The 57,671-nt window shown below is 53.4% G+C and carries 46 protein-coding genes, 1 tRNA gene and 3 pseudogenes (2 of these 50 only partly in view); 20 read left to right on the top strand and 30 right to left on the bottom strand.

Features of this window, described 5'->3' with window-relative positions:
* Both yejM and HV229_RS08480 read left to right on the top strand, forming a co-directional pair.
* Nucleotides 1-1,479 carry the 3' portion of an LPS biosynthesis-modulating metalloenzyme YejM gene (gene yejM / locus HV229_RS08485; protein WP_065554077.1) on the top strand. It extends 282 nt beyond the left edge of the window, so the window shows 1,479 of its 1,761 coding nt (coding positions 283-1,761); its start codon lies beyond the left edge, outside the window; its stop codon occupies nt 1,477-1,479.
* A gap of 74 nt (nt 1,480-1,553) precedes the next feature.
* Nucleotides 1,554-1,630 (top strand) — tRNA-Pro (locus tag HV229_RS08480).
* Nucleotides 1,631-1,947: 317 nt separating this feature from the next.
* Here HV229_RS08480 and HV229_RS08475 read toward each other — a convergent pair.
* The 4 genes and pseudogenes from HV229_RS08475 to HV229_RS08460 form a co-directional block, all read right to left on the bottom strand.
* A complete protein-coding gene (locus HV229_RS08475) occupies nt 1,948-2,265 on the bottom strand; it encodes a hypothetical protein (protein ID WP_094761810.1) in 318 nt (105 codons plus the stop codon).
* A gap of 166 nt (nt 2,266-2,431) precedes the next feature.
* Nucleotides 2,432-2,836 (bottom strand): annotated as a pseudogene (locus HV229_RS08470) (IS3 family transposase); the annotation flags it as partial.
* 9 nt (nt 2,837-2,845) lie between these two features.
* The gene (locus HV229_RS08465; protein WP_001254932.1) at nt 2,846-3,997 is read right to left on the bottom strand and encodes an IS30-like element IS30 family transposase; all 1,152 of its coding nucleotides are present in this window, start codon (nt 3,995-3,997) and stop codon (nt 2,846-2,848) included.
* 67 nt (nt 3,998-4,064) lie between these two features.
* Nucleotides 4,065-4,323, bottom strand: a pseudogene (locus HV229_RS08460) (transposase); the annotation flags it as partial.
* A 407-nt stretch (nt 4,324-4,730) separates the two neighbouring features.
* Between HV229_RS08460 and narP the strand changes: the two are divergent.
* The gene (gene narP / locus HV229_RS08455) at nt 4,731-5,378 is read left to right on the top strand and encodes a nitrate/nitrite response regulator protein NarP (RefSeq protein ID WP_016153764.1); all 648 of its coding nucleotides are present in this window, start codon (nt 4,731-4,733) and stop codon (nt 5,376-5,378) included.
* Between the two features lie 59 nt (nt 5,379-5,437).
* Here the strand turns inward: narP and HV229_RS08450 are convergent, their stop codons facing one another.
* From HV229_RS08450 to napF, 15 genes are all read right to left on the bottom strand, one after another.
* A complete protein-coding gene (locus HV229_RS08450) occupies nt 5,438-6,487 on the bottom strand; it encodes a cytochrome c-type biogenesis protein CcmH (protein WP_046275472.1) in 1,050 nt (349 codons plus the stop codon).
* On the bottom strand, nt 6,484-7,041 hold the full coding sequence (gene dsbE, locus HV229_RS08445; RefSeq protein ID WP_003834613.1) for a thiol:disulfide interchange protein DsbE: 558 nt from the start codon (nt 7,039-7,041) through the stop codon (nt 6,484-6,486). Before dsbE ends, HV229_RS08450 begins: the two co-directional genes overlap by 4 nt.
* Nucleotides 7,038-8,993, bottom strand: a complete 1,956-nt coding sequence (locus tag HV229_RS08440) for a heme lyase CcmF/NrfE family subunit (RefSeq protein ID WP_016153766.1) — start codon at nt 8,991-8,993, stop codon at nt 7,038-7,040. The genes dsbE and HV229_RS08440 overlap by 4 nt, the downstream gene beginning before the upstream one ends.
* The gene (ccmE, locus tag HV229_RS08435) at nt 8,990-9,469 is read right to left on the bottom strand and encodes a cytochrome c maturation protein CcmE (protein ID WP_016153767.1); all 480 of its coding nucleotides are present in this window, start codon (nt 9,467-9,469) and stop codon (nt 8,990-8,992) included. The genes HV229_RS08440 and ccmE overlap by 4 nt, the downstream gene beginning before the upstream one ends.
* A complete protein-coding gene (gene ccmD / locus HV229_RS08430) occupies nt 9,466-9,678 on the bottom strand; it encodes a heme exporter protein CcmD (protein ID WP_016153768.1) in 213 nt (70 codons plus the stop codon). Before ccmD ends, ccmE begins: the two co-directional genes overlap by 4 nt.
* A complete protein-coding gene (locus HV229_RS08425) occupies nt 9,675-10,412 on the bottom strand; it encodes a heme ABC transporter permease (RefSeq protein ID WP_016153769.1) in 738 nt (245 codons plus the stop codon). Before HV229_RS08425 ends, ccmD begins: the two co-directional genes overlap by 4 nt.
* A 76-nt stretch (nt 10,413-10,488) precedes the next feature.
* Nucleotides 10,489-11,148 carry a heme exporter protein CcmB gene (ccmB, locus tag HV229_RS08420; protein WP_003027542.1) on the bottom strand — a complete coding sequence of 220 codons (660 nt, stop codon included), beginning with the start codon at nt 11,146-11,148 and terminating at the stop codon, nt 10,489-10,491.
* Nucleotides 11,145-11,765, bottom strand: coding sequence for a cytochrome c biogenesis heme-transporting ATPase CcmA (ccmA, locus tag HV229_RS08415; protein WP_016153771.1), 621 nt, complete (start codon nt 11,763-11,765; stop codon nt 11,145-11,147). Before ccmA ends, ccmB begins: the two co-directional genes overlap by 4 nt.
* 20 nt (nt 11,766-11,785) lie before the next feature.
* Nucleotides 11,786-12,388, bottom strand: a complete 603-nt coding sequence (napC, locus tag HV229_RS08410) for a cytochrome c-type protein NapC (RefSeq protein WP_003027548.1) — start codon at nt 12,386-12,388, stop codon at nt 11,786-11,788.
* A 9-nt stretch (nt 12,389-12,397) separates the two neighbouring features.
* Nucleotides 12,398-12,847 carry a nitrate reductase cytochrome c-type subunit gene (gene napB / locus HV229_RS08405; protein WP_016153772.1) on the bottom strand — a complete coding sequence of 150 codons (450 nt, stop codon included), beginning with the start codon at nt 12,845-12,847 and terminating at the stop codon, nt 12,398-12,400.
* Nucleotides 12,844-13,707 (bottom strand): quinol dehydrogenase ferredoxin subunit NapH, encoded by an 864-nt coding sequence (gene napH / locus HV229_RS08400; RefSeq protein ID WP_019077252.1) that lies wholly within the window; start codon nt 13,705-13,707, stop codon nt 12,844-12,846. Before napH ends, napB begins: the two co-directional genes overlap by 4 nt.
* Nucleotides 13,694-14,389: a ferredoxin-type protein NapG gene (gene napG, locus HV229_RS08395; protein WP_016153774.1), complete on the bottom strand. Its 696-nt coding sequence runs from the start codon at nt 14,387-14,389 to the stop codon at nt 13,694-13,696. Before napG ends, napH begins: the two co-directional genes overlap by 14 nt.
* A gap of 6 nt (nt 14,390-14,395) precedes the next feature.
* A complete protein-coding gene (napA, locus tag HV229_RS08390) occupies nt 14,396-16,882 on the bottom strand; it encodes a nitrate reductase catalytic subunit NapA (protein ID WP_016153775.1) in 2,487 nt (828 codons plus the stop codon).
* Complete coding sequence (gene napD / locus HV229_RS08385) at nt 16,879-17,142, bottom strand: chaperone NapD (protein WP_016153776.1); 264 nt, start codon at nt 17,140-17,142, stop codon at nt 16,879-16,881. The genes napA and napD overlap by 4 nt, the downstream gene beginning before the upstream one ends.
* Nucleotides 17,132-17,623: a ferredoxin-type protein NapF gene (gene napF / locus HV229_RS08380; protein WP_016157008.1), complete on the bottom strand. Its 492-nt coding sequence runs from the start codon at nt 17,621-17,623 to the stop codon at nt 17,132-17,134. Before napF ends, napD begins: the two co-directional genes overlap by 11 nt.
* Before the next feature lie 412 nt (nt 17,624-18,035).
* Here napF and eco point away from each other — a divergent pair, with 412 nt between their 5' ends.
* Nucleotides 18,036-18,533, top strand: a complete 498-nt coding sequence (gene eco / locus HV229_RS08375; RefSeq protein WP_029139607.1) for a serine protease inhibitor ecotin — start codon at nt 18,036-18,038, stop codon at nt 18,531-18,533.
* 47 nt (nt 18,534-18,580) lie between these two features.
* On the opposite strand, the gene mqo is transcribed toward eco, so the two are convergent.
* A complete protein-coding gene (mqo, locus tag HV229_RS08370; protein WP_016153779.1) occupies nt 18,581-20,242 on the bottom strand; it encodes a malate dehydrogenase (quinone) in 1,662 nt (553 codons plus the stop codon).
* Nucleotides 20,243-20,520: 278 nt separating this feature from the next.
* Here mqo and HV229_RS08365 point away from each other — a divergent pair, with 278 nt between their 5' ends.
* Nucleotides 20,521-21,768 (top strand): SulP family inorganic anion transporter, encoded by a 1,248-nt coding sequence (locus HV229_RS08365; RefSeq protein ID WP_141875444.1) that lies wholly within the window; start codon nt 20,521-20,523, stop codon nt 21,766-21,768.
* Here HV229_RS08365 and mgtE read toward each other — a convergent pair.
* The 6 genes and pseudogenes from mgtE to HV229_RS08335 form a co-directional block, all read right to left on the bottom strand.
* On the bottom strand, nt 21,731-23,167 hold the full coding sequence (gene mgtE, locus HV229_RS08360) for a magnesium transporter (RefSeq protein WP_016153782.1): 1,437 nt from the start codon (nt 23,165-23,167) through the stop codon (nt 21,731-21,733). The genes HV229_RS08365 and mgtE overlap by 38 nt on opposite strands.
* Nucleotides 23,168-23,272: 105 nt before the next feature.
* Nucleotides 23,273-24,916: a multidrug ABC transporter permease/ATP-binding protein gene (locus HV229_RS08355; RefSeq protein WP_181547264.1), complete on the bottom strand. Its 1,644-nt coding sequence runs from the start codon at nt 24,914-24,916 to the stop codon at nt 23,273-23,275.
* Nucleotides 24,917-24,951: 35 nt separating this feature from the next.
* Nucleotides 24,952-25,642, bottom strand: a pseudogene (alkB, locus tag HV229_RS08350) (DNA oxidative demethylase AlkB).
* Nucleotides 25,642-26,706: a bifunctional DNA-binding transcriptional regulator/O6-methylguanine-DNA methyltransferase Ada gene (gene ada, locus HV229_RS08345; protein ID WP_053389547.1), complete on the bottom strand. Its 1,065-nt coding sequence runs from the start codon at nt 26,704-26,706 to the stop codon at nt 25,642-25,644. The pseudogene alkB and the gene ada overlap by 1 nt, the downstream one beginning before the upstream one ends.
* A gap of 79 nt (nt 26,707-26,785) precedes the next feature.
* Nucleotides 26,786-27,838 (bottom strand): FAD:protein FMN transferase ApbE, encoded by a 1,053-nt coding sequence (gene apbE / locus HV229_RS08340; RefSeq protein ID WP_016153786.1) that lies wholly within the window; start codon nt 27,836-27,838, stop codon nt 26,786-26,788.
* Between the two features lie 115 nt (nt 27,839-27,953).
* The gene (locus HV229_RS08335; RefSeq protein WP_016153787.1) at nt 27,954-29,054 is read right to left on the bottom strand and encodes a porin OmpC; all 1,101 of its coding nucleotides are present in this window, start codon (nt 29,052-29,054) and stop codon (nt 27,954-27,956) included.
* A gap of 738 nt (nt 29,055-29,792) precedes the next feature.
* On the opposite strand from HV229_RS08335, the gene rcsD reads away from it, so the two are divergent.
* Both rcsD and rcsB read left to right on the top strand, forming a co-directional pair.
* Entirely contained in the window at nt 29,793-32,462 is a 2,670-nt protein-coding gene (gene rcsD / locus HV229_RS08330) for a phosphotransferase RcsD (protein ID WP_181547262.1), read from the top strand.
* A gap of 16 nt (nt 32,463-32,478) precedes the next feature.
* Complete coding sequence (gene rcsB, locus HV229_RS08325; RefSeq protein ID WP_003027592.1) at nt 32,479-33,129, top strand: response regulator transcription factor RcsB; 651 nt, start codon at nt 32,479-32,481, stop codon at nt 33,127-33,129.
* 111 nt (nt 33,130-33,240) lie between these two features.
* On the opposite strand, the gene rcsC is transcribed toward rcsB, so the two are convergent.
* The gene (gene rcsC / locus HV229_RS08320) at nt 33,241-36,087 is read right to left on the bottom strand and encodes a two-component system sensor histidine kinase RcsC (protein WP_016157017.1); all 2,847 of its coding nucleotides are present in this window, start codon (nt 36,085-36,087) and stop codon (nt 33,241-33,243) included.
* Nucleotides 36,088-36,255: 168 nt separating this feature from the next.
* On the opposite strand from rcsC, the gene atoS reads away from it, so the two are divergent.
* The 6 genes from atoS to HV229_RS08290 all read left to right on the top strand — a co-directional run bounded on the left by atoS (nt 36,256) and on the right by HV229_RS08290 (nt 43,522).
* Nucleotides 36,256-38,094, top strand: coding sequence for a two-component system sensor histidine kinase AtoS (atoS, locus tag HV229_RS08315; protein WP_032947136.1), 1,839 nt, complete (start codon nt 36,256-36,258; stop codon nt 38,092-38,094).
* The gene (gene atoC, locus HV229_RS08310; protein ID WP_019077262.1) at nt 38,091-39,476 is read left to right on the top strand and encodes an acetoacetate metabolism transcriptional regulator AtoC; all 1,386 of its coding nucleotides are present in this window, start codon (nt 38,091-38,093) and stop codon (nt 39,474-39,476) included. Before atoS ends, atoC begins: the two co-directional genes overlap by 4 nt.
* Nucleotides 39,477-39,675: 199 nt before the next feature.
* Nucleotides 39,676-40,335 carry an acetate CoA-transferase subunit alpha gene (gene atoD, locus HV229_RS08305; protein ID WP_016157020.1) on the top strand — a complete coding sequence of 220 codons (660 nt, stop codon included), beginning with the start codon at nt 39,676-39,678 and terminating at the stop codon, nt 40,333-40,335.
* A 2-nt stretch (nt 40,336-40,337) separates the two neighbouring features.
* Entirely contained in the window at nt 40,338-40,988 is a 651-nt protein-coding gene (locus HV229_RS08300) for a 3-oxoacid CoA-transferase subunit B (protein ID WP_016157021.1), read from the top strand.
* The gene (locus tag HV229_RS08295) at nt 40,985-42,307 is read left to right on the top strand and encodes a TIGR00366 family protein (protein WP_016153794.1); all 1,323 of its coding nucleotides are present in this window, start codon (nt 40,985-40,987) and stop codon (nt 42,305-42,307) included. Before HV229_RS08300 ends, HV229_RS08295 begins: the two co-directional genes overlap by 4 nt.
* A gap of 30 nt (nt 42,308-42,337) precedes the next feature.
* Nucleotides 42,338-43,522 carry an acetyl-CoA C-acetyltransferase gene (locus HV229_RS08290; protein WP_075847746.1) on the top strand — a complete coding sequence of 395 codons (1,185 nt, stop codon included), beginning with the start codon at nt 42,338-42,340 and terminating at the stop codon, nt 43,520-43,522.
* Between the two features lie 43 nt (nt 43,523-43,565).
* Here the strand turns inward: HV229_RS08290 and gyrA are convergent, their stop codons facing one another.
* A complete protein-coding gene (gene gyrA, locus HV229_RS08285) occupies nt 43,566-46,202 on the bottom strand; it encodes a DNA topoisomerase (ATP-hydrolyzing) subunit A (RefSeq protein ID WP_046275481.1) in 2,637 nt (878 codons plus the stop codon).
* Nucleotides 46,203-46,360: 158 nt separating this feature from the next.
* Here gyrA and ubiG point away from each other — a divergent pair, with 158 nt between their 5' ends.
* From ubiG to yfaE, 4 genes are all read left to right on the top strand, one after another.
* Complete coding sequence (ubiG, locus tag HV229_RS08280) at nt 46,361-47,089, top strand: bifunctional 2-polyprenyl-6-hydroxyphenol methylase/3-demethylubiquinol 3-O-methyltransferase UbiG (protein ID WP_075847744.1); 729 nt, start codon at nt 46,361-46,363, stop codon at nt 47,087-47,089.
* Nucleotides 47,090-47,532: 443 nt separating this feature from the next.
* On the top strand, nt 47,533-49,818 hold the full coding sequence (nrdA, locus tag HV229_RS08275; RefSeq protein WP_016153798.1) for a class 1a ribonucleoside-diphosphate reductase subunit alpha: 2,286 nt from the start codon (nt 47,533-47,535) through the stop codon (nt 49,816-49,818).
* 112 nt (nt 49,819-49,930) lie between these two features.
* The gene (gene nrdB, locus HV229_RS08270; RefSeq protein WP_016153799.1) at nt 49,931-51,061 is read left to right on the top strand and encodes a class Ia ribonucleoside-diphosphate reductase subunit beta; all 1,131 of its coding nucleotides are present in this window, start codon (nt 49,931-49,933) and stop codon (nt 51,059-51,061) included.
* Nucleotides 51,061-51,315, top strand: coding sequence for a ferredoxin-like diferric-tyrosyl radical cofactor maintenance protein YfaE (gene yfaE, locus HV229_RS08265; RefSeq protein WP_016153800.1), 255 nt, complete (start codon nt 51,061-51,063; stop codon nt 51,313-51,315). Before nrdB ends, yfaE begins: the two co-directional genes overlap by 1 nt.
* Before the next feature lie 172 nt (nt 51,316-51,487).
* Here yfaE and glpQ read toward each other — a convergent pair whose 3' ends face one another.
* Together glpQ and glpT are read right to left on the bottom strand one after the other, a co-directional pair.
* Complete coding sequence (glpQ, locus tag HV229_RS08260) at nt 51,488-52,555, bottom strand: glycerophosphodiester phosphodiesterase (RefSeq protein WP_016157024.1); 1,068 nt, start codon at nt 52,553-52,555, stop codon at nt 51,488-51,490.
* 3 nt (nt 52,556-52,558) lie between these two features.
* Nucleotides 52,559-53,917, bottom strand: a complete 1,359-nt coding sequence (gene glpT, locus HV229_RS08255) for a glycerol-3-phosphate transporter (RefSeq protein ID WP_016153802.1) — start codon at nt 53,915-53,917, stop codon at nt 52,559-52,561.
* A 270-nt stretch (nt 53,918-54,187) separates the two neighbouring features.
* Between glpT and glpA the strand changes: the two genes are divergently transcribed.
* The 3 genes in view from glpA to glpC are tightly spaced (each overlapping or abutting the next) and all read left to right on the top strand, a layout consistent with a single transcriptional unit that may run on beyond the window.
* On the top strand, nt 54,188-55,816 hold the full coding sequence (gene glpA / locus HV229_RS08250) for an anaerobic glycerol-3-phosphate dehydrogenase subunit A (protein ID WP_016157025.1): 1,629 nt from the start codon (nt 54,188-54,190) through the stop codon (nt 55,814-55,816).
* Nucleotides 55,806-57,065, top strand: a complete 1,260-nt coding sequence (gene glpB / locus HV229_RS08245) for a glycerol-3-phosphate dehydrogenase subunit GlpB (RefSeq protein WP_181547260.1) — start codon at nt 55,806-55,808, stop codon at nt 57,063-57,065. Before glpA ends, glpB begins: the two co-directional genes overlap by 11 nt.
* Nucleotides 57,062-57,671 carry the 5' portion of an anaerobic glycerol-3-phosphate dehydrogenase subunit GlpC gene (glpC, locus tag HV229_RS08240; RefSeq protein WP_181547258.1) on the top strand. The gene runs 581 nt beyond the window's last position, so 610 of the gene's 1,191 nt are visible here — the first part of the coding sequence; the start codon lies at nt 57,062-57,064; the stop codon falls past the right edge of the window. The genes glpB and glpC overlap by 4 nt, the downstream gene beginning before the upstream one ends.

Genomic DNA, 57,671 nt, shown 5'->3' with positions numbered 1-57,671 from the left:
ACGGCTGGCATGACGCTGTTGCTAATCGACAGCGAAGTTTTCACCCGCTTCCACCTGCATCTCAATCCGATCGTCTGGGAACTGGTCATCAACCCAGACCAGAATGAAGCGGCGCGTGACTGGCAGCTGATGTTTATCAGCGTACCGGTTATTCTGTTAATTGAAATGCTGTTTGCGACCTGGAGTTGGCAAAAGCTGCGCAGCCTGACGCGTCGTCGCCATTTTGCCAAACCGTTAGCAGCATTCTTCTTCGTTTCCTTTATCGCCTCGCACGTGGTGTATATCTGGGCGGATGCCAATTTCTATCGCCCGATTACCATGCAGCGTGCGAATCTGCCGCTCTCCTACCCGATGACGGCACGTAAATTCCTGGAAAAACATGGCCTGCTGGATGCGCAAGAGTATCAGCGACGCCTGATCGAACAGGGCAATCCGGAAGCGGTTTCCGTGCAGTACCCGCTCAGCGAACTGCGCTATCGCGATATGGGCACCGGTCAGAACGTGCTGCTGATTACCGTCGACGGTCTGAACTACTCACGCTTTGAAAAACAGATGCCTGCACTGGCTGAATTCGCCGGGCAGAATATCTCGTTTACGCGTCACATGAGCTCAGGCAACACCACGGATAACGGCATCTTTGGCCTGTTCTATGGTGTTTCGCCAAGCTACATGGACGGCATTTTGTCGACCCGTACGCCTGCGGCGCTGATTACAGCACTGAACCAGCAGGGTTACCAGTTAGGGCTATTCTCCTCGGATGGCTTTACCAGCCCGCTGTATCGCCAGGCGCTGCTGTCAGACTTCTCCATGCCAAGCGTACAAACGCAATCTGACGAACAAACCGCAAGCCAGTGGATTAACTGGCTGGGACGCTACGCGCAGGAAGATAACCGCTGGTTCTCGTGGGTCTCCTTTAACGGGACGAACCTTGATAACAGCAACCAGAAGAACTTTGCCAAACGCTATGCCAGCGCCGCTCAGGATGTGGATGCCAATATTAACCGTGTTCTTAGTGCCCTGCGCGACTCCGGTAAACTGAACAACACAGTGGTGATTATTACCGCGGGTCGGGGCGTGCCGCTGACTCAGGAAGAGAACAATTTTGCCTGGTCGCGTGGCCATCTGCAGGTTCCGCTGGTTATTCACTGGCCGGGAACGCCTGCCCAACGCATCAATAGCCTGACCGATCATACAGACCTGATGACAACGCTCATGCAGCGCCTGCTGCACGTCAGCACGCCTGCTAACGAATACTCGCAGGGGCAGGATCTGTTCAATGCAAACCGCCGCCATTACTGGGTTACCGCCGCCGACGGCAGCACGATGGCCGTTACCACGCCAGAGATGACGCTGGTGCTGAACAACAACGGTAATTATCAGACCTATGATTTACGCGGCGAAAAAATAAAAGATCAGAAACCGCAGCTAAGCCTGCTGCTACAGGTTCTGACGGATGAGAAACGATTTATTGCTAACTGATTAATTATAAATCACTTAGCGATGCTTCCCCTTGCATTCGCAGCGGAAAGCAGTAGTATTAGCAGCCATAGCGTCGGCACGTAGCGCAGCCTGGTAGCGCACCGTCATGGGGTGTCGGGGGTCGGAGGTTCAAATCCTCTCGTGCCGACCAACTAATACCCTATTTTCAACAAGTTAGTTATGTAGTTGGAAATCTAATCGGGGCTAGGATTTTGTGTATGCACACTTGATCTTTTGCCCCGACACTTCTACATAAATCCCTTGCATTGTCAATTCGCACTTTGTGAAGTTCATTACAAATATTACGCCACTATGACAGGTGCAAAAAATCAATCGAGCTTTTCAGCCCTCAACACCGTGAAGAGCAGGACACTGTAAAAGGGAATTTATTTGAGGAGAATCAAAACCGCAGAACCCCACAGGAACATTTCTATGGGGCGGCTTTGATATTCTTGAATGGAGTACAAATCAATAGGTGTTGCACACAACGCCATTACCCATAGGGTTGCAGGTTGTCGTAGTCATAGTCGGTGCTGCTGGTTGCTGCTGCTGTTGCACGGCTTGTTGCTGCTGCATTTGCTGGTTCGCCGCATTCAATCCATTCGTAAGACCTTGCATATCAGCGGCAGCGTAACAAGCCGCCTTATCACCGCTATCGCACATCGCCATTACCTGACCAACTGATTTAAAAGCATAACGACTGTTCCACATGCTATTAGGGTCATTTGTACAACCGCTGAGTACAACTAAAGAAACTGCCGCCATCATCAATAACTTAATCTTCATTTTTATTAACACCTAAGGAATTACCTAGACAATGTAAATTAATGTAAATCGAAACATTTTGTAAAGTTGTGATCTGAATCAATAGAAAATAATTAATCACGCTCCGTAAATACATAACCCATGCACTGTAAAGTAGTAACCCTGTCAGGATTCATTGCCACGAATTAAGCTGCTTAGGCTCTGTCACTGCGAACTGCCGCTCAAGGTGATTCGGGATAGCGATGTGTTCATGACCGCCGCGCTTATAACGGTGAGTAGGCTGCTGACAACTCACCAGCCCCAGCTCTTTCATGAGTCTGCCGGCAAGCCATCGTCCCATCCGGAAACCTCTCAGCGTTGCCATGGTCGCGATACTTCTTGCGCCAGCAGAGCCATGGCTGATGTTATGCAGCTCCAGAACCTGGCTGTGTAATACAGCCCGCCTGCCGTCTGGCTTTTCAGGACGGTTTTTCCAGTATTTGTAGCTGCTGCGATGAACCCCGAACACGTGGCAGAGTGTGGCCACTGGATAACGCGCCCTGAGCTTCCCGATTAACGAGAATTGTTCAGGGAGTCTGACATCAAGAGCGCGATTGTAGATTCAATCTGTCAATGCAACACCCCTTTCAATTATCTCTTTCGGTGTTTTGAACTTCAGTGTCTTTCTCGGTCTGTTGTTTAGCTGAGCAGCAACCAGATCTAGTTCATGTTGAGTATATTGGGCAAGACATGTCTTTTTAGGAAAGTACTGCCGAATTAGCCCATTTGTGTTCTCATTTGTTCCCCGCTGCCAAGGACTCTGAGGATCGCAGAAGTAAACTTTAACGCCGGTGCTGACAGTAAATTCTAGATGTCTGGCCAGTTCCATTCCTCTGTCCCATGTCAGTGATTTTCTGAGTTCTGACGGTAAACTCAGGAATTTGTCGGTAAGAGCCTGATTTACTGAGACAGAATCTTTGCCCCTGAGTCTAAGGATGATCGTATAACGTGATTTTCGGTCTACAAGTGTGGCTATATGAGAGTTTTTTGTACCTGAGACTAAATCGCCCTCCCAATGCCCCAGAGAGCGTCTGTTATCGATATTTCGGGAACGTTCGTGAATTGGTGTTCCGTTCACTATGTTAATCGTACCTCTTTCGCCTTTGCGGGTATGACGCCTGCCATGGCGAAGGCTATGCGACCGTCGCAGATGCTGTATATTCAGGTGGTGTAGCGCTTCACGGCTACGAAAGTACAGCGTTTTATAAATTGTCTCAGGTGATATTCGCAGCGTTTTTTGACGTGGTTTTGTTCGCCTTAACCATCCTGATATTTGCTCTGGAGACCATTTCATCTCCAGCTTTTCCAGAACAAGCTTTCGCAATGGTAAATTTTGATCCAGTAAGCACGGTTTTGGCCTTTTCGCCATTCTGTTGGCTCGGTTATTAGCATCAACAGCTTTGTAATAGCGTCTGCCCCGATTACGCTGAACTTCACGTGAGATCGTCGAAGGACTGCGATTCAGCGCAGTAGCTATCGCACGAATGCTCATTTTGGCTGACAAACCAGCTCGTATCTCCTCGCGCTCAGACAGTGTCAGGTGAGCTACAGCCCGCTTACGCTCATGGGGTTTTATGCCGCCAGTATCCCTTAACATAGTGAAGATCGTTCCGGGTTTTGAACCCAGGATATTCGCTATTTCACTGAAGCCTGTTCCGTTCTTCCATAGTTCAAAAACAGAGGCTTTTTCCTCTGCTGTAAATGTTCGTCTCATTCAAAAAACCTCCGCAACCCCATGTTTTCACATAACTGTTGCGTTGACCAATTGAATCTACAATAGCCTTTTTTAATATTTCATTTTCCATTTCAATACGTTGTAGCTTTTTTTTTCAGTTCACGTATTTCGATTTGTTCCGGGGTTATTGGGGAGGCTTTTGGGATATTGCCCCGGCGTTCATCACGCACCTGTTTTACCCATCGTGTCATTGTGGAGAGCCCCACATCCATAGCACTGGCCGCATCAGCAACAGTGTAGTTTTGATCAACAACAAGTTGGGCTGATTCGCGTTTAAACTCTGCGCTGAAATTTCTTTTCTTCATTGAGGCACCTGTAATGTTCTGAGGTGAGGATATTACCTCTGTTCAGGTGGCCAAATTCAGTGTGCCACTACAAAGTGAACGGGCCCGTTCACTTTGTAGTGAGATGAATAATGCCGAGAGCCTGTGAAAATTCCATTTAAAAAGGTCCATGTAGAGACATGAACCCTTTTTACATCAACCACCGGATCGGTCAACCGATCCTTAAATGATCGGCATTAACCTTCATGGTTGGTTTTTTTATACCTGCGATTCCACGTTCCTTATTATTACCCCGGCCTTTAGCACAGGTTTTACTACTTACCCATGCACAAATTAGGGTAAAATTTACCCTCTCATCAGCGCGATGAAACTAGACGAGTGATGCGCTGAAAACAATAATGATACTAATAAAAACTCAGGAGAATAGTATGCCTGAAGCAACGCCTTTTCGGGTGCTGATTGTCGACGACCACCCACTAATGCGGCGAGGAATTAGTCAATTATTGCAACTGGATCCCGCATTTAACGTAGTCGCGGAAGCAGGTGACGGTGCCAGCGCTATCGATCTGGCTAACCGTCTGGACCTGGATGTGATCCTGCTGGATCTCAATATGAAAGGCATGAGCGGACTGGACACCCTGAATGCGCTGCGCCGGGATGGCGTCACCGCGCAAATTATTATTCTTACCGTCTCGGATGCCGCCAGCGATGTGTACGCCTTAATTGATGCCGGCGCGGATGGTTATTTACTCAAAGACAGCGATCCTGAAGTCTTGCTGGAGGCCATTCGCAGCGGCGCCAAAGGCGGTAAAGCTTTTAGCACACGCGTCAGCGAATATCTGCGCGAACGCGATCTGTTCGGCGCACAAGAAGATCCCTTCAGCATTCTCACCGAACGTGAACTGGATGTATTGCATGAACTGGCTCAGGGGCTGTCGAACAAACAGATTGCGTCAGTGCTGAATATTTCCGAACAGACTGTGAAAGTGCATATTCGCAACCTGCTGCGCAAACTCAATGTGCGCTCTCGCGTTGCTGCCACTATCCTGTTTTTACAAACGCGTGGAATGCAGTAATCCCTGAAGAGGCCGGATAGCCCCGATATGCGAAGCGCTATCGGGGCTATTCTGGATACTTATTTCTCCTGCGGCGTTAGCTGCTCCATCGCCTGCTTAATACTCCGTTCTATTACCGCCCGACGGGTATCGTTGGCAGGTAATAGTTTCAGCATCATCTCCCACGCCGCAACCGCCTCGCCGAAGCGCTGCTGTTCAAAGGCGTTGAAAGCGTACATGCTGAGAACTCGCACGTTGGCATGTTCGCCACGCACCAGTTGGCGTAACAGCTCCCCTCCCCGACGGTTATCATCAGGATCGGAAGAACGGGTCAGCGCTTCCGCATAGCCCAGCGCCGCATCGCTGTTTTTAGGATCCAGTCGATAGGCATTGGCATAGGCTTCAGTGGCCGTACTGGCGTTACCGAGAACCATGCCAATGCGTCCAAGCATGATCCAGCCTTCAACATTTGCGGGCTCGGCTTGTAAACGTGTGCGCAGCCCCAGCGCCAGACGCGCCATATCTTCTTCATTGAGCGGTTCCGCTTTCGGATCCAACGCCCGCTCCAGCAACGCCGGAGCCTGAGCAGTGGCCTGCTGCCAGACCTGAACCTGCTTATAGCTGCCGGTTTGGTAATAGCTTACTGCGCCAACCACCAGCGCCACCACGATACCAGGCACAAACAACCCGAATCCACCGCGCTTGCCATTCGGAATAACATCGTCAGGAAACTCTTCCTGTTTCACCCGAACGCGTCGGCGAGTACGGGCGAAAATAATCCAGCCCCCCAGACCAATCGCTACCACCGGCATCACCCACAGCAGCACGGTGAGCGGCGTTAACGGCGGATCGTACGTGACGAAGTTGCCGTAGCGCGCCACCATGTAATCGACAATTTCTTTCTGGCTTTTTCCTTCCTGCATCAGTTCGTACACTTTCTGACGCAGGTCGGTGGCAATCATCGAGTTAGAATCGGCAATGCTGTTGTTCTGGCATTTAGGACAACGCAGTTGTTCAGTAAGCTGGCGGAACTGCTGCTCCTGCGCTTCGTCCTTAAACTGCATCACGTCGATAGTCGCAAGCGCGGATCCCGAGATAACCAGCATTAGCAGGCCCAGTAAAAATCTCATTGCGCAGCCTCCTTACTGTACTTGTCCCATAACGGTTTGATCTCGCTCTCCCACACCCGGGCGTTCAGATCGCCGGCATGGCGATAGCGAATAATGCCTTTGCCGTCGATCAGGAACGTCTCCGGAGCACCGTACACGCCAAGATCCAGACCGAGCATACCGTCGCCGTCAAACAGACTTAATGAGTAAGGATTACCCAGCTCTTTCAGCCAGACAATGGCTTTCTGACGATCATCTTTATAGTTCAGACCCACTACCCGCACGCCTTGCGCAGACAGCTGATTCAGATACTGATGCTCGGCGCGACAGGTCGGGCACCAGGTCGCCCAGACGTTCAGCAATACCGGTTTGCCCTGCGTCAGCACATCGGCCTGATAGTGCTGACCCGGATTTTCCAGTGACTCCAGGCGGAATGTTGGAACAGGTTTGCCGATCAGCGCCGATTCCAGATTAGTGGGATCGTCCCCCTGAGCGTTACGCGCGAGCTGCCACAACAGCGCCGCCGCAATGATGAGAAAAATAATAAACGGAATTAACAGTGCGTTGCGCTTCATACAGCCTCCGACGCATTTTTTTGCACCGCGGCGCGAGGACGCGTCCGCTGGCGATAGCGTGGATCAAACAGGCAGAACAACCCGCCCAGCGCCATCAGCAATCCTCCGGCCCAAATCCAGCGAATAAACGGTTTGTAGTACAGGCGTACAGCCCATGCGCCATTATCCAGTTCTTCACCCAGCGCAGCGTACAGATCGCGCGTGAATCCACCGTCAATTGCCGCTTCGGTCATCATCGAACTGGTGCTGTTATAGAAGCGTTTTTCCGCATGCAGCGTGGCTTCCGGCTTACCGTCTCGGGTAACGCCAATAATGGCAACGCCGCCCCGGTAGTTTGGCCCGGTAATATCTTTCACTTCGCGGAAAGTGAACTGATAGTTATGGATACTAACGCTATCACCCGCTTTCATGCGCACATCGCGTTCAACGCTGTAGTTCTGGCTAAAGGCAATACCAACAATGGTAATCGCCAGCCCAACGTGACCCGATACCATGCCCCAGTAGCTTGGCGTCAGCTTTGTCCCACGGGAAATACGCAGGAACGCTTCGGACATCGCCAGTACGAATATCCAGCACGCCATCGCCAGCCCCACCACTGTCATGGCGGCAATGCGATCCTCAAGCAGCCACGGCAGCAGCAGCGACAGAACAAGGGTGGTGACAAACGCGATAAGCAATAACGTTTTCAGTTTACGCGGTCGGTCACGGCCCCAGCGCACTAATGGCCCAATCCCCAACAACAGTGCGAACGGCGCCATCAGCCAGGTGAACATGGTGTTGAAAAACGGCTCGCCAATCGAAATGCTGCCCAGTCCCAGCTGTTTGTGCACCAGCGGCAGCAGCGTGCCCAGTAGCACCACCAGCATGGCGGCAATCAGCAGGACGTTATTCCCCAGCAGCAGCGATTCACGCGACCACAGCGCGTTGTTTACCCGTGAGCGAACCTTGTGACCGCGCACCGCAAACAGCAGCAGGGAGCCGCCAATTACCAGCACCATAAAGGCCAGAATAAACATCCCGCGCGACGGATCGGAGGCGAAAGCATGCACCGACACCAGTACGCCGGAGCGCACCAGGAAAGTACCTAACAGACAAAGTGAGAATGCGCAGATTGACAGCAACAGCGTCCAGGCTTTAAAGCTGGCGCGCTGTTCGGTTACCGACAACGAGTGCATCAGCGCCGTTCCCACCAGCCATGGCATAAACGAGGCGTTTTCAACCGGATCCCAGAACCACCAGCCGCCCCAGCCCAGCTCGTAATAGGCCCAGGCCGAACCGAGCACAATGCCCAGCGTCAGAAACACCCACGCGGCCAGCGTCCACGGACGCGAAAAACGGGCGAATGTGCTGTCCAGTCGTCCACTCATCAGCGCAGCAATCGCAAACGCAAAAGCGACCGAGAAGCCGACATACCCCATGTACAGCAGCGGCGGATGGAAAATCAGCCCCGGATCCTGCAACAGCGGGTTCAGGTCACGTCCTTCAATCGGGAAGTTCGGCAACGTGCGGGCAAACGGGTTGGAGGTAAACAGAATAAATAGCAGGAAACCGACGCTGACCATTCCCATGACCGCCAGCACGCGGGCGACGATATCCAGCGGCATGCGCTGGCTGAACGCCGCAACGGCGAACGTCCAGCCGCTCATCAGCAGCACCCACAGCAGCAACGAGCCTTCATGCGCCCCCCACGTCGCCGCCACCCGATACCAGACCGGAAGCTGGGTATTGGAGTTGCTGGCGACGTAGGTCACGGTAAAGTCATTAACCACGAAGGCGTTGACCAGAATCAGGAACGCCCCCATCACACAGATAAACAGTACCCAGGCAAAGGGACGCGCGGAGGCCATCATCCGCACGTCGCCGCGCGCTACGCCCCACAGCGGATAGACCGACAGCAGTAATGCAACGCCAAGCGCAAGGCACAACAGCGCATTGCCAATTTCAGGCATCATGACGTTTTATCCTTATAAACACTTTCCGGGCGACGGTGGTTTTCCTGCATCGCTTTTTCGACTTCCGGCGGGGTGTAATTTTCATCATGTTTAGCAAGCACTTCTTTGGCCTGCACATGATTTCCCCCGTCCAGTTCGCCCTGAACGACGACGCCCTGCCCTTCGCGGAACAGATCCGGCAGAATGCCTTCATAGGTGACATCCACCACACCTTCGGCATCATAGATGCTGAAATTCACCTTCAGCGACTGCGGATCGCGCTTTACGCTGCCAGGCATAACCATACCGCCCACGCGCAGGCGCTGGCCGACTTCAGGCATTTGCTGCGTTTCGCGCTTACCGTAGAGTATCTCTCCCGGCGTATAGAACAGATCGATATTGGAACGCAGCGCGTAGAGCACCAGCGAAATGGTCAAAGCCAGACCTGCCAGGACCGCGCAGGCTATCCATAACCGATTTTTACGTCGAATATTCACGCCGCCTCCCGTTGCACTTGCGCCGCACGCATGCGCGCTTCTCTCGCCCGCTGCTGCGCGACACCGCGTAAGATTGCACGATGCTGTAACGCAGAATGCAGCACCAGCGCCACCAGCGGGACAATGCTCATCGCCACAGCCAGCCAGACATACAAGGCGTAACCGCCCATCGCGAAAAAATCACTCCATGATGCAAATGCAGGGGTCATTGGCGGCCTCTTTTTAAGATCAGTTCGCTCACCCACGGGCGGCGTTTTTCCATCATCAAAATCAGGTTACGCATGCGCATCAGCGCCAGCGTGACAAACAGTAACAGGTAGCCGACGATCGCCAGACGCAGCGGCGCGCGCATTGCCGGATCGATACTCTGCTGCATACGGGTCGACCCCTGATGCAGCGTATTCCACCACTCGACCGAGTAGTGAATAATCGGTAAGTTGACCACGCCAATCAGCACCAGAATGCCGGCAGCGCGACCAGCCAGACGGCGGTCGTCAAAGGCATGCCACAGCGCAATGGCGCCAACGTAGAGAAACAGCAGCACCAGTTCAGAGGTGAGTCGGGCATCCCAGACCCACCAGGTACCCCACATCGGTTTGCCCCATGCAGAGCCCGTCACCAGCGCAATAAAGGTAAACACGGCACCAATGGGCGCCATCGCGGCCAGCGCCAGATTGGCCATTTTCATCTGCCAGACCAGGCCAATAAACGCGGCAACGGCCATCGATGCATAAATACCCATCGACCAGATTGCCGCCGGAACGTGCAGATAAATAATGCGATAGCTCTGCCCCTGCTGATAATCCGCAGGCGCGAAGCCAAAGCCCCAGATCAACCCGGTTATCAGTACCACCGCGCTGGCAATCGCCAGCCACGGGATAAACCAGCCGCAGATCTGATAGAGCCGAGGAGGCATCGCCAATTGATGAAGTGTTTTCCACATAGTTCAGTCACCAGACTCCGTAAATTAATATCCATTGTGCCGGAGCACCTTGCCCGGCCTGCATATCTCAACTGCGCTACTGCACGCTGATCCGTAACGCCGCAGCTGTGGCAAACGGGCTTAGCGTGGCGCTGCCGACCAGCAACGCGCCCAGAATCGCCATGTACCCTTCAACCGGTAAGTGCATGGAAGCCGCATCCATCGCCGCGGTCGCAAAAATCAGTAAGGGTATGGTGAGCGGAAGTACCAGCACGCTTAACAGCACGCCGCCGCGCTTTAAGCCCACCGTCAACCCCACGCCCGGCGCGCCGAGGAAGCCCAGCGTCGGCGTCCCGAGTAACAAGGTCAGCGCCATAATTTTCCAGCCGTACATATCCATGCCCAGCAGCAACGCCACCAGCGGCGAGAGGATCAGCAGCGGCAGGCCGGTCACGACCCAGTGCGCCATCACTTTCGCCAGCACCACTGCCGGCAGCGGCAGCGGCAGCAGCATCAGTTGCTCAAGGCTGCCGTCCTGCAGATCATCACGAAACAGGCGCTCCAGCGCCAGCAACGACGCCAGCAGCGCCGCAACCCAGATGATGCCCGGTGCAATACGCGCCAGCAGTTGCGGCTCCGGCCCAATGCTCAGCGGGAACAGCGTAATAACAATCAGGAAGAACCATAAAGGATTGGCGATTTCCGCACTATGACGAAACGCAACTCGTAGTTCTAAACGGAAGATTCGCCACATCATTGCGTTGCCCTCTCGCTGGTCAGCGCAATACGTCGCACTTTATCGGTCTCTACATTGAGCGGTTGGTGGGTGGTGAGAATAACAATACCGCCCTGCTCCGTATGCTGCGCCATACGCTGAGTCAGTCGCTCAACGCCGTTCACATCAATGGCGGTAAAGGGTTCGTCGAGGATCCACAGCCGGGCGCGGGTCAGCCACAAACGGGCCAGCGCCACGCGCCGCTGTTGTCCGGCGGAGAGTTGATTCACCGGGATATCTTCATATCCGGCAAGCCCCGCCTGCGCCAGCGCAGCCAGACACTGTGCGACGTCGCCGTCATGGTGAAAGAAACGCAGGTTTTCCAACGCCGAAAGCCGGGTTTTTATCCCCGGCTGATGTCCGATCCACAGCAGTTGTTGATGGTAGCTGTCCCGCACGTGATGCAACGGTTGCTCTTGCCAGCAAACCTCCCCTGCGTCGGGACGCGCCAGCCCGGTAAGTAACCGCAGCAAAGTGGTTTTCCCTGCGCCGTTGCTGCCGGTAATTTGTACCCATTCCCCTGCGTTGACGCGAAATGACAAATCGCTGAACAGTATTCTGTCATCCCGCTCGCAAAGTAATTCTCTGGCTTCAAGCATACCTGGTTATCTACATCCTGTTAAAATCCCGGTTTGACTTCGCGCATATCAGGCAGTTTGTGCGCTATCCCTTTATGACAGTCAATACAGGTTTGCCCGTCTTTCACGGCCTGGTCGTGCATTTTGGCCGCAACGCCTTTCTGGGCGGTTAAATCCATAAACTCGAAGTTGTGACAGTTTCGACACTCTTGCGAATTGTTATCTTTCATACGCCGCCACTCATTTTGCGCCATCGTTAAACGATGGTCTTCAAATTTCTGCGGTGTATCTATCAACCCCAGTGCTTTCGCGTACAGCTCTTTACTGGCCTTGATCTTACGAATCATTTTCGGACCCCACTCATGTGGGACGTGACAATCAGGGCAAGTCGCTCGCACACCACTACGGTTGTTGTAGTGTACGGTTTCCATGTATTCCTGGTACACCGTATTGCGCATTTCGTGACAGCTAATGCAGAACTCTTCTGTATTGGCCTTTTCCATACCGGTATTAAAGCCGCCCCAGAAAATAATGCCGCCCACAAAGCCGATTAACAACAGCGTGCCGAGCGCCAGACGGCTGGGGCGACGCCACCATTGCCAGACGCGCTTAATCCAGCCTGGTTTACGGTTAGAATTTTCCATAATGACCTCTTATTTCCCGTAACCTTTCGAGGGGGTGAAGGTATTTTCAACAATCGGCGCGGCGTCAGCCTGCGGCACGTGACATTGCAGGCAGAAATAACGACGCGGCGCGACTTCAGCCAATACCTTACCGTCGCTGTCCATAAAGTGCGTCGGACTGATGCGCGGCGCACCGGTGGTGCGATAGCTTTCCACACCGTGACATTGCAGGCAGCGGTTAGTATTAGTCGTCACCTGATACCCTTCAACGCTGTGCGGAACCATCGGCGGCTGATTCACATAGTTCAGCGGCATACGCACTTGCTCTTTCGGCATGCGAATCGCCCCTTCTTGTGTCCCTGAGACTTCTGGTGACTGACTCAGATCCACTCCGTTTGCAGCCCAAACGGCCCCACTGACTACCAGGGCCAGCGCAGCCGTCCATTGACTCAGCGCTTTAATCAGGTCATGGCTTTTCATGATTTCGCTCCCGAACTCCATCGTGTTGTTATTGTAAAAACATCCTCAGAACAGACATCCACACAGCGACCGCAGGCCATGCAATCGCGGCTGGTTACCTGCACCGGACTTTGCTCATCCAGCACCGGCGCACGTAGCACATGCGGTTCCGGGCAAACATGAAAACAATCCATACAGCGGTTACATCTGTTACGTTCTTTTGCCGAAACGGTTAATGCACCTTTACTCCCCACCACGCTATACAGCGCACCCAGTGGGCAAAGATGCCCGCACCAGCCATGCTCAACGACCAGTAGATCAAATAAAAACAGCGCGAGGATCAGCAGCGCCCCGCTGCCAAATCCCATGACCAGGCTCCGTCCGAGCAGAGAGACTGGATTTATCCACTCCCACAGCAGCGTACCGGTCAGCGCGGAACCGACCAGGATAACCACCAGCAGGACGTACCGTATATGGCGCGGCAGGGTTGCAGACTGATTCAGGTCAAACCTTCTGCGCAACCAACTGGCTAAATCGGTGACAGGGTTCATGGGACAAACCCAACTGCAAAACAGTCGCTTACCCGCCAGGGCATACAGCACCGTGATGATGACCGCCCCCGTTAACGCAACCGTCGCCGGCAGGTGTCCGCTGGCCAGGCTTTGCAGGGTAATCAGCGGATCGGTGAACGGGATGGAGTCCAGCAACAGGCTGCTACTGTAATTGCCATGCAGGATCCAGACGCCAAGCCACGGGCCGCTAAGGAACATCGCCAGTATCAGAAACTGGCTCAGACGACGCAGCACCAGCCAGCGATGACTCTTCCACCATCCTTTTTTTGCCTGCGCTTCACGCCCGGCGTCACGTTTACGATTTGCCATTGTTCCCCTCCAGCCAACCGAAGCGGTAATGGTGTCCTAACTCCCCTTTCGCCAGCGACAGGGGCAGCACTTTTATTGCTGGCTGCTCCAGGACGCACACTTTTTCGCATTTCCCGCAGCCGGTACAGGCGTCGCTGTGTACGGTCGGAATAAACCGCGCATGCTTGCCGGTACGCATGTTGCGGTCCAGCTCCAGGGTGATAGCCTCATCGATTTTCGGGCATTCGCGATAGCAAACGTCGCAGCGTAATCCCTGATAGTTGAGGCAGTTTTCGTGATCCAGCAGTACCGCCAGCCCCATGCGTGAATCGTCAATAGATTCAATGTCCCTGTCCAACGCACCGCTGGGGCAAACTTTGGCGCACGGAATGTCTTCACACATTTCGCAGGGAATATCACGCGCGACAAAATACGGCGTACCAGCAGCCAGCCCTGAGGCAAGCGTCGCCAGCTTCAGCGTGTCATACGGGCAGGCCTGAACGCACTGACCACAGCGCACGCAGGCACTGGCGAATGCCTCCTCGCTCAGTGCGCCTGGCGGGCGCAGCCGCACGCCGGTTGCACGTGCGGTTTGCTGTTGCAACCCCAGCGCCACGCCAACGACGGCCAATCCGCCCGCTGCGCGAACCATATCGCGCAGAAAGCGGCGGCGGCCATTTTGGGGTTTTGCTGACCGGGACATAACGCGTTACACCTTCGCCAGTTTCACAGCGCACTTCTTGAAATCCGTCTCTTTGGAGAGCGGATCCGTCGCATCCAGCGTCAGGTTGTTCACCAGCTGTGCGGCGTCGAAGAACGGCATGTAGACCAGCCCCTGCGGTGGGCGGTTACGCCCGCGCGTTTCAACTATCGAGATAACTTCACCACGACGGGAAACCACTTTGACTTTGTCGCCACGGCGCAGATCGCGTGCTTTTGCATCCAGCGGATGGATAAACAACACAGCTTCCGGGAAAGCACGGTGCAGCTCAGGTACGCGACGCGTCATACTGCCGGTATGCCAGTGTTCCAGCACACGTCCGGTAGACAGCCACAGGTCGTACTCTTTATCCGGCGCTTCTGCGGCAGGTTCAAATGGCAGCGCGAAGATGACCGCTTTGCCGTCCGGCTTACCGTAGAACTTGTAGCTTTCACCCGCTTTCACGTAAGGGTCGTTGCCTTCGCTGTAGCGCCACTGGGTCTCTTTGCCCTCAACGACCGGCCAGCGTAAACCGCGCGCTTTGTGGTAATCGTCAAATGGCGCAAGGTCATGCCCGTGACCGCGGCCAAACCAGGCGTACTCTTCGAACAGCCCTTTTTGCAGATAGAAACCCAGCTCGCGGGATTCATCGTTCAGCTGATCTTCAGCCAGTTCAGCCACCGGGAATTTCGTCACTGCAGGCGTGGCAAACAGTACGTCATACAGCGTTTTTCCGCGCAGTTCCGGTTTCTGTGCCAACAGCGCTTCCGGCCACACTTCTTCTGTTTTGAAGCGACGAGAGAACTGCACCAGTTGCCACAGATCCGATTTCGATTCACCCGGCGCTTTAATCTGCTGACGCCAGAACTGTGTACGACGTTCCGCGTTACCGTAAGCACCTTCTTTCTCTACCCACATCGCGGTCGGCAGGATCAGGTCGGCCGACAGAGCGCTGACCGTCGGGTACGGATCGGAGACGATGATGAAGTTGCGCGGATCGCGCCAGCCCGGCATACGCTCTTCGTTGATGTTCGGACCGGCCTGCATGTTGTTGGTACACATCGCCCAGTAGACATTGAGCTTGCCATCTTTCAGCGCACGGTCTTGCGCCACGGCATGCAGACCGATTTTTGCCGGAATGGTCCCCGCCGGAATATTCCAGTGCTTCTCGCAGATATCGCGGTGTTTTTCGTTCGTAACCACCATGTCCGCAGGCAGACGGTGGGAGAACGTACCGACTTCACGCGCGGTACCGCAGGCGGAAGGCTGACCGGTCAAAGAGAACGGACCGCAGCCTGGCTGGGAGATTTTACCGGTCAACAGGTGCAGGTTATAGACCAGGTTGTTGGCCCACACGCCGCGGGTATGCTGGTTGAAGCCCATCGTCCAGTAGGAGATGACTTTTTTCTTCGGATCGGCATACAGCTGCGCCAGCTGTTCCAGCTGATCTTTCGGTACGCCGGTCATTTCGGCGGTTTTATCCAGCGTGTACTCGGCAACAAAGGCTTTGTAATCCTCAAAGCTCATCGGCTCAGAGGCATCGGATCCCGGGTTTTTCGCCGCTTTTTCCAGCGGGTGGGTTGGACGCAGACCGTAGCCGATGTCCGTCACGCCTTTACGCAGATTAACGTGCTTGCTAAAGAAATCCTGGTTGATCGCATTGTTTTGAATGATGTAGTTAGCGATGTAGTTGAGGATCACCAGATCGGTTTGCGGCGTGAAGACCATGCCGTTATCCGCCAGCTCAAAGCTGCGGTGCTGGAAGGTGGAGAGCACCGCGACATTAACATTGGGATCAGACAGACGACGGTTGGTGATGCGCGACCACAGGATCGGGTGCATCTCCGCCATATTCGCGCCCCACAGGACGAAAGCATCTGCATGCTCGATATCGTCATAGCAGCCCATCGGTTCATCCATACCGAAGGTACGCATAAAGCCGACTACCGCTGACGCCATGCAGTGACGCGCGTTCGGGTCGATGTTATTCGAACGGAAACCCGCTTTAAACAATTTGGCAGCGGCATAACCTTCCCAAATCGTCCACTGACCCGAGCCGAACATACCGATAGACTCCGGGCCTTTCTCTTTCAGGGACGTTTTGAATTTCTCTTCCATCACGTCAAAGGCCTGGTCCCAGCTAATCGGGGTGAACTCGCCTTCTTTGTGATACTTACCGTCCTTCATGCGCAGCATCGGCTGCGTTAAACGGTCTTTTCCGTACATGATTTTCGGCAGGAAGTAACCTTTGATGCAGTTAAGCCCACGGTTAACCGGCGCATCCGGATCGCCCTGGCATGCCACAACACGCCCTTGCTGCGTCCCGACCAATACGCCACAGCCCGTCCCGCAAAAACGGCACGGGGCTTTGTCCCATTTGATGGCTTCTTGCTGACCGACTACCGCACGGGCTACGCCCGGCACGCTTAACCCGGCAGCCGCCGCAGCGGCCGCAACGGCGTTAGCTTTCATAAAGCTACGACGACTGAGTTTCATGGTGTTTCCTCACCTTGCTCATCCTGCTGGTGATAAACCAGCGACACCGCCAGCACGCCCGCAACGTTGCGCACTGACTCAATAGTTTTCATTAACGTTTCGCTGTGCTCAGCTTCCACCACCACGATCAGTTGACCGCTTTCCACATCGCTGAGTGCAACTTCGCAACCTGGGAACGAACGCAACTGCGTGGCGATATCATTGATATGCTGACTTTTGGCCTGAACGACCAGGCTGCAGACCTGCCAGTTATTGTCCATGGTTGTACTCCGCGTTAATGGCTGATACCGGGCAGATAGCGACACATGCGCCACATCCGTTACAGTCCTGATTGTCGAGCTGCGGCTGATAAATGCCGGACAGCGTGGGACGAAAGGTTATAGCCATGGGTTCACAGCTATCCTGACAGCGATGACATTCAACGGACTGATGTGCGAGACAGTTTTCCCCAATCGTAAAATTCAGATCCCATGCCCTGGTGTGGCGCGGAAGAAAAAGGGATTCAGAACAGGCCTCTGCGCAGGCATAGCAAAAGCTACACTCGCCGTGTTTGAAATTTACGCTCGGATAACCGCCCTGGCCTCGCTGCAGGATGTCGGTTTCACACGCCTGGATGCAGGCGTCACAACGAAGGCAATGGGCCAGAAAGTGAGAGTCTTCCTTGCTCCAGGGCGGACGGATCCCTGAGTTGGCGTTTCGCCAACTGCCTGTCAACATGCCTCGACGGGATAAATCAACCATGACATTGTCCTTCCATAATGACGCCCTTCCCTGGGGGTTGAACGACATAAAAAACTGCACTATTTATGAGTAGTTATTTTTAGTCGTAAGATATTTCAGGATGTGTTAGAGGTGCATACCCCAATCGGGGTAAATGCTGTTGCCGGATCAAAGGAGTGTTGAGTTGGCGGGAAAAAATGCGCTTTTGCTCACATTTCAATGAGTTATATAACACTGTATATAACGAACATCTCAAAAAGAGAATGATTTTATAATTAAGATTATTCTTAGAATATATCGCTAGTCTGAAAGCAGACCTCTACCAAATACACTTAAAATATAAGTAAATCCAGATTAATCGATTATGTAAATATGTTAACCTGCCCCAGACTCGTTCATAAGACAGAAGAAAGGAAACACTGTGAACAATAAGATGAAAACAATTGTCCCTGCCGTACTTTTCGCCGCCTTTGCCAGCGCCTCTGCATGGGCTGCCAGTAACGATGCCGGCGCTCAGCCGCTGGAAAAAGTCGCCCCTTATCCTAAGGCGGAAAAGGGTATGAAGCGCCAGGTTATCCAGCTTACTCCTGAGAAAGATGAATCTACTCTGAAAGTAGAACTGCTAATCGGACAAACGCTGGAAGTTGACTGCAACCAACACCGCCTGGGCGGAGAACTGGACAGCAAAACGCTGGAAGGTTGGGGATATGACTACTATGTCTTCGACAAAGTGACGTCTCCGGTTTCAACCATGATGGCCTGCCCGGACGGTAAGAAAGAGAAGAAATTTATTACCGCGTATCTGGGTGATGACGGCATGCTGCGCTACAACAGCAAGTTACCGATTGTGGTCTATACGCCGGAGAACGTGGAAGTGAAATACCGTATCTGGAAAGCGGAAGAGAAGATTCAGGACGCAGTCGCGCGATAAGTAAGAATGTGCCGGAGGGCGGCGTACCGCCTTATCCGGCATTTTATTTACAGTGCGATATCCGCTACAGCTTTCTGCTCAGGCTGCGGTTGCGCCTGAGGTTTCAGCTGAGGTTTCGGCGCTTCATCAGCAGCCTGCGGCTTGTCATATTTCAGCCCCAGAACATCACTGGTGTATTGCAGCTCTTGTTCCGTAGCCTCAACGTTACCGTTCAGCTTGGTACCATAAGACGGAATAATGGTTTTCAGTTTCGCCTGCCATTCAGGGCTGGCCACTTTATCTTTAAACACTTTTTCCATCAGATGCAGCATAATCGGCGCCGCGGTTGATGCCCCCGGAGAAGCGCCCAGCAGCGCGGCAATGGTGCCCTCTTTATCGCTGACGACTTCGGTACCCAGACGCAGCACACCGCCCTTCTCCGCATCACTTTTAATGATCTGCACACGCTGGCCCGCCTGCCATAAACGCCAGTCTTCTTTTTTCGCCTGCGGATAGTACTCTTGCAGCGCGGCAAAACGGTCGTCATCGCTGAGCATCACCTGGCTTACCAGATATTTCACCAGATCGAAGTTATCCAGACCCACGTTGACCATCGGCATAAAGTTCGAGGTGGTGGTCGAGCTGAGCAGATCCCACAATGAACCGTTTTTCAGGAACTTGGTGGAGAATGTCGCGAATGGCCCAAACAGCACGACGCGCTTGCCATCAAGGATACGGGTATCGATGTGCGGCACGGACATCGGCGGCGCGCCAACGGAGGCCTGGCCGTACACTTTCGCCAGGTGGCGATTCACCACGTCCGGATTATCCGCAACCAGGAACTGCCCGCCAACCGGGAATCCGGCATAACCTTTCGCTTCCGGAATGTCGGTTTCCTGCAACAGCTTCAGCGCAGCGCCACCGGCACCGATAAAGACAAACTTCGCCTTGATATCGTGTTCCGCTTCGTTATTTTTCAGATCGGCGACCGTGACGGTCCAGCTATTGTCGGCATTGCGTTTAAAGCCACGCACTTCGGTACTCAGCTGCAGCGCAAAGTTGGGCTTTTTCTGCAACGAGGCAATCAGCTGGCGCGTGATTTCGCCGTAGTTTACGTCAGTACCAATCTCGGTACGCGTTGCCGCGACTTTCTGCTTCGGATCGCGGCCTTCCATGACCAGCGGCGCCCACTCTTTAATCTGCGCGTGATCTTCGGAATAACGCATGCCACGGAATAACGTGCTCTGCTGCAGTGCGGTGTAACGGGCACGCAGGAAGTTCACGTTCTCGTCACCCCAGACAAAACTCATGTGCGGAACGGTGGTGATAAATGAGCGTGGTTCATGCATTACGCCATTATTGACCTGATAGGCCCAAAACTGGCGGGAGATCTGGAAGGCTTCGTTGATTTCGACTGCCTTTTCAATGCTGATGCTACCGTCGGCCTTTTTAGGCGTGTAGTTCAGCTCCATCAGTGCGGAGTGGCCTGTTCCGGCGTTATTCCAGCCGTTTGAACTTTCCTGCGCTACACCATCCAGTCGCTCAACCATGGTCATTGACCATTGCGGTTCCAGCTCCTGTAAATAGGTTCCCAGCGTGGCGCTCATGATGCCGCCGCCAATCAACAGTACATCCGTTTCCTGCTCTTCCGCCGCTTTCGCTTTTGCCGCCATCGAGACAACATTCAGCCCAACGGCCATGGTGAAGAGCATGGCAGTCACTTTTTTCATAATGTTAATGCCTTACTTTTAGTATCGCTTTTTTGCTTTTAATGCAGGTGAAAATCGAGCGGTATCAACGGTAACACTTAAGTAAAAATATTTAAATATTGTTTATAAATTATATTTAATTTTTAAAAATGTTATTAATACGTTGATAGTTTATACGGTTATTGACAATCATTTCTGGAAACCGATCCGTCAGACAGGTACTATGCTGCGCTTTGCTATTCACCGCACGGATGCCTGTCGGTCTGCTGTATCGGGCCATTTTTGACCTAAGAGTAACGATGTCTGCAACTCAACCCACCTCTGTCGCAGTAGCGGAGCACGCGACGCGCGCAGTGCTGCGCCAACCCCGTTTACTGGTTCGCGAAACGCTGGCCGGTGTGGTAACCGCCCTGGCGCTGATCCCGGAAGTGATCTCTTTTTCCGTTATCGCCGGCGTCGATCCTAAAGTCAGCCTGATAGCCTCAGTCGTACTGTGCCTGGCAATGTCATTTTTAGGTGGCCGTCCGGCAATGGTTACCGCAGCGGCAGGATCGGTCGCGCTGGTGATTGGCCCGATGGTGCATCAACACGGCGTCCAGTACATCCTGCCTGCGGTGGTGCTGGCCGGGATTATTCAGATCCTGTTTGGCGTATTGGGGATGGCGCGTCTGATGCGATTCATTCCTACAGCCGTCATGACCGGTTTTGTGAACGCGCTGGGTATTTTGATTTTCTTTGCCCAGGTCCCGCATTTCTGGGGTAAAAGCCCGCTAATCTGGGGGCTGTTTGTCCTGACCCTGCTGATTGTGCTGTGGGTTCCGCGGTTTATTAAAGCGATCCCCGCGCCGCTTATCGCCATCGTGCTGCTGACGGTGTTCACTGTCACCAGCGGACAACTATTACCGACCGTCGGTGACGAAGGTTCAATGCGCGGCGGCCTGCCGGGATTCACGCAGTTATTGGTACCACTCAACCTGCAAACGCTGGCGATTATCTGGCCCTGCGCGCTGAGCATCGCTTTTGTCGGATTAATGGAGTCGCTGTTAACCGCCCGTCTGGTGGATGACCTGACGGTTACGCCGTCGAATAAGAATCGCGAGAGCGCCGGGCTGGGGATAGCCAATATTCTGGCCGGTTTTTATGGCGGCATCGCCGGGTGTGCGATGATTGGTCAAACCATCGTTAACGTCGAGATGGGCAAAGGACGCAGCCGCGTCTCGACGGTCGCCGCCGGGCTGGTGCTGTTGTTGCTGGTCACTGCGTTAAGCGAAGTAATGGCGAAAATCCCCATGTCGGTGCTGGCGGGAATTATGGTGATTGTGGCGGTGAAAACCTTCAGTTGGCACAGCATCCAGCCCGCTACGCTGCGGCAACTCCCCGTTACTGAAACGCTGGTGATGCTGATGACCGTCGCGGCAACGGTGTCAACCGGCAACCTGGCGCTTGGCGTGGTTGCCGGGGTGATGACGATGCTCATTCTGCCGCGTATCGTCAGAGGCAAACGTGCGGCTACATCAGAAACAGCGTTGCCAGACCGAGAAAAATAAAGAAACCACCGGTATCGGTGATTGCCGTAATCATGACGCTCGAGCCGACCGCCGGGTCGCGCCCGAGCTTCACCATCGTCATCGGAATAATAACGCCCATCAACGCCGCCATCAGCAAATTGAGCATCATCGCCAGGGTCATCACGCCGCCGAGCGCCATGTCATCGTACAGCCACCAGGTAATGCCGCCCATAATTCCGCCCCACACGAGGCCATTAATCAACGCCACGCCCATTTCGCGCAGGATCAAAAACGTCAGGTTTCCCGGCTGAATATTTTGTAGCGCCAGCGCGCGAACAATCATGGTGATGGTTTGATTCCCGGTGTTGCCGCCGATCCCCGCCACAATCGGCATCAGCGAGGCCAGCGCGACCAGTTGCGAAATTGTATGTTCAAAGCCGTCGATCACTCGCGAAGCGATAAAGGCGGTACAAAGGTTAACGGCCAACCACGCCCAGCGGGTTTTTACCGCTTTCGTGACGGGGGCAAACACATCCTCTCCGGCGCTTAAGCCGCCCATTCGACGCAGATCGGTATCGGTTTCTTCATAGACCACATCGACGATCTCATCGATGGTTAAACGGCCCATCAGTTTACCTGAAGAGTCAACGACCGCGGCACTGACCAGGTCGTCACGTTCAAAGGTTCGCGCGGCGTGTTCGGCGATATCTTCCGGAGAAAAGGTGAGCGGATCATCTTCCATCACCTCGCTGACTTTTCGCTGCACATCATTGAGCAGAATACAGGTGAGCGTCAGTTCCCCGACCAGCACTTTATTGCGGTCGGTCACGAAGAGTTTATCGGTGTTCTCCGGCATTTTTCCCAGCCGCCGCAGGTAGCGTTGCACCACTTCCAGCGTCACGTCCGGACGCACGGTGATAACTTCGAACTCCATAATCGCACCGACGCGATTCTTCTCGTAGTGCAGCACCTGGCGGACGCGCGCCCGCTCCTCGGCCGGTAACGTCGCCAGCAGTCGACCCGTGAGGTTACGAGGGAGGTGCTGAACCAGATAAATCTGTTCGTCGATATCAAGGTATTGCAACGCATCCAGCAGCTCACGATCGCTCATCTCATCGATCAGGTCGTCCCAGACGTTTTCAGACGCCTCAAGCAGGACGTTACCGCGCTTTTCACTTTCGACCAGTCGCCACAGGGCGTGACGCTCTTCAGAAGGTAATGCTTCGAGGGTATCCGCCAAATCGGGCGGCGGCAGGTGGGCGACCAGCGCCCCTACCTCAGCAATATCGTCGGCTAACGTGCCGACGTCATATTGCTCAGCCAGGGTAAGCTTGCCCAATAGCGTTGAAACAACGGCTTTATCAGTGGTCAGCAGCCAGATAAGACGCGCACGCTCTTCATCACGCAGTCTGGCGCTGTTTTTGTTTGTTACAGGCATTAATCATAAATCCATGATATGAAATATCATTAATCATGATGCCGATTTATGTAAATAACAATAAACAGTGCCGCCGGGTGGATAAAAAACCGGCGGCATGTGGGATCACGCAGTGCGGGCCACCGCGTCACGCGAGGCGGCATCACGCTCATCGCCCAGCAGTTCACTCAACTGTCCGTTACGCATTTCCAGCAGACGATCGGCGTGAATAAAATAGTGATCGTCATGGCTAATGGCGAAGATAGTTTTACCCATTTCTTGCATCAGCGGTAACAGGACCTGATAGAACTCACGACGGAAATGGGGATCCTGATCGGCTGCCCATTCATCCAGCAGAATGATGTCGCGCTCCTCCGCCAAAGCCAGCAGCAGCGCCACGCGTTTCTTCTGCCCTTTCGACAGCTTCAGATTGAGGATGCGACCATCGTTCATCTCCAGCTTGTGACCCATCTTCAGATGTTCCAGCCACTTCGCTACCAGCTGCGGATTGGCTTCATTACCTTCCGGCCCCAGCAGTTTGTCGAACAGCCAGACGTCGGTAAACACGGCGGAAAACAGCTTGCGATAATCTTCCGGCTTTTCAACGGCCACGGCCTTACCATCAAGCAAAATTTCACCTGACTGCGGCTGGTATAGCCCGGTCAGTAACATCGCCAGCGTAGATTTCCCGCTGCCGTTGCCGCCAATCAGGAAGATCAGTTCACCGCGATGAATCGTCAGATTTACCGGCCCTACGGAAAAGGCATTATCCTGATAGTGGAAAACCACGTTACGCAGTTCCAGCGTTTGCCAGTTTGGAAAAGCGGTTGGGCGCGGGAATTCGGCCTTAAAAGGTGCCAGTGCGAATTTATTCAGCTTGTTGAATGCCACCTGCGCAGTGAGCAGGGTTGGTAGCGCGCCAACGGCAGAGAGCAGCGGCGTACGCAGGAATAACAGCGTCAGTGAGTAAGTCGCCGCCACGGCGGTATCCGCCCAGCCCAGACTATTCGCCATCCAGAACACCAGGCCAATGGCGCCCAGCATCATAATGTTTGACCAGTTGACCGCGCTCAGGTGGAAGGTATCGGCGCGAATAATATGGTGACGGTACTCTTTGGCATCCGGGACGTACATCTGATTAAAGATATGCTCGGCGCGCTCGCGGTTGAGCGTCAGCTCTTTGCGCCCTTCCAGCACCGTCTGATAATCGTTGTACAACTTGTCTTCTGTTTCGCGCAGGGTAGCCATGTGCTTATACACCCGCGCCACCAGCACAAATCCCCCCCAGATGGTGATTGCCATCCAGATAGCCGTCACCAGCAGCATTTTGGTCGACAGCATCGCCAGATACGCCGCCGATCCGATGGTCAGGATAATCCCCTGCACCAGCTCAGGCAGACGAACAAAGGCGATGGTGATGTTGCGAATGTCGCTGGTTAAACCGGCCAGCAACGAGGCGCTGCCAAGCTGTTCAATACGCTCGACGTGGGTATCCAGAATACGTTTGATAAATTCGCTACGCAGGCGGTAGACAAAGTGGTGGCCGAGCGTGGTCAACGCCAGCTGAGAGCCGAGAGTGACAACCATCAATAGCAGCAACAGGCCAAGAAACTCCGGCAGCACCATCAGCGTGGTGTCGACCGTTTCAATCAGACGCTGGTTGATAAACGCAATCAGCCCAATCCCCAACGCAGCGCTGGCGAGGCTGAGCGCCATGACGCTGATAAATGGCCAGCGATACTGCCGCCAGACAAGAAGTAAAAGTTCCATGTGAACAACCCGGACAAGTAATAACAGCCCGCAGTTTAAACATCTCTTCGCTGACAGCAAAAATAATTCTTATTTTTATTCTTTTTTACCCGCCTGACGAAACGTCAGATTGTAGCGACAGTCTCCGGTCAACGGATGATACCCCGTCTTAAGCGGCTGGATCCCATGATAAAACAGCCGCGAAGTACCGCCCCACACCACCACATCGCCATGTTCCAGCAGCAAACGCTTTAAGGGGTCATTACGGCGCAAGCCGCCAAATTGAAAGATGGCCGGCAATCCTAGCGACACCGAGACAATCGGCGCCCGCAGGTCGGGTTCGTCTTTATCCTGATGTAAGGACAGTTTTGCCCCTGGCGTGTAGCGGTTAATCAGACAGGCATCGGGTTGAAAATCAGCATAGCCCGCCGCCGTCGCTGCCTGTTGGCACAGGTCAGCGAATGCATCCGGCAGCGGCGGCCAGTGCGCGCCGGTTAGCGGATCAAAAGGAGAATAAAGGTAACCATGTTGATCGGTCGTCCAGCCCAGACGACCGCAGTTGGTCATTGCCACCGACATCGTGTAGCCGCCGGGCGTCACCATCTGGCGAAACGGCGACTGTCTGGCGATAGCCGCTATCGCCTGCAGCAGAGACGGTGCGCAGTCAAAAGCGAAGCGTCGCAGAATAACCGCGCCTGACGCCAGCGGCTCCTGCCAGGGTTTCGCATCCGCAAAGAGATCGAGCATTATGTTTCCTCGCCAGTCGTTTCACGTTGCAGTAACTGTGCTTTGCGCGCAATGCCCCACCGGTAGCCCGAAAGCGCGCCATCGCCGCGGATCACCCGGTGACACGGGATGACGATTGCCAGTTTATTCGCCCCACAGGCACTGGCCACCGCACGCACCGCCTTCGGTTTGCCGATGGCGCTGGCCAGTTGCTGGTAGCTCATCGTTTCGCCGCACGGAATTGCGCGCAACGCCTGCCACACCTGCTGCTGAAATGCGGTTCCCCGGATATCCAGCGGCAGCGATAACGGCGCGTCACGCGCATTGATTGCGGCGATCACTTCGCGCACGCGCTGCTGAAAATCGGCATCTGCTGGCACATCCTGAGCGGCGGGGAACAGCTCATGCAGATCCGCAACCAACGTAGCGTCATCATCACCTAGTAAGATCGCGCAGATACCACGTTCGCTTTCCGCCACCAGACAGCGACCCAGAGTGCAATCTGCCAGGGTATAGCGTACAGAAACGTTGTCACCACCTTTACGAAATTGCTTTGCGGTCATGCCTAACGTCTGATCCGCTTTTCGGTAGTAGCTGCTGCTGTCGGGAAATCCGGCGTTGAGAATTGCCTGCGTTACCGGAACGCCTTTCGCCAGCGCATCGCGCAGACGGCGGGCGCGCCAGGACTGCTGCCACGCTTTGGGGGTCATGCCCGTTGTGGCTTTGAACAGGCGATGTAAGTGATACGGGCTCATCGCCACCTGCTGCGCCAGCTCGTCCAGCGTGAGGGGAGATTCCTGCTCCAGTAACTGGCAGGCGTGGGCTATTTTCTCCAGCCGATGCTGGTGGGCGCTGTCTTTATCCGGCTGACAACGTTTACAGGGACGAAAACCGGCGGCCAGCGCCTGCCGGGCATCGGCAAAGAAACTGACATTTTTGCGCAGCGCATGTTTCGCCCGACAGGACGGACGGCAGAAAATGCCGGTAGTCTGGACGGCGAAAACAAACTGACCGTCAGCGTCGGCGTCACGATCCACAACGGACTGCCAGCGGTCATCATCAGTTATGCGTATACGATTTTTCATTATGGACTCCTTTGTTAAGCATAGCGCTTAGCCTCAGTGTGTCCCCATAGCCGGATACAAAAACCCGCAATCTTGCTTTTTAATTTTTTTCGCTGAGCAGGAAGCTTTTAAACTGCGGCGACATCCAGGTTTTAAACCCCTCGCCCTCTTTTATAATCATATAGACCGCGAGTCCTTCACGACGCACCACCTCTTTGGCCTTTTCCGGACCGAGAACCATCAAACCGGTATCCCAACCGTCAGCCTCCAGCGCCGTTGGTGCGATTACCGTTACAGACACCAGGTTGTGTTCAATCGGACGACCGGTTTGCGGATCAATAACATGGGAAAGGCGCTTACCATCCAGCTCATAATAGTTACGGTAGCTGCCGGAGGTGCTAATGCCATGCCCGTTAATGTCGACAATCGCCTGCACCGCGTTTTCGCGATCGGTCGGTTTCTGAATCGCGACTCGCCACGAAAGCCCGTCTGCATTCATACCGCGGCTGTTCAATGCTCCACCAACGGATACCAGATAACGGGCGATCCCTTCCTGCTCCATTAATCGTGCCAGATGATCGGCGGCATAACCTTCGCCAACGGTCGAGAGATCCACGTACAGCTCGGGCAAATCTTTTTGCAGGTAGTTCCGATGCGCCTCATTAACAACCTTCAGATGTGAAAGCCCGGTTTGCGCTTTTGCGGCGTCAATTTGCGCCTGCGTAGGAATATGCACCGGTTGCTGATCCGGGCCAAAGCCCCACAGATTGACCAACGGACCCACGGTAATATCCATGGCCCCACCGGTTTTTGCGCCAATGCGTAACGCCGAAGTCACGATATCGGCCATAGCATCATTAACCGGCCATGGCGACAGGCTTTTCGACAGGTTAAAGCGCATTAACGCAGAATCATTTTTATAGGTAGAGAGAAGCTGATCGTCGGCATCCAGCTGAGCCTGGATCTTCGCCTGCAGTTCCCCGGCGCGTTTGGCATCTACGCCCACCGCACTGACCCGCCAGAAAGTGCCCATGGTTTTACCTTCCAGAACGGTGGCAGGTTGTGTGGTCTGGGCAGGTTTCGGGGCTTCATCGCACCCGACAAAAAAGATCGTCACAGCCAGTAGTGCTGCGCGATAGAAATTCACTTCCATACGTAATTATCCTCATGCGAACGGGCGCAAGAGTACACCAAAAATCGTTGTTTGTACGACGAAAAAACGGCATTAAAAAAGGCCCCGCAGGGCCTTTTAACGACATGAGCGCAGATTAGAACTGGTAAACCAGACCCAGCGCTACGATATCATCGGTAGAGATGCGAGCATCACGGGTGAACTGGTTGTCATCCAGCAGGTTGATTTTGTAATCAACATAGGTAGACATGTTTTTGTTGAAGTAGTAGGTCGCGCCAACATCAACATATTTCAGGATATCCTGGTCGCCGTAACCATTGTTCAGGTCTTTACCTTTGGACTGCAGGTAAGCCACGGACGGACGCAGACCGAAGTCGAACTGGTACTGCGCAACAGCTTCAAAGTTCTGTGCTTTGTTAGCCCAGCCCAGGTTGCCCGCACGCGTTGCGTTGTAGGTCTGGGTGTACTGTGCTGCCAGGTAAACGTTATTCGCGTCGTATTTCAGACCGCCAGTGTAGGTTTCAGCACGGTCACCGGTACCGAAGTTCAGACGGTTCTGCTCGTCAGTACGTTTGGAGCTGGTGACTGCAGTACCCAGCGCGAAGCCTTCACCGATATCATAAGTGATAGATCCGCCAACGCCGTCGCCGTTCTGACTCAGCGCATCACGACCGTTGCCGGTCACACCAGTCATACCTTCGCCTTCCGGGCTACCGTTTTTACCCTGGTACTGCAGGGCAAAGTTCAGGCCATCAACCAGACCGAAGAAGTCGGTGTTACGATAGGTCGCGAAGCCGTTACCACGCTGCTGCATGAAGTTGTCAGAACCGTAGGTGTCGCCGCCGAATTCCGGCAGAACGTCGGTCCAGGACGTTACGTCGTAAACTACGCCATAGTTACGACCGTAGTCGAAAGATCCTACGTCAGCGAATTTCAGACCAGCAAACGCCACACGGGTCCAGGAGTTGTTTTCGTTTTCAGAGGAGTTACCCTGAATCTGGTATTCCCACTGGCCGTAACCGGTCAGTTGGTCGTTAACCTGGGTTTCGCCTTTGAAGCCGATACGCATATAGGTCTGATCGCCATCTTTAGTGGAGTCATCAGAGAAATAGTGCAGACCGTCTACTTTACCGTACAGGTCTAATTTGTTGCCGTCTTTGTTATAAATTTCAGCCGCATTTGCTGCGCCTGCTACCAGCAGTGCTGGTACCAGGAGGGACAGTACTTTAACTTTCATGTTATTAACCCTCTGTTATATGCCTTTATTGCTTTTTTATGCCACTGCATACTGATTAAGGTCATTAACCAGTCGGCAACTTCATTCTCCGCAAAAACACAGAATAATCCAACACGAATATGATACTAAAACTTTTAAGGTGTTTCATTTATCGGCATAGGTGTTTCAAAATATTAATACGAGGGAACTTTTTTAAAATCAAAAAACAGGCAAAATAAGCACAAATAATCAAGAACTATTTTAATTAAATTTAAAATCAATATGTTACCTTGAAAATAGTTATAGCACTGACTGACAAAACAAAATCTTCACTCGCAACTAAAATAGACTCGCTATCATCATTAACTTTATTTATTACCGTCATTCATTCATGAATGTCTGTTTACCCCTATTTCAACCGAATGCTTCGCGTTCGGTTTTTTTTTACCCTTCTTTACACAAAACTTACCGTTCTGTGCTACCGATGCAAAACTATAACAACTATTAACTATCTCATTGCGTCGTATTCAGATATAAATCTGATTAATAATTTCTTGTTATTTAATGCTAAATGTATACATTCCGTACAAATATTTGTACCCGCCTTTATCCACTGTACACCTTTGCATTGTCATAGCTGCAACAGAATGGAGCGTAAAAAATGCGGGCCATCCGGCGTGGTGTAAGTGTGGCAATTCATATATTACCCTTTATACTGCCCCATCATCTTTCGCGTCGTTTAACAGGTCATAAACACGAATGAGTCAGTCTGACACAACGGCTTCTACCCGATTCTCCCTGCTACCGGGAAGTATTACCCGTTTCTTCTTATTACTGATCGTTGTGCTGTTGGTGATGATGGGCGTTATGGTCCAGAGCGCCGTCAACACCTGGTTAAAGGATAAGAGCTATCAGATTGTCGATATCACCCATGCCATTCATAAAAGGGTCGATACCTGGCGATACGTGACCTGGCAAATCTATGACAATATTGCCGCCACGGCCAGTTCACCTGGTGCAGAAGGACTGCAGGAAACGCGTCTGAAACAAGACGTCTATTATCTTGAGAAACCGCGCAGAAAGACCGAGGCGTTGATTTTCGGTTCCCATGACAGTTCTACGCTGGAGATGACCCAACGCATCTCAACCTATCTTGATACGCTGTGGGGCGCGGAAAATGTTCCGTGGTCTATGTATTACCTGAATGGTCAGGACAATAGCCTGATCCTTATCTCAACGTTGCCGCTAAAAGATCTGACTTCCGGTTTTAAAGAGTCGACGATTGGTAATATTGTCGATTCACGGCGCGCGGAAATGTTACAACAGGCCAATGCACTGGATGAACGTGAAAGCTTCTCTTCACTGCGCCGTCTGGCATGGCAGAACGGGCATTACTTCACGCTACGCACGACCTTTAATCAGCCTGGACATCTGGCAACGGTTGTCGCCTTTGACCTGCCGATTAATGACTTGATCCCACCCGGCATGCCGCTGGACAGCTTCCATCTGGTTCCAGATGCCACGTCAACAACCGAGCATCTGAATGAAAAAGAGTCGCCTGACAGCGTCAGCATTAATTTCAACAACAGTAAAATTGAGGTCTCTTCGGCGCTAAACTCAACGGATATGCGGCTGGTGTGGCAGGTTCCGTTTGGCTCATTGCTGCTCGACACCTTACAAAGCATTCTGCTGCCGCTGTTACTCAACATTGCTTTGTTGGCCCTGGCGCTGTTTGGCTATACCACCTTTCGCCACCTCCCTGCCCGTTCCACCGAAGTGGTACCAAACCTTGCGGCAAATAATGAACTGCGTGTTCTGCGCGCCATCAATGAAGAGATTGTGTCTCTGCTGCCTCTGGGCTTGCTGGTGCACGATCAAGAAGCAAACCGCACGGTTATCAGCAATAAAATTGCCGACCACCTGTTACCGCATTTAAATTTGCAAAACATTACCAGTATGGCGGAGCAGCATCAGGGGGTGATTCAGGCCACCATCAATAATGAGCTGTATGAGATCCGGCTGTTCCGCAGCCAGATCTCATCGAGAACGCAGATCTTTATTATTCGTGACCAGGACCGCGAAGTGCTGGTTAATAAGAAGCTGAAACAAGCGCAGCGACTGTATGAGAAAAACCAGCAGGCCCGAGCGGCCTTTATGCAGAATATCGGCAGCGCACTGAAAGACCCGGCGAAAACACTTGCCGCTAATGCTGCCGCACTGAATAGCCCGGACAGCCAGAAACTGGCCAATCAGGCAGACGTTCTGGTGCGTATGGTAGATGAAATCCAGTTGGCCAACCTGCTGGAAAGCGACGCCTGGAAAAGTGAATCGACGCTGTTTTCCGTGCAGTCGTTAATTGATGACGTGGTTCCGGAGGTTCTGCCAGCCATTAAACGTAAAGGGCTGCAGCTACTGATTAAAAATCACCTTAGCGCCCATGATGAACGCCGCGGCGACCGCGATGCCCTGCGCCGTATTTTGCTGTTGCTGATCCAATATGCGGTAACCACCACGCAAATTGGCAAAATCACGCTGGAAGTCGACCAGGATGAATCGGAGACTGAACGCCTGACCTTCCGCATTCTGGATACCGGGCAAGGTGTCACGTTGAATGAAGTTGATAACCTGCACTTCCCGTTCATCAATGACACCCAGGGCGATCGGTATAGCAAGGCCAACCCGCTGACGTTCTGGTTATGCGATCAGCTCGCCCGCAAGCTAGGTGGACACCTGAACATTAAAGCGCGGGAAGAACTTGGAACACGTTATATAGTCCATGTTAAAATGCCGCTGCACGATCAACATGCTGAAAGTGAAGAGCGTTTGTTAGATGACGTCTGCATAATGGTTGATGTCACCTCTAATGACGTACGCAGCATCGTATTACGCCAACTGGAGAACTGGGGAGCAACCTGCATCACGCCTGATGAGCGGTTGAATAGTCAAGAATATGATCTCTTTTTAACAGATAATCCGTCTAATCTTACTGCCTCAGGCCTTCTTTTAAGCGATGATGAGTCTGGCGTGCGGAAAATTGGCCCTGGTCAGCTGCGCGTCAACTTTAATATGAGCAATGCTATGCAGGAAGCTGTCCTCGAGCTGATAGAAGAGCAGCTGGCACAAGAAGAGATCCAGGAACTCCCCCTCGGCGGAGATGAAAACGCCGAACTTCATGCCAGTGGTTACTATGCACTCTTTGTAGACACAGTACCGGATGATGTTAAGAGGTTGTATACTGAGGCAGCAACCAGCGATTTCGCTGCGTTAGCCCAAACGGCCCATCGCCTGAAAGGCGTGTTTGCCATGCTTAATCTGGTACCCGGCAAGCAGTTATGTGAAGCGCTGGAACATCTTATTCAAGAGAAAGATGCTCCAGGTATAGAAAAATACATCAGCGACATTGACGATTACGTCAAGAGCTTGCTGTAGCAAGGTAGCCCAATACATGAACACTATGAACGTAATTATTGCCGATGACCACCCGATTGTACTGTTCGGTATTCGTAAATCACTTGAGCAAATCGAGTGGGTAAACGTTGTCGGCGAATTTGAAGACTCCACTGCACTGATCAACAATTTGCCTAAGTTAGATGCTCATGTGTTGATTACCGACCTCTCCATGCCGGGAGATAAATACGGTGACGGGATCACGTTAATTAAGTATATCAAGCGCCATTTCCCGAGCCTGTCGATTATTGTTCTCACCATGAACAACAACCCGGCAATCCTGAGCGCGGTGCTGGATCTCGATATTGAAGGAATTGTCCTGAAGCAAGGCGCGCCAACAGATCTGCCGAAAGCGCTTGCCGCGCTGCAGAAGGGTAAGAAATTCACCCCGGAAAGCGTTTCTCGTCTGCTGGAAAAAATCAGCGCCAGCGGTTACGGCGACAAACGTCTGTCACCGAAAGAGAGCGAAGTTCTGCGCCTGTTTGCCGAAGGTTTCCTGGTTACTGAAATCGCGAAAAAACTCAACCGCAGTATTAAAACCATCAGCAGCCAGAAAAAGTCGGCAATGATGAAACTCGGTGTGGAAAACGATATCGCCCTGTTGAATTACCTTTCTTCCGTCACGCTGAGTCCATCAGACAAAGAGTAATTCTTTTAACATCGACGTGCCTGATGGCACGGCGTTTATCAGGCCTACGAATGACACAATGTTGTGCGTGTTACGTAGGCCGGATAAGGCAAACGCCCCATCCGGCCTCTTTTATTCCCGCGCCTTTCTCACTCTTTCCGCATAGACCGTCAGCGTTTGCTTCAATACATCTAACGTCACCGGCTTAGACAGACAGCTATCCATACCTGACTCCAGACAACGCTGCTTCTCTTCAGCCAGCGCGTTGGCCGTCACGCCGACAACCGGCAGGGTTAATCCTAACTGGCGAATACGCTGGGTCAGACGATAACCATCCATATTCGGCATGTTAACGTCGCTCAGCACGATGTCGATATGGTTTTTACTCAGTACATTGAGTGCGTCCACGCCGTCATTCGCGGTTTTACACTGATACCCCAACGATCCCAACTGATCGGCCAGTAAACGCCTGTTGATAGGATGATCGTCGACCACCAGAATCATCATGTCATCGTTAGTTGCAGCAACTTTATCCGGGGCTGGCAACGCCGTTGAAAGCTCTTCACTGCTCAGCTCAAGGCTGTAGATATGCGCCAACAGCGCGGGCAATTCGTGAGGCGATGCCACGCTGTGCACCCACTCCCCGGGCACCCTTTCCAGCGGAATACCGATATGACGACGGCAGAAAATCACCGCGGCACGTCCCTGCCACGCCTGGTCCAGCACATCGTCGGCAATCAGCAGGTCATCCGCATCCGGTTGCTGTCCCTCATAGCACTGCACCGTCATCCCGTTACGCGCCAGACTGGATTCAATAAACTGGTACAGCGAAGCGTTACGCACCGCCAGCCAGCAACGTTTGCCGACAAGCCCTTCGATACCTTTTTTCAGCGGGTACTGCGCGCCATAAAGCGGAATACGCAGCATAAACTGGCTACCCATTCCCGGTTCAGAATCGACGGAAATATCCCCATCCATCATGCTGATCAGTTTTTCACAGATAGCCAAACCAAGCCCGGTTCCCTGGAAATTACGCTGTACGCCGGTTCCCACCTGGAAGAAAGGATCGAACAAGCGGACGACCTCTTTGGCTGGGATCCCAACCCCGGTATCACGCACGCGAATACTGAGATAGTCTTCGTTGCACTGCACGTGCAGCACAATGCAGCCGGTATCGGTAAACTTGATAGCATTACTCAGTAGATTGGAAATCACCTGCTGTAAACGCATCGGGTCACCATTGAGCGCCACCGGTACATTCGGGTCGATAAAGCAGTACAACCCCAGCTGTTTGCGAACCACCAGCGGCAGATAGTTAGCCGTAATATGATTCATTACTTCACGCGGTGAAAACTCGCGCGGTTCAATCTTCAGCTGTTCAGATTCAATTTTCGAGAAATCGAGAATATCGCTGATAATTTTCAACAGCAGGCTGGAAGAGTTGTTCATCGCCGTCACCAGGCGATCCACTCCGTTGGGTAACTCTTTGGTTTGCAACAAATCAAGGTTACCGATAATGCCATACAGCGGCGTACGCAGCTCGTGGCTTACCGTCGCAAGGAACATCGATTTGGACTGGCTCGCCTGCTCCGCCGCCTGCGCCATCTCCTGCAACGACTCTTCCATTTTAACGCGCGCGCTGATGTCAACCAGCACACAAATTGCCACGTTTTCATTACGATAGCGCGAGTGCACAAAGCTGATTTGCAGATTGGTATTGTTGCTGGTCAGCACATCAACAAAATTGACCTGCTGGCCGCAGATAATTTGCGTTAACCGTTGCCGGTCTTCATGCGTTAGCATGTTGAGATAGGTGTGCGCCAGCTCATTACTCAGGATGTTAATGCCATCTATCGTACGCAGAATACAAATCCCAACCGGCGCAGAAGCCACGATTTTACGGTTAAACTGCTCGTGCTCTTCCAGACGCTGGGCATCGCTTTCCGCAGGAATAAAAATGCGCCGCTCATACATGCGCGTGAGCATAAATAACGCCGCGCCAACCAGCACATTCAGCAGAATAGCGTTCAGGATCATCATGCGGATCCGCTCCAGCACCAGGTCGACCGGTACTGAATAAACAATGCTTAGCGATGACGGGGGCAGGTTTTTCTTCAGCACCAGTTCGTGAAAACCCGACGTATAGCCAAACCAGGAGCGCTCCTGCATCCAGCGAGGTTCAGCCTTAATATTCCCCTCGGGGCCGGTGAGCGAAATCAGCGCATGACCATTTTCATCAAGGATGGTCACACCCATCGGCAAACTGCCCGGCGTGAAAAAGTTCTCCATGCGGATAGGCTGTTCCACACCCAACAGCGCCTGCAGGCGATTAGCGAGATAAACCGGCGTCAGCGCATAGAAATAGCCTATCCCCGGCCGCGGCCCCTGGCTAATCCAGAACAGGTTATTACCGTTTTCGTCCTGCGGTGCATTGCGATACTTAATAATGCGCTCATGCAGCGCCTTCAACGCCCCGTCACGTTCGACAGGCATATCACGCAGACCGAAATTGGCCATGCAAAGGTTATCGCTGCCGATCAGGAACACACGATTCAAATCATAGGCCGCGGAAAAGTTATCCCGCCAGTAGCGCATAAACCACGCCAGCGATTCCAGCGAACCTCGCCAGGCGTTGCCCATCACCGAGCAGTCGGAGTCGGCAAACAGCGGCTCGAAGTTTGGCACGGCGGTTTTATCATCCCGCGCGCGCAACGACATCACGCCGTTTTCCGCCGTTAAGCGATTCTCCGCGATATATTTCAGCTCCTTAATCACATCAGAGGTGCGCTGAATGTAACGTTGGGCCTGATCGGAACTGAGGTTAAGCTCCTGGTGAATCTCGGACTCTCTCTGGTGCAGCGCATTCACGATGTAGAAAACGGAGGCAAATGCGATTAGCCCCCAGATCAGGAGCGCCAACGCCCTGAACAGATAGCGTGAGACTTTTAGCGTTGAATGAACGGAAGCAAGGTATTTCAAAGGGGCGAAGCTCCGCCTCAGGGCATTAATAGAGTGTGGTTAAGGTAGCGGTAAATGTCCGGCGTCGCAATGCCCTCTCTTTACGGGAATATGATACACCGCTCTGAAACCATTGTCTTAACCCGTGATAATCGTCGTTTGCCTGAAAAACACTGCACGGATGTCAGAATGCGCGACCTGAGATGGCTGGCTCGTCGGTTATACCCACGACGATTACGCAACCAAATGATCATGATGGCCATCCTGATGGTCATCATTCCGACGATATCTATAGGTTATATCGTAGAAACTGAAGGCCGTTCAGCAGTCTTATCTGAAAAAGAGAAAAAACTGTCATCGGTGATAACCCTGCTAAACGATGCGCTGGGCGACCGCTTTAGTCACTACCCAAATTTGCCGCGTGAAGCACGCATTCGCGCGCTTAATCAAGAGTTGGCCCCCATCACCGAGCGCATTACGCAAGCGTTTCCCGGCATTGGCGCCGGGTATTATCACAAAGCGCTGGATGCCATTATCACCTACGCCCCCTCCGCGCTTTACCAAGGCAACGTAGGTATCACCATCACCGAGGATCATCCCGGACGCGAAGTGATGAGTAGCAACGCGCCTGTGGTCTATTCCGGGCGACAGGTTCGCGGCGACATACTCAACTCGATGATCCCAATAGCGCGCCAGGGAGAGGTTATTGGGTATATCTGGGCCAATGAGCTCACCGAAGATATCCGCCAGCAGGCCTGGAGAATGGACGTCAGGATTATTGCCGTACTGGTTGCCGGGCTCATCTGTAGCCTGCTGCTCATCGTGCACTTCTCACGTCGACTCAGTGCGAATATCGACATCATCACCGATGGGCTTTCCACGCTGGCACAAAAAACCCCTACCCGATTGCCTGAACTCCCCGGCGAGTTAGGACAAATCAGCCGTAGCGTCAATGCGCTGGCACAAACGCTACGGGAAACCAAAACCCTTAACGATCTGATCATTGAAAATGCCGCAGATGGCGTGATCGCCATCGACAGGCAAGGCGACGTTACCACCATGAACCCGGCGGCAGAACAGATAACGGGCTACACGCTGCATGAGCTGGTCGGACAGCCCTATGCGACACTCTTTGCCAATACGCAGTTTTATAGCCCGGTACTGGACACCCTTGAGCACGGTACTGAACATGTGGCCCAGGAGATTAGCTTTCCAGGACGAGAACGCACCATTGAGATCAGTGTAACCACCAGTCGGATCCATAACGCACACGGCGAGCTGATTGGCGCGCTGGTTATTTTCTCCGATTTAACCGCCCGTAAAGAGACCCAGCGTCGACTGGCGCAAACCGAAAGGCTTGCCACCCTGGGTGAGCTGATGGCCGGCGTCGCGCATGAAGTGCGAAACCCGCTGACTGCAATTCGTGGCTACGTCCAGATCATCCGCCAGCAAACCTCGCTGCCGGAACATCAGGAATATTTATCTGTTGTGCTGAATGAAATTGATTCCATCAATAAAGTTATTCAGCAACTGTTAGATTTCTCTCGCCCACGACAAAGCCAGTGGCAACAGATTCGGCTCAATGCGCTCATTGAAGAGACGCTAATCCTGGTGCAAACCGCTGGCCTGCAGGCACGGATCGCCTTTACAACGGAATTAGATCCCAGCCTGCCGCCGATCGTCGCCGATCGCGAACTCCTCAAACAGGTGATCCTCAATATTTTAATCAATGCGGTACAGGCGATCGCTGCGCGAGGCGAAATTCGCATCCGTACCTGGCAATACTCGGCCTCGCAACAGGCCGTGATGATTGAAGATAATGGCAACGGTATCGATCTCGCCATACAGAAGAAAATATTCGATCCCTTTTTTACGACAAAAGCATCAGGCACCGGTCTTGGACTGGCGCTGAGCCAGCGCATCATCAACGCGCATCAGGGGGATATCCACGTAACCAGCCAGCCTGGCTGCGGGGCGATATTCACTCTGATTTTACCTCTTAACCCGCAGGGAAATCCGTCAGAATGAAAACGACCTATCGTATTCTCATCGTTGATGATGAAGAAAATGTTCGCCGTATGCTTGCCACCGCATTTTCCCTGCAAGGGCATGAGACACATTGCGCCAGCGACGGGAAAGCCGCGCTGAGCCTGTTTAGCGAAACGCAGCCAGACGTGGTGCTGATGGACATTCGCATGCCGGAGATGGACGGTATCGACGCGCTGAAAGTTATGCGCACGCAGCAACCACGGATCCCCGTCATTCTGATGACCGCTTACGCTGAAGTAGAAACCGCAGTAGAAGCTTTACGTAGCGGCGCATTCGACTACGTGATTAAGCCCTTTGATCTCGACGAGCTAAGCATGGTGATTCAACGCGCATTGCAACTGCAGGAGATGAAACAGGAAATCCGCAATCTGCATAAAGCGTTGACCACCAGCTGGCAGTGGGGACACATTCTGACCACCAGCCCGCGTATGATGGATATCTGTAAAGACACGGCGAAAATTGCTCTCTCCCAGGCAAACGTGTTGATTAGCGGTGAAAGCGGCACAGGAAAGGAGCTGATCGCCCGCGCCATTCACTACAACAGCAAACGCGCCAATGGCCCCTTTATCAAAATTAACTGCGCGGCCCTGCCGGAGTCGTTGTTGGAAAGCGAGCTATTTGGTCACGAAAAAGGCGCGTTTACCGGGGCACAGACGTTGCGCCAGGGATTGTTCGAACGCGCTCATCAGGGAACTTTATTGCTTGATGAAATTGGCGAGATGCCGCTGGTGCTGCAGGCCAAGCTGCTGCGCATTTTGCAGGAGAGGGAGTTTGAACGCATCGGCGGGCACCAGACCATTCGCGTTGACATTCGAATCGTCGCCGCCACCAACCGCTGTCTGCAAACGATGGTGAAGGAAGGAACGTTTCGCGAAGACCTGTTTTACCGGCTCAACGTTATCCATCTGACTTTGCCGCCCTTACGCGAGCGTCGTGAAGATATTGCCTTATTAGCAAACCACTTTTTACAAAAATTCAGCTCTGAAAATCAGCGGGATATTATCGAAATCGACCCGACGGCGATGTCGATACTCACCGCCTGGCCCTGGCCCGGTAACATTCGCGAACTGTCAAACGTCATCGAACGTGCAGTCGTTATGAATACCGGCGCGGTGATCTTTGCCGACGATCTCCCCGACCCGTTGCGCAACCCGGTTAGCGCCACAACAGAAACAAAACCGACTTACTCCGGGGAACGCAATCTGAAAGAAGAGATTAAGCGTGAGGAAAAACGAATTATCCTCGAAGTCCTCGACAATCAGGACGGCAATCGCACCCGCACGGCGCTGATGCTGGGAATTAGCCGTCGCGCTTTAATGTATAAATTACAAGAGTACGGCATCGACCCATCGGGTTCCTGATACGCAAATTTGCTATGCAGAATTTTGCACACTGCGCAAAATTCTGCATAACCCCTCGTGGTCTCCTTTCACCAAGACCATAAAAATAAACCAATAAATTCAATCAACTAAACATTAATACGTTTCTTTAGTCATTCTGGCACCTTGCTTGCAATTCCCTGAGCGTACCCAAAATGGAGTATGCAAAAAGGGAAACATAATGAAAACAAAACTGATTACCTTACAAGACGCTGCGGGCTTCTTTCGTGACGGCATGACCATCATGGTCGGTGGTTTTATGGGCGTTGGCACACCACCTCGTCTGGTTGAAGCCCTGCTGGAATCCGGCGTCAGAGATCTGACACTGATTGCTAACGATACCGCCTTTGTCGATACCGGTATCGGCCCCCTGATCGTCAATGGGCGGGTGAGCAAAGTGATTGCCTCGCACATTGGTACAAACCCGGAAACCGGTCGTCGCATGATTGCCGGCGAGATGGATGTACAGCTGGTTCCGCAAGGTACCCTGATCGAGCAGATTCGCTGCGGCGGCGCGGGTCTTGGCGGCTTTCTGACCCCCACTGGCGTTGGCACCATCGTGGAAGAAGGCAAGCAAACCATGACGCTTGAGGGTAAAACCTGGCTGCTTGAACGCCCATTACGCGCCGATTTAGCGCTTATTCGCGCCCACCGCTCTGACATGCTTGGCAACCTCACCTACCAGCTCAGCGCCCGTAACTTTAACCCTCTGATTGCCCTCGCCGCTGATATCACGCTGGTCGAACCGGACGAAATGGTTGAAACAGGGGAGCTGCAGCCTGACCAGATTGTGACCCCCGGCGCCGTTATCGACCATATCGTCATTCCACAGGAGAGCTAATCATGGATGCTAAACAACGTATTGCGCGCCGGGTGGCGCAAGAACTTCGCGATGGCGATATCGTCAACTTAGGTATCGGCCTGCCAACGATGGTAGCTAACTACTTACCTGCTGATATTCACATTACGCTGCAATCTGAGAACGGTTTTCTGGGACTGGGCCCAGTCACCACCGCCCATCCTGACCTGGTGAACGCGGGCGGCCAACCGTGCGGTATTTTGCCGGGCGCGGCGATGTTTGATAGCGCCATGTCGTTCGCGTTGATTCGCGGCGGTCATGTTGATGCCTGTGTGCTTGGCGGGTTGCAGGTCGATGAGCAGGCAAACCTCGCCAACTGGGTGGTTCCCGGCAAGATGGTGCCCGGCATGGGTGGCGCAATGGATCTGGTGACCGGTGCGCGTAAAGTCATTATCGCCATGGAGCATTGCGCAAAAGACGGCTCCGCAAAAATCCTGCGTCAATGCACCATGCCGCTCACTGCACAGCATGCTGTGCATATGCTGGTCACCGAGCTGGCTGTATTCCGCTTTATAGATGGCAAGATGTGGCTGACTGAAATCGTCGAAGGATGCGACATCGCCACGCTATGTGAAAAAACCGAAGCACAGTTTGAAATTGCCGACGATCTGCGCATCCTGCGAGGTGACGCATGATTGGCCGCATCGCCCGCTTTATGACACGGGTAGTCAGCCGCTGGCTGCCCGACCCACTGATTTTCGCCATGTTATTAACGTTGCTGACCTTTGGCATCGCGCTGTGGTTAACGCCGCAGACTCCCATCAGCATGGTGAAATTCTGGGGCGACGGTTTCTGGAACCTGCTGGCGTTTGGTATGCAGATGGCGCTGATCATCGTAACCGGCCATGCGTTAGCCAGTTCCGGGCCGGTGAAAAGCCTGCTGCGTACGGCGGCATCCGCCGCCAAAACCCCCGCTCAGGGCGTCATGCTGGTGACTTTTTTTGGTTCAGTTGCCTGCGTTATTAACTGGGGATTTGGTCTGGTGGTCGGGGCGATGTTCGCCCGCGAAGTTGCTCGTCGGGTACCGGGTTCCGATTATCCGTTACTGATTGCCTGCGCCTACATCGGGTTCCTGACCTGGGGCGGCGGCTTCTCCGGCTCAATGCCTTTGCTGGCGGCAACGCCTGGCAACCCGGTCGAGCACGTAGCGGGCCTCATTCCTGTCGCGGATACCCTGTTCACCGGCTTCAATATTTTCATCACGCTCGGCCTGATTGTGGTGATGCCGTTTATCACCCGGATGATGACGCCAAAACCTTCAGATGTGGTGAGCATCGATCCGAAACTGTTACTGGAAGAAGCTGATTTTCAGAAGAAACTACCGCCAGATGCGCCGCCATCTGAAAAACTGGAAGAGAGCCGCATTCTGGCGCTGATCATCGGTGCATTAGGGATTGCCTATCTGGGTATCTACTTTGCCGAGAAAGGTTTCAACATCACCATCAACACCGTCAACCTGATGTTTATGATTGCCGGTCTGCTGCTGCACAAAACGCCGATGGCCTATATGCGTGCCGTTAGTGCTGCCGCACGGAGTACCGCCGGGATTCTGGTGCAATTCCCCTTCTATGCCGGCATTCAGTTGATGATGGAGCACTCCGGCCTCGGTGGGCTCATTACTGAATTTTTCATCAACGTTGCCAACAAAGATACCTTCCCACTGATGACTTTCTTCAGTTCAGCACTGATTAACTTTGCCGTGCCATCCGGCGGTGGCCATTGGGTTATTCAGGGACCGTTCGTCATGCCTGCCGCTCAGGCGCTGGGTGCCGATCTTGGCAAATCAGTCATGGCCATCGCCTACGGTGAGCAGTGGATGAACATGGCACAACCGTTCTGGGCGCTACCCGCGCTGGCCATCGCCGGTCTCGGAGTACGCGACATTATGGGCTACTGCATCACCGCCCTGCTCTTCTCCGGCGTCATTTTTGTTATTGGATTGACCTTGTTCTGACGGCAACAACTTAATTAAAGGAACTGAAAAATGAAAAACTGTGTCATCGTCAGCGCGGCACGTACCGCAATCGGCAGTTTTAACGGCGCACTGGCAACTACGGGTGCCGTCGAGCTTGGATCAATCGTCATTAGAGCCGCTCTTGAACGCGCGCACCTTGACCCACAGCGCGTGGACGAGGTGATTATGGGCAACGTGCTGCAGTCAGGGCTCGGGCAAAACCCAGCGCGTCAGGCATTATTAAAAAGCGGCCTGTCCGACACCGTTTGCGGCTTTACAGTCAACAAAGTGTGCGGCTCTGGCCTGAAAAGCGTGGCGCTTGCCGCCCTCGCTATCAAGGCCGGACAAGCCCAGGCGATCGTCGCGGGAGGGATGGAAAACATGAGCCTTGCCCCCTACCTGTTAGATGCAAAAGCCCGCTGGGGCTATCGCCTCGGTGACGGGCAATTGTCCGACGTGATTCTGCGCGACGGCCTGATCTGCGCCGAGCATGGTTACCACATGGGGATCACTGCAGAAAATGTTGCCAAAGAGTATGGCATCAGCCGCGAAATGCAGGATGAACTGGCTCTGCAGTCACAGCGTAAAGCCGTTGCCGCAATCGAGTCTGGCGCATTTGAGGCTGAAATCGTGCCCGTCAGCGTGTCATCACGGAAGAAAACCATCATCGTTGAGCGTGACGAATTCCCCAAAGCTGACTCGACGGCAGAAGGCCTCGCCGCATTGCGTCCAGCCTTTGATAAAGCAGGAACCGTCACCGCAGGTAACGCCTCGGGGATCAACGACGGTGCAGCGGCATTAGTGATAATGGAAGAGTCCGCAGCACTGGAGGCTGGGCTGAAGCCATTGGCACGAATCAAAGCCTGGGCCAGTGGCGGTGTAGCTCCGGCTATGATGGGGATGGGGCCGGTTCCCGCCACGCTGAAGGCACTGCAACTGAGCGGCTTACAGCTTTCTGATATCGATCTGATCGAAGCCAACGAAGCATTTGCTGCTCAGTTTCTTGCCGTTGGTAAAACGCTGGGATTTGATCCGCAAAAGGTTAACGTCAACGGTGGGGCAATTGCGCTGGGACACCCTATCGGCGCCAGCGGCGCGCGAATACTGGTGACGCTGCTGCATGCGCTACAGGCACGGGATCAAACGCTTGGACTGGCCACGCTGTGCATCGGCGGCGGTCAGGGCATTGCGATGATAGTGGAGCGAATGAATTAAAAAAAAGGGCCGGATATTTCCGGCCCTTTTTATCACGTCTTAATTACTCTTCAGCGTCGTCCGCTGCATCGTCATCGCTTTCCGCTTCAGGCGCGATATCCTCGTCCCCTTCAGCAGCGCTACCGTCGATGGAGTCGAGCTCTTCATCATCAACCGGTTCAGCAACGCGTTGCAGACCCACAACGTTTTCATCTTCCGCAGTACGGATGAGGATCACGCCCTGGGTGTTACGCCCTACCACGCTGATTTCCGACACGCGAGTACGCACCAGCGTACCTGCATCGGTGATCATCATGATCTGGTCGGTATCTTCAACCTGCACTGCGCCGACAACGGAACCGTTGCGCTCGGTGACTTTGATGGAGATAACGCCCTGGGTCGCACGAGACTTGGTCGGATACTCTTCCGCCGCTGTACGCTTACCGTAGCCGTTCTGGGTAACGGTGAGGATAGCACCTTCACCGCGCGGAACGATCAGCGATACCACGCTGTCACTTTCCGCCAGTTTGATACCGCGTACGCCGGTCGCGGTACGTCCCATCGGACGAACAGCCCCTTCTTTGAAGCGCACCACTTTACCGGCAGCAGAGAACAGCATAACTTCGTCACTACCAGACGTCAGGTCAACGCCAATCAGCTCATCGCCTTCGTTCAGGTTAACCGCAATGATACCGGCTGAACGCGGACGGCTGAACTCGGTCAGCGCTGTTTTCTTCACGGTACCGCTGGCGGTTGCCATGAAGACGTTGACGCCTTCTTCGTACTCACGTACTGGCAGAATTGCGGTGATACGTTCGTTAGCTTCCAGTGGCAGCAGGTTGACGATAGGACGTCCACGCGCACCACGGCTTGCTTCCGGCAACTGATAAACCTTCATCCAGTACAAACGACCGCGGCTGGAGAAGCAGAGGATCGTGTCATGGGTGTTGGCCACCAGCAGGCGGTCGATAAAGTCTTCTTCTTTAATTCGTGCTGCAGATTTGCCTTTACCGCCACGACGCTGCGCTTCGTAATCGGTTAACGGCTGATATTTCACGTAGCCCTGATGAGACAAGGTCACGACAACATCTTCCTGGCTAATCAGATCTTCGATGTTGATGTCAGCGCTGTTCGCGGTGATTTCGGTCCGACGTGCGTCGCCGAACTGTTCACGAATCAGCTCCATCTCTTCACGGATGACTTCCATCAGACGATCGGCGCTACCCAGAATGTGCAGCAGTTCAGCGATCTGCTCCAGCAGCTCTTTGTATTCGTCGAGCAGTTTTTCGTGCTCAAGGCCGGTCAGTTTCTGCAAACGCAGATCCAGAATGGCCTGGGCCTGCTGTTCAGTCAGGTAGTACTGACCGTCACGCACGCCAAATTCCGGTTCCAGCCATTCAGGACGCGCGGCATCATCGCCGGCACGTTCCAACATGGCAGAAACGTTACCCAGCTCCCACGAACGCGCGACCAGCCCTGCTTTCGCTTCTGCCGGGGTCGGCGCACGGCGGATCAGTTCGATGATCGGATCGATGTTCGCCAGCGCAATCGCCAGTGCTTCAAGGATGTGCGCACGGTCGCGGGCTTTACGCAGTTCAAAGATAGTACGGCGGGTTACGACTTCACGGCGGTGACGTACAAACGCAGCAATAATATCTTTCAGGTTCATGATTTTCGGCTGTCCATGGTGCAACGCAACCATGTTGATACCGAAAGAAACCTGCAGTTGGGTCTGGGAGTAGAGGTTGTTCAGAACCACTTCCCCGACTGCGTCGCGTTTCACTTCAATCACGATGCGCATACCGTCTTTGTCAGACTCGTCACGCAGCGCGCTGATACCTTCAACGCGTTTGTCTTTTACCAGCTCGGCGATTTTCTCGATCAGGCGCGCTTTGTTCACCTGATACGGAATTTCATGGACGATGATGGTTTCACGGCCAGTTTTGGCATCCGCTTCGACTTCCGCGCGTGCGCGGATGTACACTTTGCCACGGCCGGTACGGTAGGCTTCTTCAATACCACGACGACCGTTGATGATCGCGGCGGTCGGGAAGTCCGGACCCGGAATATGTTCCATCAGCCCTTCAATGCTGATGTCTTCATCGTCAATGTATGCCAGGCAGCCGTTGATCACTTCCGTCAGGTTGTGCGGCGGAATGTTGGTCGCCATACCTACCGCGATACCGGACGAGCCGTTCACCAGCAGGTTAGGAATTTTGGTTGGCATGACGTCAGGAATTTGTTCGGTGCCGTCGTAGTTATCGACGAAATCCACCGTTTCTTTTTCCAGGTCAGCCATCAGCTCATGGGCGATTTTCGACATACGGATTTCCGTATAACGCATCGCCGCTGCGGAGTCGCCATCGACAGAACCAAAGTTACCCTGACCATCTACCAGCATGTAACGCAAGGAGAATGGCTGCGCCATACGAACAATGGTGTCGTAAACGGCGGTATCACCATGAGGGTGGTATTTACCGATTACGTCACCAACGACACGGGCAGATTTTTTATAGGCTTTATTCCAGTCGTTGCCCAATACGTTCATGGCGTAAAGTACGCGACGGTGAACCGGCTTCAGGCCATCTCGGACGTCCGGCAGCGCACGGCCAACAATGACCGACATCGCATAATCCAGATAGGAGCTCTTCAGCTCTTCCTCAATGTTGACCGGTGTAATTTCTCTCGCAAGGTCGCTCATCTAACCGCTATCCCTCTACTGTATCCCGGATTCAAAGGTCGCAAATTATAACACATCCGTGCAGATTCAGGTAAATGGATTCCCCCTGACAGAGGCTTTATTCATCCCGTCAGGCTGATATACTCATTTGCATCGCAAATTTAGGAGTAGAAGCCCCAATGAATGCCGAAAAACCTCCGGTAACTCACAACGTTGATCAGGAAGAAATTGCCAAGTTTGAAGCAGTCGCGTCACGCTGGTGGGATCTTGAGGGTGAATTTAAGCCACTGCACCGTATTAACCCACTGCGCCTGGGCTATATCACGGAGCGCTCAGGCGGCCTGTTTGGTAAAAAGGTACTCGACGTCGGCTGCGGCGGCGGCATTCTGGCGGAAAGCATGGCGCGCGAGGGTGCAACCGTCACCGGGCTGGACATGGGCTTTGAACCGTTACAGGTAGCAAAACTGCATGCGCTGGAGAGTGGCATCCAGGTGGAATACGTTCAAGAAACCGTTGAAGAACATGCGGAAAAACATGCGCATCAGTATGACGTTGTGACCTGCATGGAAATGCTGGAGCACGTACCGGACCCGCAGTCGGTGGTCAGGGCCTGCGCCAGACTGGTCAAACCGGGCGGCGAAGTGTTTTTCTCCACGCTTAATCGCAACGGCAAATCCTGGCTGATGGCGGTGGTCGGCGCGGAATATATTTTGCGTATGGTGCCGAAAGGCACGCATGATGTGAAAAAATTCATTAAGCCGGCTGAACTGTTAGAGTGGGTTGACCAGACCGTGCTGAAAGAGCGTCATATGACCGGCCTGCACTACAACCCGATCACCAACAGTTTTAAACTCGGCCCCGGCGTTGATGTGAACTATATGGTACACACTACCGCGCAAGCAGATTAACCTCCTCCACCCGGCCGGATAAGGCGTGCAACGCCGCAATCCGGCGCCGTACCTGATAGTGCGCAGCTTTCGGGCCTGCGCATCGCCTACCAATCCTGAGTAGGATCGTCAGGGCAATTTTTGCGCCAGGTCATAAGAACTTACCTTGCCTTAGATGAAGAAATCAGCACTCGATCAAATTTTCTATTTTTTTTCTCAATTATTGACATCCTCGCCAGGCCTTATAAGACGCGCACTTAGCGATTATTACCCTTTTGCAACCTCAATTTAACCTCAAAATCAACTCTTGTACTGAAAAGAATCCCTACTAGAATACTCACCATATAGCGTCTACTTTATCAAACAACCCCTACATATAGTATTTATCCACAGACTTAGTCACAACATGACTTTGTGGATAATATGGGGGATATTTTTTCTTTCACGGACAGGTAAAAAACCACATGAATCAGAGTCTGCTGGTGACAAAGCGTGATGGTAGTACAGAGCGCATCAATCTCGACAAAATCCACCGAGTTCTGGATTGGGCGGCAGAAGGACTGAATAACGTATCGATTTCTCAGGTCGAGTTGCGCTCCCACATTCAGTTTTATGACGGTATCAAGACATCCGATATCCATGAAACAATCATCAAAGCTGCCGCCGACCTGATCTCCCGCGAGGCACCGGATTATCAGTACCTGGCTGCTCGCCTGGCGATTTTCCATCTGCGCAAAAAAGCCTACGGCGAGTTTGAACCGCCGAAACTGTTCGACCATGTCGTGAAAATGGTTGAAATGGGCAAATACGACAATCATCTGCTGGAAGACTACACGGAAGAAGAGTTCAAGCAGATGGACTCGTTCATCGTACACGACCGCGATATGACCTTCTCCTACGCTGCGGTGAAGCAGTTAGAAGGTAAATACCTGGTACAAAACCGTGTTACCGGTGAGATTTATGAAAGCGCGCAGTTCCTCTACATTCTGGTAGCGGCCTGCCTGTTCTCTAACTATCCGCGTGAAACGCGTCTGCAATACGTAAAACGTTTCTACGACGCCGTTTCTACGTTTAAAATTTCGCTGCCGACGCCGATTATGTCCGGCGTGCGCACCCCTACCCGTCAGTTCAGCTCCTGCGTACTGATCGAGTGCGGCGACAGCCTGGACTCCATCAACGCCACCTCCAGCGCGATTGTGAAATACGTTTCCCAGCGCGCCGGCATCGGTATTAACGCCGGTCGCATCCGTGCGCTGGGTAGCCCGATCCGCGGCGGAGAAGCGTTCCACACCGGTTGTATTCCGTTCTACAAGCACTTCCAGACCGCGGTAAAATCCTGCTCCCAGGGCGGCGTACGCGGCGGTGCTGCAACGCTGTTCTACCCAATGTGGCACCTGGAAGTTGAAAGCCTGCTGGTCCTGAAAAACAACCGTGGCGTCGAAGGCAACCGCGTGCGTCACATGGACTACGGCGTACAGATCAACAAACTGATGTACACCCGTCTGCTGAAGGGCGGCGACATCACGCTGTTCAGCCCGTCCGACGTCCCAGGCCTGTATGATGCGTTCTTCGCTGACCAGGACGAATTCGAACGTCTGTACACCAAATATGAAAACGACGACAGTATCCGCAAGCAACGCGTGAAAGCCGTTGAGCTGTTCTCACTGATGATGCAGGAACGTGCCTCTACCGGGCGTATCTATATTCAGAACGTTGACCACTGCAACACCCATAGCCCGTTTGATCCAATTGTCGCTCCGGTGCGCCAGTCTAACCTGTGCCTGGAAATCGCCCTGCCGACCAAACCGCTGACCGACGTTAACGACGAAAACGGCGAAATTGCGCTGTGTACGCTGTCCGCATTTAACCTCGGTGCTATCAACAGCCTGGACGAGCTGGAAGAGCTGGCCGAATTGGCGGTGCGCGCGCTGGATGCGCTGCTCGATTATCAGGATTATCCGATTCCTGCCGCCAAACGCGGCGCGATGGGTCGCCGTACGCTGGGTATTGGCGTGATCAACTACGCCTACTGGCTGGCGAAAAACGGTAAGCGTTATTCTGACGGCAGCGCGAACAACCTGACTCACAAAACCTTTGAAGCCATTCAGTATTACCTGATGAAAGCCTCTAACGAGCTGGCGAAAGAGCAAGGCGCATGTCCGTGGTTTAACGAAACGACCTACTCCAAAGGTATTCTGCCGATCGATACCTATAAAAAAGATCTCGATGCTATTGTCAACGAGCCGCTGCATCTGGACTGGGAACAACTGCGCGAATCCATCAAAACGCACGGTCTGCGTAACTCCACGCTGTCAGCCCTGATGCCATCGGAGACCTCTTCGCAGATCTCTAACGCCACCAACGGTATTGAACCACCGCGCGGCTATGTGAGCATCAAAGCGTCGAAAGACGGTATTCTGCGCCAGGTCGTGCCGGACTACGAACACCTGCACGACGCGTACGAACTGCTGTGGGAAATGCCGAACAACGATGGCTATTTGCAGCTGGTAGGTATCATGCAGAAATTTATCGATCAGTCGATTTCCGCCAACACCAACTATGATCCGTCGCGCTTCCCATCCGGAAAAGTACCGATGCAGCAGTTGCTGAAAGACCTGCTCACCGCCTACAAATTTGGTGTGAAAACGCTGTATTATCAAAACACCCGTGACGGTGCGGAAGATTCTCAGGACGATCTGGTGCCGTCCATTCAGGACGATGGCTGCGAAAGCGGCGCATGTAAGATCTGATGAACGATGCCGGGTGGCACCAGGCTCACCCGGCCTACAGTAGCTTGGTTTGTAGGCCGGAAAGGGTGCTTGTAACGCCATCCGGCACTCATCCCACAAAGGATTCACATCAATGGCATACACCACTTTTTCACAGACGAAAAATAACCAACTTCTGGAACCGATGTTCTTCGGCCAGCCGGTGAACGTCGCCCGCTACGATCAGCAAAAATATGACATCTTCGAAAAACTGATCGAAAAGCAGCTCTCTTTCTTCTGGCGTCCGGAAGAAGTTGATGTTTCTCGCGATCGCATCGACTTCCAGGCGCTGCCGGAACATGAAAAGCATATCTTCATCAGCAACCTGAAATATCAGACGCTGCTGGACTCCATTCAGGGACGTAGCCCGAACGTGGCGCTGCTGCCGTTAATCTCGATCCCTGAGCTGGAAACCTGGGTGGAAACATGGGCGTTTTCAGAAACGATCCACTCCCGTTCCTACACCCACATCATTCGTAACATCGTGAACGATCCGGCGGTGGTGTTTGATGACATCGTCACCAACGAGCAGATCCAGAAACGCGCGGAAGGCATTTCCAGCTATTACGACGAATTGATTGAGATGACCAGCTACTGGCATTTGCTGGGCGAGGGCACGCATACCGTTAACGGTAAAACGGTTGTCGTAAGCCTGCGTGAACTGAAGAAGAAGCTGTATCTGTGCCTAATGAGCGTGAACGCGCTGGAAGCGATCCGCTTCTACGTCAGCTTCGCCTGCTCCTTCGCCTTCGCCGAACGTGAACTGATGGAAGGCAACGCGAAAATTATTCGCCTGATCGCCCGCGATGAAGCCCTGCATTTGACCGGGACCCAGCATATGCTGAATCTGCTGCGCAGCGGCGTGGACGATCCGGAAATGGCGGAAATCGCCGAAGAGTGTAAACAAGAATGCTACGACCTGTTCGTACAGGCCGCGCTGCAGGAAAAAGAGTGGGCGGATTATCTGTTCCGTGACGGCTCAATGATTGGCCTGAATAAAGACATTCTGTGCCAGTACGTTGAGTACATCACCAACATCCGTATGCAGGCTGTCGGACTCGACTTGCCGTTCCAGACCCGCTCTAACCCAATCCCATGGATCAACACCTGGCTGGTGTCTGATAACGTGCAAGTTGCGCCGCAGGAAGTGGAAGTCAGCTCTTACCTGGTCGGCCAGATCGATTCGGAAGTCGATACCGACGACCTGAGTAACTTCCAGCTCTGATGGGCCGCGTTACTCTGCGCATCTCTGGCACACAACTGCTGTGCCAGGATGAACATCCTTCCCTGCTTGCCGCGCTCGAATCGCACAATGTTGAAGTTGAATACCAGTGCCGCGCAGGTTATTGCGGCTCCTGCCGTACTCGTCTGGTAGCGGGACAGGTCGACTGGATTGCCGAACCTCTGGCCTTCATTCAGCCAGGTGAAATTTTGCCCTGCTGCTGTCGGGCAAAAGGCGATATTGAAATAGAACTGTAACGCGTGGCGGGATAAAAATTACGACTAAAAAAGAGCCGCCGATGGACGGCAGCTCTTTATTTCTCCTGGAGGCAGGTATGGCCACGTTGACGGCAGACGGCCTTATCTAGCCGTTAATAACGTTTGATCCAACCAGGCCTGTGACCGGAGGCGCATCACAGACCTTGTGCCATTACTCTTTATTCAGGAATGTCACTGCTTTGTCGGGGAAGTCGGTGAACAGCCCGTCAACGCCCGCCTTGTTATACAGAATGTCATACAGCTGGTTTACGTCAGTGGTGTAATCCGGCAGCTGATCGGCACGAACGGTATAAGGATGCACCACCATCTTATTCTGATGCGCGTCCTGTACCATACCCGTTAACGAGATATTGCCTTTCTTCGACTTCTCATCAATCAGCATGTGATAGTCCGGCCCAATGCCGTCCGCATACTGCGCAACCTGCTTCATGGCACCCGGTTTAAACATCCAGTCGTAGTTGTAATTAACCCAACTACCGTCCGGCTTTTTCTCCTGAGTTTCATTCCAGTCAGTGTACGCAATCAACTGTACCAGATTGAGATCCATCCCCATCTTCGGTTCCAGTTCATTCTTAATGCGCTTTAACTCTGCGACATCAAAACACTGTAGATAAACCTTGTCGTTCTTGTCGGTGTACCCGTACTTTTTCAGCACTTCCAGCGTTTTAGCCGCAATGTCCTTCCCTTCCTGATGATGGAACCACGGCGCTTTCATTTCCGGGTAAATGCCAATGTTTTTACCGGTTGAATGATTTAATCCCTGAACAAACTCAATCTCTTCTTCGAAAGTGTGCACACGGAAATCAGATTTACCCATCGGGAAACGCCCTGGGTAGGTCTGGACCTTTTTGCCATTTTCGATATCAAAGCCTTCGGTAAATTTCAGCGATTTAATCTCATCCAGCGTAAAGTCGATAGCGTAGTAGCGCCCATCTTTACGCGCACGATCCGGGAAACGCTCGGCAACATCGGTGACGCGGTCAAGGTAGTGGTCATGCAGGACAACCAGATGGTCGTCCTTGGTCATCACCAAATCCTGTTCCAGGTAATCAGCCCCCTGAGCATAAGCCATCGCTTTTGCTGGCAGCGTATGCTCCGGTAGATAACCGCTGGCGCCACGGTGCGCAATCACGATTTTTTCTGCGGCAACCGCCGCGCTGCTCACCACAATACCTGTCAGCATTAGCGCCACGCTGAGACTTTTCAATGTGGTTTTCATCTATTAGCCCCCGTTACGCTTCAGTGCGATCTCTTCGTGATGGCGTTTTTCGCCAATCATGACGACCACCAGCAGAATAACCGCCAGCACGCTACCGCCAATCATCACCATAAAGCCGCCGTCCCAACCGAAGAAGTCAACGGTATAGCCAACAATGGCGCTCGCCGCTACGGAACCGCCGAGATAACCGAACAGACCGGTAAAGCCAGCCGCCGTACCCGCCGCTTTTTTCGGTGCCAGTTCCAGCGCATGCAGACCAATCAACATTACCGGACCGTAGATCAGGAAGCCGATGATAATCATACAAGCCATATCCACGTTCGGGTTGCCTGCCGGGTTCATCCAGTAGACGATAGTCGCGATAGTCACCAGCGTCATAAAGAACACGCCGGTCGCACCACGGTTGCCACGGAAGACTTTATCCGACATCCAGCCGCACAGCAGCGTGCCCGGAATACCCGCATATTCATACAGGAAGTAGGCCCAGGATGATTTATCCAGCGCGAAATGTTTCACTTCTTTCAGATAGGTCGGGGACCAGTCCAGGATGCCGTAACGCAGCAGATAAACAAACACGTTGGCGATAGCGATGTACCACAACAGTTTGTTCGGCAGTACGTATTGCATGAAGATCTGCTTCGCAGTCAGCTCTTCTTCCGCTTTCTCGTTGTAATCGTCCGGATAGTCGTTCTTGTACTCTTCGATAGGCGGCAGGCCACAAGACTGCGGCGTATCACGCATCAGAGCAAAAGCAAACAGCGCGACGACGATCGCACCGAAAGCAGGCATGTACAGCGCCGCTTTCCAGTCATTGAACCAGGCCATACCCAGCAGGAACAACAGAGGAGGCAGACCACCGCCCACGTTGTGCGCACAGTTCCAGACGGAAACAATGCCCCCACGCTCTTTCTGCGACCACCAGTGCACCATGGTACGACCACACGGCGGCCAACCCATTCCCTGGAACCATCCGCAGAGGAACAGCAGCACAAACATAACCGCAATGCTCGAAGTCGCCCACGGCACAAAGCCCATGAACAACATGACAGCGGCGGCCAGAATCAGACCCGCTGGCAGGAAAACGCGCGGATTCGAGCGATCCGAAACGGACCCCATGATGAATTTCGAAAATCCGTAAGCAATGGAGATACCGGATAACGCAAAACCCAGATCGCCACGCGAGAAACCTTGCTCAACCAGATACGGCATCGCAAGGGCAAAGTTCTTACGTACCAGATAGTACGCGGCATAGCCAAAGAATATCCCCAGAAAGATCTGCCAACGTAATCGACGATATGTCGGGTCGATCTCCGCTGCAGGCAAACGCGCCGTGTGTGACGCTGGTTTAAAAATGCTCAACATAGTGTAGCCTCCGTGGCCGTCTTTCATTCGAAGTAAACACTGCAGTTCGTCATTACTACCCTACCGCTCCCAGTGTGGCCGCGATGTTAAGGAAAGATACATAACAAAAATGTGAAACGCTGCACATATTGTTACAGATTTATGACAAATGTTCATAAAGGCGCACGAAATCACGTTTCATTTTCGAATAATGAGCGATTATGCGCGAAATCAAACAATCCATGTTTTTTATGTGGCTAAATGATAAAAAACGAACTGTGAGGAAAAACAATGAAAATTCGCGACTCGCAAACAAGTGACGTGATTATCATTGGTGGAGGAGCAACAGGTGCAGGGATCGCACGCGATTGTGCGCTGCGCGGGTTGCGCGTCATCTTAGTGGAACGCCACGATATCGCCACAGGGGCGACCGGACGTAACCACGGTCTGCTGCACAGCGGTGCACGCTACGCCGTCACCGACGCTGAATCTGCCCGGGAGTGCATCAGCGAAAACCAAATTCTCAAACGTATCGCCCGTCATTGCGTTGAGCCGACGGACGGTCTGTTTATTACCCTGCCGGAAGATGAACTCTCCTTCCAGGCAACCTTTATTCGCGCCTGTGAAGAGGCCGGTATTCGCGCAGAAGCAATTGACCCTAAGCAGGCGCGCATTATCGAACCTTCCGTCAACCCACAGCTGATTGGCGCGGTAAAAGTGCCGGACGGCACGGTTGATCCTTTCCGCTTAACCGCCGCCAACATGCTGGATGCGCGTGAGCATGGCGCAGTAATCTTAACGGCGCATGAAGTGACGGGACTGATTCGTGAAGGGGCAACGGTTTGCGGCGTGAACGTACGCAATCATCTGACGGGTGAGATGCAGTCTCTGCATGCACCGGTAGTCGTCAACGCCGCCGGGATCTGGGGCCAGCGCATTGCGGAATATGCCGACCTGAGCATCCGTATGTTCCCGGCCAAAGGTTCGCTGCTGATTATGGATCACCGCATTAACCAGCATGTCATCAACCGCTGTCGTAAGCCGTCTGACGCCGATATCCTGGTGCCCGGTGATACCATTTCGCTGATTGGCACCACCTCACAGCACATTGATTACGATGATATCGACAGCAACCGCGTCACCGCAGAAGAGGTCGATATACTGCTGCGTGAAGGCGAAAAACTGGCGCCGATTATGGCGAAAACGCGCATTTTACGCGCCTACTCCGGCGTGCGTCCTCTGGTAGCCAGCGACGACGATCCAAGTGGCCGTAACGTCAGTCGTGGGATTGTACTGTTCGATCACGCCCAGCGTGACGGACTGGACGGGTTTATCACCATTACTGGCGGCAAATTGATGACCTACCGCCTGATGGCAGAGTGGGCCACCGATGCCGTTTGCCGTAAGCTGGGCAATACCCAACCTTGCACAACGGCAGACACGGCGCTGCCTGGCTCACAAGAATCGACCGAGCATACGCTCAAACGCGTGATCTCGTTGCCCGCGCCACTGCGCGGCTCAGCGGTCTACCGTCACGGCGATCGCACCCCTGCGTGGCTTAGCGAAGGTCGTCAGCACCGCAGCCTGGTCTGTGAATGCGAAGCGGTCACTGCAGGTGAAGTGCAGTACGCCGTCGAGAATTTGACCGTCAACAGCCTGCTGGATTTGCGTCGCCGTACCCGTGTTGGAATGGGGACCTGCCAGGGCGAATTGTGTGCCTGCCGCGCCGCAGGTTTGCTGCAACGTTTTAATGTCACCACCGCCGCGCAATCTATCACCCAGCTTTCCGATTTCCTCAATGAACGCTGGAAAGGCGTGCAACCTATCGCCTGGGGAGATGCGCTGCGCGAAAGCGAATTCACACGCTGGGTCTATCAGGGATTGTGCGGTCTGGAAAAGGAGCACCAGGATGAAATTTGATACCGTCATTATCGGCGGCGGTCTGGCCGGACTACTGTGCGGCCTGCAACTGCAAAAAAGCGGTTTACGCTGCACGATTGTCACTCGCGGCCAAAGCGCCCTACATTTCTCCTCCGGCTCACTGGATTTGCTCAGCAACTTACCCGATGGCCAACCGGTGACGGATATAGAAGCAGGCCTGAATGCGCTGCGCACTCAGGCACCCGCGCACCCGTACAGCACCATCGGAACGCACAACGTCCTGGAGCTGGCCCAGCAGGCGCAAAATCTCCTGGAAGAATGCGGAACGCATTTGCAAGGCAAGGTACATCAGTCACATCAACGCATCACCCCGCTGGGAACGCTGCGCTCAACCTGGTTAAGTTCCCCGGAAGTTCCGGTCTGGCCGCTGTCCGCGCAGCGTATCTGCGTTGTAGGTATTAGCGGTTTACTGGATTTTCAGGCACATCTCGCCGCGGCGTCGCTGCGTCAACGCAATCTCAGCGTCGAGACGGCAGAAATCGATCTGCCTGAGCTGGATGTCCTGCGTGATAACCCGACCGAGTTTCGCGCCGTCAATATTGCGCGCCTGCTGGATAACGAAGATAAATGGTCGCTGCTCTATGACGCTTTATTGCCAGTAGCAAAAACCTGCGACATGATAATTATGCCGGCCTGCTTCGGTCTGGCGGATGAACAACTCTGGCAATGGCTTAACGAGCGTCTCCCCTGCTCGCTGACGCTGTTACCGACCCTACCGCCTTCGGTACTGGGTATGCGTTTGCATAACAAAATGCAGCGCCAGTTTGTGCGCCAGGGCGGCGTCTGGATGCCGGGTGATGAAGTGAAGAAAATCACCTGTCAGGATGGCGTAGTCAGCGAAATCTGGACCCGTAATCATGCCGATATTCCTTTGCGGCCACGTTTCGCCGTGCTCGCCAGCGGCAGCTTCTTCAGCAGCGGACTGGTCGCCACGCGTGAGGCCATCTACGAACCTATCCTGGGGCTGGATGTACAGCAAACCGCCACGCGCGCCGAGTGGTATGAGCGTGACGTCTTCGACCCACAACCGTGGCAGCAGTTTGGCGTTACGACCGATGCCGGGCTGCGCCCGTCGCTGGCGGGACAAACGATAGAGAACATGTATGCCATCGGTTCCGTTCTCGGCGGATTCGACCCTATCGCCCAGGGTTGCGGAGGCGGCGTGTGCGCTGTTAGCGCCTTACACGCCGCACATCATATTGCGAAACGTGCAGGAGGCCAGCAATGAGCGACACACGTTTTGAAAGTTGTATCAAATGCACGGTGTGCACCACGGCCTGCCCGGTAAGTCGCGTTAATCCGAACTACCCTGGTCCTAAACAGGCCGGACCGGACGGTGAGCGTCTGCGCCTGAAAGATGGCGCGTTATATGACGATGCGCTGAAATACTGCATCAACTGTAAGCGTTGCGAAGTGGCCTGTCCTTCAGATGTGAAGATTGGCGATATCATCCAACGCGCGCGCGCCAAATACGACACTACGCGTCCGTCGCTGCGTAACTTTGTCTTAAGCCATACCGATTTGATGGGTAGCGTGTCCACACCATTCGCCCCGATAGTGAATACCGCCACCTCACTCAAACCGGTGCGTCAGTTGCTGGATTACGCGCTAAAAATCGACCATCGCCGTACGCTGCCGAAGTACTCTTTCGGCACCTTCCGCCGCTGGTATCACAGCGTTGCCGCACAGCAAGCGCAATATCAGGATCAGGTTGCCTTTTTCCACGGCTGTTTTGTGAATTACAACCATCCGCAGCTCGGCAAAGATCTGATCAAAGTGTTGAATGCGATGGGAACCGGGGTGCAACTGCTGAGCAAAGAGAAATGCTGCGGCG

It is taken from the genome of Citrobacter sp. RHBSTW-00524 (genome assembly GCF_013747755.1).
Classification (GTDB): domain Bacteria; phylum Pseudomonadota; class Gammaproteobacteria; order Enterobacterales; family Enterobacteriaceae; genus Citrobacter; species Citrobacter braakii.
Note: the sequence above shows the minus strand (reverse complement) of the source record. Positions and strands in the feature narration are given on the sequence as shown.

Bases quoted from the DNA above. Each gene is read 5' to 3' on its own strand.
- HV229_RS08475 (WP_094761810.1), bottom strand. From the start codon at position 2,265: ATGAAGATTAAGTTATTGATGATGGCGGCAGTTTCTTTAGTTGTACTC.
- HV229_RS08465 (WP_001254932.1), bottom strand. From the start codon at position 3,997: ATGAGACGAACATTTACAGCAGAGGAAAAAGCCTCTGTTTTTGAACTA.
- narP (WP_016153764.1), top strand. From the start codon at position 4,731: ATGCCTGAAGCAACGCCTTTTCGGGTGCTGATTGTCGACGACCACCCA.
- HV229_RS08450 (WP_046275472.1), bottom strand. From the start codon at position 6,487: ATGAGATTTTTACTGGGCCTGCTAATGCTGGTTATCTCGGGATCCGCG.
- dsbE (WP_003834613.1), bottom strand. From the start codon at position 7,041: ATGAAGCGCAACGCACTGTTAATTCCGTTTATTATTTTTCTCATCATT.
- HV229_RS08440 (WP_016153766.1), bottom strand. From the start codon at position 8,993: ATGATGCCTGAAATTGGCAATGCGCTGTTGTGCCTTGCGCTTGGCGTT.
- ccmD (WP_016153768.1), bottom strand. From the start codon at position 9,678: ATGACCCCTGCATTTGCATCATGGAGTGATTTTTTCGCGATGGGCGGT.
- HV229_RS08425 (WP_016153769.1), bottom strand. From the start codon at position 10,412: ATGTGGAAAACACTTCATCAATTGGCGATGCCTCCTCGGCTCTATCAG.
- ccmB (WP_003027542.1), bottom strand. From the start codon at position 11,148: ATGATGTGGCGAATCTTCCGTTTAGAACTACGAGTTGCGTTTCGTCAT.
- ccmA (WP_016153771.1), bottom strand. From the start codon at position 11,765: ATGCTTGAAGCCAGAGAATTACTTTGCGAGCGGGATGACAGAATACTG.
- napC (WP_003027548.1), bottom strand. From the start codon at position 12,388: ATGGAAAATTCTAACCGTAAACCAGGCTGGATTAAGCGCGTCTGGCAA.
- napB (WP_016153772.1), bottom strand. From the start codon at position 12,847: ATGAAAAGCCATGACCTGATTAAAGCGCTGAGTCAATGGACGGCTGCG.
- napH (WP_019077252.1), bottom strand. From the start codon at position 13,707: ATGGCAAATCGTAAACGTGACGCCGGGCGTGAAGCGCAGGCAAAAAAA.
- napG (WP_016153774.1), bottom strand. From the start codon at position 14,389: ATGTCCCGGTCAGCAAAACCCCAAAATGGCCGCCGCCGCTTTCTGCGC.
- napA (WP_016153775.1), bottom strand. From the start codon at position 16,882: ATGAAACTCAGTCGTCGTAGCTTTATGAAAGCTAACGCCGTTGCGGCC.
- napD (WP_016153776.1), bottom strand. From the start codon at position 17,142: ATGGACAATAACTGGCAGGTCTGCAGCCTGGTCGTTCAGGCCAAAAGT.
- napF (WP_016157008.1), bottom strand. From the start codon at position 17,623: ATGGTTGATTTATCCCGTCGAGGCATGTTGACAGGCAGTTGGCGAAAC.
- eco (WP_029139607.1), top strand. From the start codon at position 18,036: ATGAAAACAATTGTCCCTGCCGTACTTTTCGCCGCCTTTGCCAGCGCC.
- mqo (WP_016153779.1), bottom strand. From the start codon at position 20,242: ATGAAAAAAGTGACTGCCATGCTCTTCACCATGGCCGTTGGGCTGAAT.
- HV229_RS08365 (WP_141875444.1), top strand. From the start codon at position 20,521: ATGTCTGCAACTCAACCCACCTCTGTCGCAGTAGCGGAGCACGCGACG.
- mgtE (WP_016153782.1), bottom strand. From the start codon at position 23,167: ATGCCTGTAACAAACAAAAACAGCGCCAGACTGCGTGATGAAGAGCGT.
- HV229_RS08355 (WP_181547264.1), bottom strand. From the start codon at position 24,916: ATGGAACTTTTACTTCTTGTCTGGCGGCAGTATCGCTGGCCATTTATC.
- ada (WP_053389547.1), bottom strand. From the start codon at position 26,706: ATGAAAAATCGTATACGCATAACTGATGATGACCGCTGGCAGTCCGTT.
- apbE (WP_016153786.1), bottom strand. From the start codon at position 27,838: ATGGAAGTGAATTTCTATCGCGCAGCACTACTGGCTGTGACGATCTTT.
- HV229_RS08335 (WP_016153787.1), bottom strand. From the start codon at position 29,054: ATGAAAGTTAAAGTACTGTCCCTCCTGGTACCAGCACTGCTGGTAGCA.
- rcsD (WP_181547262.1), top strand. From the start codon at position 29,793: ATGAGTCAGTCTGACACAACGGCTTCTACCCGATTCTCCCTGCTACCG.
- rcsB (WP_003027592.1), top strand. From the start codon at position 32,479: ATGAACACTATGAACGTAATTATTGCCGATGACCACCCGATTGTACTG.
- atoS (WP_032947136.1), top strand. From the start codon at position 36,256: ATGCGCGACCTGAGATGGCTGGCTCGTCGGTTATACCCACGACGATTA.
- atoC (WP_019077262.1), top strand. From the start codon at position 38,091: ATGAAAACGACCTATCGTATTCTCATCGTTGATGATGAAGAAAATGTT.
- atoD (WP_016157020.1), top strand. From the start codon at position 39,676: ATGAAAACAAAACTGATTACCTTACAAGACGCTGCGGGCTTCTTTCGT.
- HV229_RS08300 (WP_016157021.1), top strand. From the start codon at position 40,338: ATGGATGCTAAACAACGTATTGCGCGCCGGGTGGCGCAAGAACTTCGC.
- HV229_RS08295 (WP_016153794.1), top strand. From the start codon at position 40,985: ATGATTGGCCGCATCGCCCGCTTTATGACACGGGTAGTCAGCCGCTGG.
- HV229_RS08290 (WP_075847746.1), top strand. From the start codon at position 42,338: ATGAAAAACTGTGTCATCGTCAGCGCGGCACGTACCGCAATCGGCAGT.
- gyrA (WP_046275481.1), bottom strand. From the start codon at position 46,202: ATGAGCGACCTTGCGAGAGAAATTACACCGGTCAACATTGAGGAAGAG.
- ubiG (WP_075847744.1), top strand. From the start codon at position 46,361: ATGAATGCCGAAAAACCTCCGGTAACTCACAACGTTGATCAGGAAGAA.
- nrdA (WP_016153798.1), top strand. From the start codon at position 47,533: ATGAATCAGAGTCTGCTGGTGACAAAGCGTGATGGTAGTACAGAGCGC.
- nrdB (WP_016153799.1), top strand. From the start codon at position 49,931: ATGGCATACACCACTTTTTCACAGACGAAAAATAACCAACTTCTGGAA.
- yfaE (WP_016153800.1), top strand. From the start codon at position 51,061: ATGGGCCGCGTTACTCTGCGCATCTCTGGCACACAACTGCTGTGCCAG.
- glpQ (WP_016157024.1), bottom strand. From the start codon at position 52,555: ATGAAAACCACATTGAAAAGTCTCAGCGTGGCGCTAATGCTGACAGGT.
- glpT (WP_016153802.1), bottom strand. From the start codon at position 53,917: ATGTTGAGCATTTTTAAACCAGCGTCACACACGGCGCGTTTGCCTGCA.
- glpA (WP_016157025.1), top strand. From the start codon at position 54,188: ATGAAAATTCGCGACTCGCAAACAAGTGACGTGATTATCATTGGTGGA.
- glpB (WP_181547260.1), top strand. From the start codon at position 55,806: ATGAAATTTGATACCGTCATTATCGGCGGCGGTCTGGCCGGACTACTG.